Below are 56454 nucleotides of genomic sequence, written 5' to 3' on the forward strand. Positions count from 1 at the left end.
ATAACCGGGCAGTTTTACTGGCCACCAGTGGGCACTTTTAGTGGCCGTCCGTGGGCAGAAACAACTGGCCATTGACACTGGTGGACCGTTCCCGTGCTGATTCTCTCCGCAATGCGGCACGCGGTCGTCGAGGAAGTCATCGTGGTGGGGTACTTGCTGGACCGTTTCGGGAAGTTCGGCTGGTCAGTACCGCTGTCCGTTCTGGCCAGCGCCACGCTCAGGGGCAGCTACCACCTGTACCAAGGCTTCGGGCCGTTCATCGGAAACGCCGTCATGGGTGTGGTCTTTGCCTGGGTCTACACCAAAACCCGGCGCGTGATGCCACTGGTCATCGCCCACGCAGTGCTGAACACGGTGGCATTCGTCGGGTTCAGCCTCTTTGGCAAGGCAGCGGGGCTTGGGTAGACCCCACTCGCCGTTGAGAAGCATGGCAGTTCGGGACGCTGTCCTCCCGGACGGTTACGCGGGCTGGTCTTGACGATGGTGGGTCCAGCCGCTTCAGATCCCGCGATTTAGCACTCATGGAGAAACCGCTCGGGACAATGGCGCTGCCCCAGCGTCGAGATGCTGGATGGAGTCGGTGGTGATGAGGATCACCCGGGCTGTTGTGATGTCGAAGAACAGTCCGGTGGCCTGCAGTTGGCCTTTTGCCAGTGCGGGGCCGGCCAGGGGGTGGTCTTCAAGTTTGCGCAGTTGCGCGGCCACGTTGACCATGCCCAGCTGGTCCAGGCGGCTGTAGCCTGCCGCGGCGGCCGCGGCTGCCACCGGGTGCCCGTCCAGTAATTCTTGGTGGCTTGGGCGGGCGTGGTCGAGCCAGGTGTTGAAGGCTTCGCCCAGACCGGGGGAAGCGGGGCCCGTTTCGGCGTCGGCGAGGACGGCCTTCATGGCTCCGCAGTTGGAGTGGCCGCAGATCACGATGGAGTCCACGCCCAGCCCGGTGAGGGCGAAGGAGAGGGCCGATTCAATGGAGGCGTCCTCTCCGGCGTTGGACACGACGTTGCCGATGTTGCGCAGGGTGAGCAGGTCGCCGGGGCCGCTGCTGGTGATCAGGTTGGGGTTGACCCGTGAGTCCACGCAGGCCACGAACAGGGTGTCGGGGTTCTGGCCCTCCGCGAGGTCCTGGATGAGCGGGAGTACTTTGTCGGCGTGGCGGCGGTGGTATTTATCTACGCCCAGCAGGATGGAGCGCAGGCGCGGCTGCTCAGCGTCGTCAAGGCCGTCGTCGTCGGCAGGCTGCCGGTTCGCCCTGGGTTGCAGCGGGAGCTCCAGTGCTTCCTGGCGTTGGGGGGTGTTGTCGGCTGCATCCTGGAATGCCGTGTTTCCATGCTCCTCGAGGAGGACCGATCCTCCGGCCGCTGTGTGCTGATTTTTCCAGGCGAGCAGAGCCTCGTGAAAGGCATGGTCGACATAGTCCGCGCTGAGCTCCACCAGCACGTCCGTGCCTTCGGGAATCGAGTGCAGTACCCGGTTCAGCCGGGGCAGTGCGAAGAAGCTGCAGGAACCGGCGATGCTGACGCGCCACTTGCCGTCCCGGCGGGACGGTGAGGGGAGGGCCTGGATGGAGGGGCGCAGCACACGCCACAACACAAACACGGCGGCCAGGGCCAGTCCGATCATGACGCCTTCGAGGAGGTTGAGGAGGATCACGCACAGGAGAGTCACGGCGTAGACCCAGATCTCTCCGGTGCGCAGGCTGGTTCTGATGTCTGTGACTTTGACCAGGCGGGTCCCGATGACGATCAGCAGTCCGGCCAGGACGGTTAGCGGAATGAGCTGGATCAGTCCGGCGAACAGGGCGGAGAACACCAGGATCCAAACGCCGTGCAGCACCGCCGACTTCCGCGTCCGGGCGCCGGCCTCCACGTTGGTGGAGCTGCGTACGATCACACCGGTCACGGGGAGCCCGCCCAGCATCCCGGACACGATGTTCGCGGATCCCTGGCCCATGAGTTCGCGGTTCAGGTTCGTGCGGGGGCCGGTGTGCATCTTGTCCACTGCCACCGCGGACAGGAGGGATTCGATGCTGGCGATCAGCGCGACCGATATGACCGCCATGCCCGCCGTTGCCCAGCTCCCGCCGGGCAGCTGGGGCAAGGCCACGGCATCGAACACGGACCCGGAAAAGGTGATCCGCTCGACCCCGGGCGCGAACGCCACCGAGAGTGCCGTGCCGGCCACGACGGCCACCAGTGGTCCGGGGACCTTCCGGACGGCCGCCGGCAGGTGCTTCCACGCCACGAGCAGCCCGATGACCAGCAGGCCCAGCAGCGCCGAGTGGAGCTCCACGTTGGTGATCGCTTCGGGAAGTCGGGCAAGGTTTTCCAGCGGTGAGCCGGCAGGCTTTGAACCGAGCAGGACCTGGATCTGCTGCAGGACAATGGTGACGCCGATCCCGGCGAGCATCGCACGGACCACCACCGGGGAGACGGCCAGCGCCACCCGCCCGGCCCGGCTAAGACCCAGCAGGAGCTGCACCACGCCGGCGGCCGCGGTGATCGCGCAGGTAGCCGCCCAGCCGAACTCGTCCACGAGCCCTGCCACGACGACCGTCAGGCCCGCCGCCGGGCCGCTGACCTGAAGCGGTGAACCGCCCAGGGCGCCGGCCACGATGCCGCCGACCGCGGCGGCGATCAGCCCGGCCATGACCGGAGCCCCGGACGCCGCAGCAATGCCCAGCGACAGCGGCAGGGCAACCAGGAACACCACCAACGAAGCCGGAGCGTCTTCCCGGAGTTCGTGCAGGAACGCCCGGCCCCGGCGTGGACCGCCGGGCCTGGATGGAGCCGGGGCAGGAGATGAGTCGACGGACAAATCACTCGGTTGGGCCATGATTTCCTTCTACGGAGGGGAAGCATCGGTCCCGCCCAACGTATAACAGCGAGGTAACAGTGGGTTGTCTGGGGCCTGAGTGTTCCCTGTGACTGCCAAGGACAGGAGCGGGCGGCGCCTGGGCCGATACGTTCCTTCCGTTTGCGAGGCGGTGCAGCCCGTGAGCTACGGGCTTCATTTCAGCATGACGGATTCCGGACAGCGGCAGGACGGGCAGCGCGTCCCGGTGGAGGAAGGCCTGTTCATTCTGGGCTCCGCCGTCGGGGTCGCCCTTTACGTGCCGGTCTTCTGCGCCGTCATGGAGCCGGTTCCGCCGGGCGCTTTTCCTGGCTCACCCGCAGGCCGCAGCCCCGCTTCCGGGGCATCAAGTTTGACCTGGCGGACCACATGAGAGGAGCCCTGCGCTTACGCAAGCCGGGGCATGAGGGGGTCCGGGTGAAGGGGATCCTCGGCTGCCGGACCTGGCCGGGGCCATCAGTTGCTTTTCGTCCAATCCTGCCCGGTAAGACCCCGCTGGTGCCTTCGGGGCCGGGACCTCGTGGGGTGGCCTCATTCGGTCCGGAGGTGCCGGTCCCAACGGTGTCAGCCCTGGACACCGCCGGTGCAGACGGCTCCGGGTTCGGGGGTCTGGGGGCCTTGCCGGTATTTCTTGATGAACGCCGCGATACGTTCATCGCTGGCCTTGTCCACAGCAAGCTGTTTGCCCCAGGCGGTTACCGTCACGGCCGACTGCTGCCCCGGAACGGGGCTGAGCACGAGGTAGTCCTGATTGCCGGCCAGCGAGGTCAGCTCAGCGATCTGGTCCTTGCCCAGGTCCGGGCGGTAGGAGAGCCACACGGCGCCGTGTTCCAGGGAATGCACGGCCCGCATCTGTTCCACCGGCTCGGTGTAGGTGCCGCAGTTCGTCCAGACCGGGGCGTGGTCGCCGCCGGTGGCCGGGGTCCGGGGGTAGCTGACGGGGCTGCGGGTGTGGTTCCGTGACTGGTCGGGAAAGTCCTGTTCACCGTCGACGGGCCGGGCCGCGGCGGCACGGGTCTCTTCACGCTGCCTGACTTCGCCCACGATAACAAACGCGACGGACGCGATGATCGCAGCAACCAGAAGGCCGCCGGTGCCGTAGATCAGCCAGGCCCTGCGCCGGTCGGCGGCGCGCTGTTTGGCCTGCAGGGCCTTCAGGATCGCCTTGCGTTCCTCGGGGGTCTTCCGCGGTGCGGACATGGTGCTTCCTTTCCTGGACCGGTCAGAGTCTGCCGCGCAGTTCCTGAAGTGCGGTGATTTCCGCGGTCTGGGCCTGGACGATGCCGGCGGCGAAGTTGCGGACCTTGGCGGTTTCGGCCAGGGCCGCCGCGGCGCGGGCCATGGCCACGCCGCCCTGGTGGTGGCGGATCATCAGCTCGGTGAACAACCTGTCCGCTTCGACCCCTGTGGCTTCGCGCAGCTGTTGCAGTTGCGCCGGTGTGGCCATGCCTTCCATGGCCACACCGGTCCCGGGGTTCTGGTTCATGCCTTCCATGCCGCCCCCGGGGCTCTGGTTCATGGTCGGGGAGCTGCCGCCGTGTTCTGCGGTTCCCATCCATGCCATCCGCGGCGCTGATCCGGTCTGGGGCAGGCCCCAGTCCACCAGCCAGGCGAACATCTGGCCGCTTTGCTGCTGCTGGGTGGTGATGATGTCGTAGGCGATGGAGCGGATCTCCTCGTTGGCGGACTTGTCCCGGATCACCAGGGCCATCTCCACGGCCTGGGCGTGGTGGGCCTGCATGTCCCGGGCGAATCCGGCATCGGGCCCGGAATCGGACACCTGGGCGGGGCCCGCGGTCAGGCGTCCGGCGGCGAACCCTCCAACGGCGAACGCCGCGGCGGCTAGAACAAGGACGGTGAAGAGGACCAGCCGCAGCCGGCCCGTCAGGAGCCGTGGCCGGGGCTGCGCCGCGGCCGGTTCCGATGCCTCGCGTCCGGCCGGAGCGGTGGTGTCTTGGTTCATGCCTGCCTTTGTGGTTCAGGGTCTGTCAGGAGGGCCCGGCCTCGCTTCGTGCCAAGCCTACGGGTTGTTTTTGGGTTCGCGGTAGACGAGGAGGCGGAGGGCGTTGGCAACGACGAGCAGGGTTGATCCTTCGTGGATCACGACGGCAAGTCCGATCCCGACGGCCCCGGTGATGGTGGCGGGGATCAGGATGGCGACGATGCCCAGGCTTGCCCAGAGGTTCTGCCGGATGATGCGGCTGGATTTACGGCTGAGGTTCACGGCGAACGGGAGCCGTTCGAGGTCATCTCCCATGAGCGCGACGTCGGCGGTTTCCATGGCCACGTCCGAACCGGCGGCGCCCATGGCGATCCCGACGGTGGCGTTGGCCATCGCGGGGGCGTCGTTAACGCCGTCACCGACCATGGCCACCTTGTGTTCCCTGGTGCGCAGATCGATCACGGCCTTGACTTTGTCTTCGGGCAGCAGGTCCCCGCGGGCCTCGTCGAGTCCAAGTTTCCCCGCGACGGCGTCCGCGACGGTCTGGTTGTCACCGGAGAGCATGATCATGTGGCGGATGCCGGCCTGCCGCAACCTGGCAACGACCGGTTCCGCGGAGCTGCGGGGGGTGTCCATGAGGCCCAGCACGCCCAGGTAGCGGGTGCCGCGGCGCACCACCATGGTGGTCCGTCCCGCCGCTTCAAGCCGTGCTGTGGTCCCGGTGATTTCCGCGGGCAGCGGGGCACCGTCGATTTCGCTGAAGAGCAACTGTTTGCCGATGTGGATCTCGTCGCCGTCGATCAGGGCGCTGACCCCCCGGCCGGTGATGCTGGTGACCGCCCCGGCTTTGAGCGGGGGTTTCCCGTCGAGCCGGGCGCGGGCGGCGGTGACGATGGCGGCGGCCAGGGGGTGATCGCTTTGTGATTCGACCGCGAGGGCGACGGAAAGCAGTTCGAATTCCTTGACCCCGTTAGCGGGTGCGACGTCGGTCATTTCCGGTTTGCCCTCGGTGAGCGTGCCGGTCTTGTCGAAGGCGATTGCGCGCAGGGTGCCGAGGTTCTCCAACGGACCCCCGCCCTTGATCAGCAGCCCGCCGCGTGCCGCGCGCGCCAAACCGGACAGGACCGCGCTCGGGGTCGAGATCGCCAGGGCGCAGGGGCTGGCCGCTACCAGCACCGACAGGGCCCGGTACAGGGTCGCGGAGAACGGTTCGTCAATGACGAGGCCGGCGAACAGCAGGATGACGACGAGCATCAGCACGGCGGGGACGAACACCCGCTGGAAGCGGTCGGTGAATTGTTGGGTGGGTGAGGTCTGGGCCTGGGCTTCGCTGACCATCCGCACGACCCGTGCGAGCGTGGAATCCTTGGACAGCTTCGTGACCTCGATTTCCAGCGCCCCTGGCCCGTTGACGGTGCCGGCGTAGATCCGGCTTTCCGCGGGGATGTCCTTCGCGCCGGGAGAGGACTGGCCGCTGAGCGGAACCTTGTCAACCGGGATGCTCTCCCCGGTCACAGCTGCCTGGTCCACACTGCTGGTACCAACAATGACGAATCCGTCCGAGGGGATGCGCGTGTTCGGCTTAATGATCACGGTGTCACCGACGCGCAGTTCCTCGACCGGGATTTCCTGCTCGGCGCCGTCGCGCCGGACGATCGCTGTGGCGGGGGCGAGTTCGGCCAGCGCCTGGATGGCATGGCGTGCCCGGCCCATGGCGTAGCTTTCCAGGGCGTGGCCGATGCTGAACAGGGCCAGGAGCAGGGCGCCCTCGGCCAGGTCCCCGAGCACGGCGGCGCCGGCGGCCGCGACCAGCATCAGGAAATCAATTTCGAAGCGTTTGGCCATCACCGTCTGGATAGCTTCCTTGGTGGTGTAGTAACCGCCGAAGAAATACGCCGCGACATACAGCGCGGTCGAGACGGCATCCGGCACCGCCTCGCTCAGCCCCAGCAGGAAACCCGCCGCCAGCGTCACGGCGCACAGCACCGCGAAGATCAGCTCGCTGCGCTCCCCGAAAATCCCGCCGTGCTTATGGTCATGATCCGCATGCCCTTCATGCTTATGGTCATGCTTCTCGTGCTTTTCGGCCTCGGGAACGGCCGCTGCAGGACCGTCTGTCTTGGCGCCTTCGACAGGACGTGGCCGGGCGGTGCGCGGCGGTGTCCCGAAGCGCTCCAGCAGGTCCACGATCGCCTGCTCCGAGGTCTGGTCTGCGAAGTATTCGACGGCGACGGAGCCTGTCGGGGAGACGTGGGCCTCCGCGATCCCGGGGGCGTTGCGCAGCCGTTGTTCGAGCAGTTGGGCGCGGGCGGGCCGTGATACCCCGTCCACGTCGAGGCTGAGGTGTCCGAAGTCGCTCTCGACCCGGGCGCCCAGGGACAGGGCGAGTTCGCGGATGCGCTGCAGGCTGATGACGTCGGGTTCGAAATGCAGGCACAGCTGCGCCGCCGCGTCCCCTTGTTTGACGTGTGCGTCCATGATGCCGGCGCGGGCCTGAAGGCCGGCGGTCAGCCGCTGGACGCAGGCATCCTGCTCATCCAGCGCCTCCGGCAGCACGGTAGTCAGGTCAAGTTGTGTGTCGGTGGCCATTGGTGCCGTTCTTCAGGGTCGGGGCAGGATGTCAATTGCGGGTCGGAGAAATGCGTGCGGGTGGGTGCTTAGCCGAAAAGGTCGCCGAGGAATCCCCCGCGCTTGCGGCCGTGTCCGGAACCGCGCCCGTCATGGCCGCTGTGGTGCCCCTCCCGCCGGTCGTAACCGTAGCCCTGCGGCTGGCCGAACCCGGGCCCAGGGGCCGGCGGGGCGGGCGGTGCGGCGTAGAAGGAGCTTTCAGCGTCCATCAGGGATTCCAGCTCGCCGCGGTCCAGAAAAATGCCGCGGCATCCAAGGCATTGGTCGATGATGATGCCGTTGCGTTCGTAGGGGCGCATTTCCGACCCGCATTTGGGACAGGTCAAGGCGGCGGGTGAAACGTTCACGGGAACTCCTAGAGGACGGGATGGATGGGTTGGAGGTTTGGTTCGGATCCGGCCGGGACGGCTGCGCCGAGGGCCGGGGAGTGGCCGACGTGGGTGATCGCCAGGTCAAGCAGCATCCTGACATGGCTGTCATCCAGCCGGTAGAACACGTGCCGGCCGGCGCGGCGGGTCGCCACGACGCGATGCGCCCGCATGAGCCGGAGCGCCTGGCTCGCCGAGGATTCACTCAGCCCGCTCACCGACGCCAGGTCATGCACACAGACCTCACCCTCAAGCAAAGCGGCCAGGATCCGGACGCGGCCCGGGTCAGCCATCAGCCGGAACACATCGGCCAGACGTTCCACGTCGGCCTCGGGCGGCAAGGAACTCCGGAGGACATCGACCCGTTCCCGTTCACCGGCCAAACCGTGTCCGGACGCCCCGTGAGGGTCTGGAAGAGTCCGAACAGATGCATTCATATGAACATATTAGCAACTGATCAGATGAATGGCCATGGCCTGCTGACCGCGCCGGGTAGTCCTGGCATTCCCCGGAACTCTGCGCGCCCTGCGGGGTGGAGCGGCCGGGCATCAGGCCTCTCGCCCTGGACGGGGAACATCGCGGCATCCGTCCCGTTGCACGTTGCGCATGCGGGCGGAGAACGTTGCTCTGTCAGCGGCCCAGATGGCAAGCACGGGCGGGACACGCTGGGCCGGGATGGTCGAAGGCCGCGTCAGCCGCTGTCACACGGCACGGATCCCAGAGCGGCGCTAGAGGCCGGCCATGACATAGATGGTAAGGAATCCGAGGAAGAACATCGCACCCAGGAAGGCAGTTTCGGTGTGCTCGTGGGCCTCTGTCAGCAATTCCTCCACCACCAGGTACAGGAGTGCGGCCGCCCCGAAAGCCAGGACCAGGGCCAGGGTTTGGTTGCTGGCACCGCCCAGGGCGGCTGCGCCGCCGAGTGCCCCGACACCGGTGAGCAGGCCCAGGCCGCTGGTCGTGGCCACCGCGCGTGTCCGCGACAAGCCGTTCCGGATCAGGTTGAGGGTGACAGACAGGCCTATGAAAAGTATCTCGATGGTCAGGGCAATCGTTAGGATCAGGCCCTGCTGCGCCCCCAGTGCCGCGCCCATTCCGACGAGGAGGCCGTCCAGGAGCAGGTCGATGCCCACAGCGACGAGAAAACCCACCGGAAGCTTTGCTCCTGTCGATTCCTGTTTCCGATCCAGTGCGCGGCCGAGCGCGCCAAGGGCCAGCATGACCGCGGTCCCGGCGGCGAAGCCGGCGATGGCCCAGGGCAGGCTTCCTTCGCCCCGCAGGTCCGGGAGCACCTCGCCTGCCAGTGCGGCCATCACGACCCCGGCGGCGAAATGCTGGACAGCGCTGGTGGCCTTCGGCCCCGGCGGACGCAGGACGGCGACGAGCGAGCCGAGAATGGCCGCGGCGACGGGAAAGGCCACGAATACTGCGGCCTGGGCAACAGCCGCTGATGGTCCTGTCATCATGTCCTCTCCTGGAGCTTCGGACCCGGAACCGACTGGGGTTTGGTGGAGCGGCACCTTTGCGGTATGCCGACCGCGACGGCATGTCCATCAGCCCGACCACGCCGGGATCGCGTCTTCCGACCTGGCCTGGCACCACTCTAGCCAACGCAGCAGCTGCCGGGATGCATAGCCAGCCGCGTGGCCCGAAACGGCCGGCCGCCATCCGCGGCCGCAATTCAGCTGCCGGCCACCGCTAACAGCCATAGGAGAACATCAAAGGACAAGCCGCCGCCGGCTTCGCTTCCGCAGCGGCGGGAGAACGGTTCCGGATGTCACGAGCACGCTTCAAGGCGGACCCGTCTGACCGGCGGTACGAGATGACCGGCTGACCGGGATGTAACGTCATTTGAGCGCGCCTCCCGCCCGCCCTGATGCGGGATGTCCCTGCGGGTGAGGGTTCCCGACAAGCATTGCCGCCACCCCCGGATCCTGGGCATATACCGGAAGGCGCGCCGATCCCGGAACACCGGCTGGCCTCTTTCAACTACCGCCGGGGGACCGGAACCGGGCGCGAATTCGGCCGGGGACCAAAGCCGAGGTGGCCTACAGGCCGGAGTAGGAGTGCAGCCCGTTGAAGAACTGGTTGACGATGGCGAAGTTGAAGACCACGCACAGGTAGCCGACGATTGACAGCCAGGCGGCGCGGGTTCCGGTCCAGCCGCGGGTGGCGCGGGCGTGCAGGTATCCGGCGTAGACCACCCAGATCACAAACGTCCAGACTTCCTTCGTGTCCCAGCCCCAGAACCGGCCCCAGGCCTTCTCGGCCCAGATGGCACCGAACATGAGCGTGAAGGTCCAGCCGACGAAGGCGATGGCGTTGATCCGGTAGGACAGGTTTTCCAGGCTCAGGGCGGACGGCACAAGCCGCATGAAACCCAGCCTGTCCGCACCGCCGGCGGCGACGGTCTTCTGCCGGTGCGCCTGGACCAGCTGCAGCGCGGACATCGCGAACGTCAGCGTGAACAGCGCCGAGGAGATTACCGCGATGGAGACGTGGATGATCAGCCAGTAGCTCTGCAGCGCCGGTACCAGGTGTCCCACCGGCGTCCAGAACGCGATGGAGGCGGCCACCAGCATGATGATGGCCAGGCCGATCACGAACGTGCCCAGGAAGCGCAGGTCGCGGCGGATAAGCACCAGCAGGAAGACGGCCACGGCCACGAACGCGCCGGTGGTGAGGAATTCGTACATGTTTCCCCACGGCACCCGGCCGGCGCCGAACGCCCGGGTGATCACCCCGGCCGCATGGATCGCGGCGCCCAGGACGGTCAGCGCGACGGCCGCCCGGGCGGGGGCACGACGCTCGCCGGCGTAGCGCATGCCGGCGTCGGCGGTCCGGACCGCCCCGGCCGCGGCGCCACGGCCGGAGAGGGCCGACGTCGGACGCTCAGCGCGGCCAGCGGGTCCGCTGAGATCCGCATCGGAGCGCTCAATGTCTCCTCCGGCGGTCCCCGCACCGACGCCGACGGGAACGCGCGCGGCCCCGTTGGTGGTCACCTGCCCGGCGAGCTCCGCGGCCCTGATGTCCACCGCACGCAGCACCTTGCTGCTCTTGGCCAGGTCCCACGCGAAGGCGATGAACGCCACAGTGTACGTGCCGGCGGCCAGGAGCATGAAGAGCTCGCTGTACTGGCCCATGGTTTCGTTGAGCGGGAACATTACTGGTCCTTCTTGCTGGAGAAAGGGGTGGGGTCGGCGGCAGGCTCCTCGGGTGAAAGATTCGGCTGCCACTTGCGGGTGAGGAGTTCGTGGATGGCGGCGGCCTCGGTGGCGAGCCTGTGGTCTTCGCCGCGGGCCAGGAGGCCGTATTCGACCATGGTGCGGCCGTCGTGGTGGGTGCCGGTGCGGACCCAGACGCGGCGGCGGTTGACGTAGAGCGAAACGACCAGGCCGGCGACGGCGAGCAGGGAGAAGATCAGAACACCGGTTTGGCCCGGTGTGCTCCGGATGTCCACGCCGATGTAGCGCTTGAGCCCGTCGAAGCTGATGCTGCCTTTGCCGTCGGGCAGCGTGTAGGAGCCTCCCGGGCCGAGGGTGATGCCGCCCGCGGCCAGGTTACGGCCGTTGAGCTGGGTGAGGTTTTTCACGTCCAGGTTGTAGACGTTCTGGGGTACGCCTTTGTCCAGGCCGAGGTCGCCGGAGTAGGAGTTCAGGTTCAGCTGCGGGTTCAGCGGGTCCGGGTCGAAGCTGTAGGCGACGCCCGCGGGGTTCTTCACGGCGGAGGGAAGGAAGAACCCGGCGAAGCCGAGCTGCGCCGGCTTGGCGTCGGGGACCTTCAGGACGACGGTCGAGGTGTAGACCGCGTCGCTCGGGATCGATACGACCGGGCCGCTGAAGGCGGTGTTCCCGTTGCCGTCCTTGACGGTGATGACCGGGGCGTAGCCGTTTCCGACCAGGAACATGGCCGCTTCACCGAAGTAGAGCGGGTCGTTGACTTTCAGGATCCGGGACTTCGGGGCCGCTCTCGGTGCGTCGCGGGTGGTCAGGCGTGCGGTGAAGTCGATCGGCTGGCCGAACTGTTTGGTGGATTCACGGTCGAAGCGGACCTCGAACTTGTCCAGCGTGATGCCGAACGGCTCCAGCCATGAGGACTGGAAGTTGGTCCCGGGTGCGAAGTTGTCATAGCCCACCAGGGTGTTGACGAAGGTGTCCCCTTCGACGAGGATTTTTTGCCCGCGGAAGCCGAACAGGCCTCCGACTGCCACACACACCAGCACCCCAATGAGCGAGGTGTGGAAAACGAGGTTGCCGACCTCTCTCAGGAAGCCGCGCTCGGCGCCCAGGGAAGGGGTCGCGCCGTCGGCGTCCCGGACCTCGACCCGGTAGCCGCGTTTGCGCAGCAGCGTCGCGGCGTCGGTGATGGCGTCCGGCGCCGTGATCCCGGCGCCGGCGGGGATCACGAGCGTGCCGTATTCCGGCAGGCGGGAAAGCCGCCGGGGTGTCCGCGGGGGCCGGGACCGCATGGCCTTGTAGTGCGCGGTCGCACGGGGCACCACGCAGCCGATCAGGGAAATGAACAGCAGGATGTAGATCGCCGAGAACCACACCGAGGAGTAAACGTCGTAGAGCTGGAGAGCATCCAGGATCTTCCCGTAGTCCGGACGATCCTTGATGTATTGGCTCACGACGGCCGGGTTCGCCGGACGCTGCGGGAACAAAGAACCAGGCACCGCGGCCACGGCGAGGAGCAGCAGCAGGAACAGGGCGGTGCGCATGCTGGTCAGCTGGGTCCATGCCCAGCGCAGCATGTCCCGCGGGCCGAGGGCAGGGAGAGCGGCCCCGATCCTGGCGGCCTCCAGCGCCGAGCCGTCGGCCTCCGTTCCCTGGTCCCCGGACATCAGTTCCCTTCCCGCCAGCGGCATCTGGTCCCGACGGCCCTTTTTCTACAAGACGTAAAAACAACAATATCCGAACTTCAATGAGGGCGGGAGTGGGAGCGCCTCCGCTCGGCAACACGAGGCGGTAATCCGCTTGGTGAACCCTGGTGTTTTGACGGTGGAACGGCAACGTAAGGAGTTTCTGCCATGCGACGTTCCCATCAGGTGTAGGCCAGTGCATAACCCAGTAGATCCCGCACGTCGTCTCAAGGCCTGGCCCTCAGCGCGTGGATTTTGGCCAAAATGCGGAGAACGGCAGGGTTGAAACAGTGCGGCACCCCTCGTTGACAAACCCTGCGGCCCCGGTGTCGCATGGGATATGGGCAGCGGCGCGCAACGCAGCGCACGGCGGGTCGCCGCCCTGGTCATCGTGCGCCGGGCGCTTGGCCGTGCCGCGGGCTTGGGACGTGCGGGTCCGGTGAGGCAGTTCGAAACCAGCGCCCTGATCCCCGCCATCGCCGTGCTGGTGGTCATGGCCGGTTACCTGATCAGGGGCCGGCCAGCAGGTCAACCTCTGTACTGAACCATCTGAAATGGATATACCGTGTCCTGCTGATCACTGCGGTCGCCGGCGCTGGGATCATCTGGTCGCTGTCTCTCGCCGGCCCGCACGAGTTCCTGATCGCCGCTACCTTCCTGCCGTTCTGGCGAACGTGATCTTCAACCTTTTCAACGGCGCACCCCGTTCGTCCATGGGCGTAAAGGAACGGGCGGGATCGAACATCCCTCAGGGAAATGAGAACGCCCGGGGCCGCATCCCGGTCCTGCGGTACCGGCTTCGGAGACAAAAACAAAACCGCCCATCAGCCGCATTGACAACTCCCGCCGGAATTACATCAAAGTTGCCGCCCGGCGTCGCCGTAAGTGCCGTCGTCGTACGTGCCCGGCGAGGCGTAACTGCCAGCGGTCCACGGCCCCCATGAGCCTGACGGAGACCGCCCAGTAGGCGACGCCGACCGCCAGCGATACGAGGACCGCCAGGGTCTTGTCGACTTCCCTGATCTCCGGGAAAACAACCCAGTGCGTGACGTACGCGAAGAGGGACGCGCTGGCAAGCACGCCCAGCGGCCGGTGGAGCATGGCGGGTAGCGGGATCGTGGGCAGCCACGCCAGCATCAGGATGCCGACGACAATGGTGGCCTCGCGCCACGGTTCGCCGAAGTAACCGGGGACGGTGAGGATGGTGAGCGCGGAGAGGGCGAGGCGCTGCGGCATGGTCCTTGCCCGGGCGAACGCCCAGCCGAGCGCGAACAGCCACAGCACCGGGCGCGTGTGCAGGATGTCAAACGGGAGCAGCCCGTAACGGGCCAGCAGTCCCGCCCCGACGAGGGCGACGGGGAAGGCCAGCGGGAAGCGCCGCTCCGCCCGGTGCGCCCACGGGATGGCCAGCAGCGCCATCATGGCCACCAGCACGTAGACCAGCACCTCCACGAACCAGAACTGCCAGGCGTCGGTCCAATACTCCGGGCCGATCATCGTGTTCAGGAGCAGCAAGTTGGCGGTGGTGTACTGGTATTTGTCGCTCAGCAGCATCACGGCGCCGATGAACGCCACCGTGGGCACCGCCACCCTTGCCAGGCTGCGCAGCTGGCGGCGCAGCCGCGGGATCCTGTCCCCGCCCAGCTGGAAGCGCGCGAAGTTGTAGCCGGCCAGGACCATGAGGACGTGGGCGGTTCCGGGCCATTTGATCAGTTCCACGTGGGTGCTGATGATGGTGACGATGGCCACCGCCCTGAGCATGATGCTCGTCTCGAGCGGGGCAAAGAGCCGCTTCTTCCGGCGCTCGGGCTGCCTGCTCACCAGCTCACGGACGGGGATCACATGCCAGTTGGCGGGCAAGTGGCCAAGGGCCCTTTCGAGCCGCACGGACGCCGCCACGTAGGAAAGCGAGTCGCCGCCCAACGATACGAACGTGTCGCCGTCCTCGACGCAGTCCAGCTCCAGGGCCTCGGCGAAGATCTTCTTGACGTCCTCCGGCCGCTCACCTGCTTCCGGCCTACCCGTCGTGCCAGCGGCCGCCTCGGCGGCGCCGGCGGCAGCATTCCTCGTTCGGGCCAGCGCGAGGACGGCAGGATAGTCGGTCTTGCCGGTCGCCAGCCGCGGCAACTGCTCGACGGCGTGGACCGCGATGGCGGCGCGGGGCAGCCCGAGGTCCTGCGCCAGCATCTTGGCCAGCATGCCCGGGTCATGGCCGCCCTCGACGGCGACCGCCAGTTGCTCGTCCGTGCCGGCGCAGGCAGCCTGGATGCCCATGCCGGCGAGCACTTTCTCTACCTGGCCCAGGTCGATCCGCAGGCCCACGATCTTGACGAAGCGGCTCCGCCGGCCCACCACTTCATACAGGCCGTTGGGGTGCCGCCGGGCGAGGTCGCCGGTGCGCAGTTCCTCGATGGTCCTGCCTGCGGCCAGGTCCGCGGGGTGTTCGGCGTAGCCGAGCATGACGTTCGGACCGCTATAGACAAGCTCGCCTTGCTCCAGGCCGGGCACCGGGTCGATCCGGAACGACCCGCCGGGCACAGGAACACCGATGGTGCCAGGGTTGGACGCAGCCATCGACGGCGGCAAGTAGGCCATCCGGGCTGTGGCTTCCGTCTGGCCGTACATCACGAACAGGTCCCAGCCGCTTCGCCGCCCCAGCTCGGCATAGCGGGTGACGGTGTCCGGGTCTAGCCGTCCGCCGGCCTGGGTGATATAGCGGAGGCCAGGCAGGGCCCGGTCGGCGAACCCGGCACGGTCCAGCAGTTCGAAGGTGTACGGCACGGCCGCGAAGGAGGTGGCGCCGCGGTTGCGGAACAGCTGCCAGAAGCATTCGTCGACGACGGACAGTCCGGTCAGCACCAGGGCCGCGCCGCGCAGCAAGTGGCTGTTGATGACGGACAGGCCGTAGCAGTAGTACATGGGCAGCGTGGTCATTGCCCGGTCGCTCGGCGTGATCTCCAGGTACTCCGCGATGGACTGCGCATTGGCCTGCACATTCTGGTGCGAGAGGCGCACCAGCTTGGGAGAACCCGTGGATCCCGAGGTGCTCAGCAGCAGCGTGAGGTCCGGGTGCAGCTCATGGCGTGTGACCTGCCGCATCTCCTGCAGCAGCAGGCCGTCCGCGGCTGTGCCGTCGGCCCCAGCTCCACCGGCACCTGTCCGGATGATGACATCGGGATCGTAGGCCGCCACGAGGGATTCGAGGGCCGGCGCGTTGTCCGCCGGTGCCAGCAGCAGCGGATGACGGGCGACGAGGGCCCCCAGATAGGCCACCAGGGATTCAATGCTGTTGTCCGCTGCGAGGACTGTGAGCCGCCGACCGGGGCCGAGCCGGTCCGCAAAATCGTCCACACGCCCGGCCAATTCACGGTACGTCACCATCCGGCCGCCGGTCAGAAGGGCAGGCCGTTCACCATGGCGGGCAAGGCCCGCGGCAAAGCCCGCCCCTGCCAGTTCAAGGGGTAGAGTCACCGGGCAACCGTAGAAGACAGGCGTACCTGACTTCAACTGGAATAATTAGCAAACACTTTTGTGACGTAAGCCTTTTGCACTTGTGGTGTGGGCGCCAAGCGGCGGTCACATTGGGCTTTTACAATCAGCGCGGTTGCCGGGATCAGGACGGCGGCGATGCCCGGTGCCCACAGGGCGCAGTGGGGGCACGGACACAGCCACGAGCATGGTGATGGCAGGCCGGTCACAAAGGTGCCCAGGAACCGCAGGTTACGACGGATCACCGGGCCAGGCACGACTCCCGCCGCCGCAGCGCATGCCGGCGCCGGCTGGGCGGCCCCTGCGTGGGACACTGGAGACAGCGCTTTTTCGTCGTTTCCGTCTGTATTACCTTCTCTGGGAGTCGCCCGCATGGATTCTATCGGGGAAGCTGTGCTGCAGGCAGCCGGACAATGGTGGATCTACCCGCTGCTGCTGGTCTTCTTCTTTATCGACGGCTTCGCGATGGTTGTTCCCAGCGAAACCCTCATCGTGGCGCTTGCCGCATTCTCCCGGCAAGGCGGCCAGCCTAACCTGTGGATTCTCGGGGCTACAGCCCTGCTCGGAGCCATCGCCGGGGACAACATGGCCTACCTGCTGGGCCGGACAATCGGCCTGGAACGTTGGGGATGGATGCGCAGGCCGAAGGTCCGGAAGGTTTTTGGCTGGGCCCGGTATGAGTTGGAGAAGCGCGGCGCGGTGCTGATCTTTACCGCCCGGTACATCCCGTGGGGGCGCGTGGCCGTGAACTATGTGGCGGGCACCACCGCGTTCCCGCGCCGCCGGTTCTTCTTCCTGGATGCCCTCGCATGCCTGACCTGGGTGGTGTATTCCCTCGGGATCGGCGTGTTGGCCAGTTCCTTCTCCTGGCTGCACCGCAATCCCCTGCTGAGTGCGGGCATTGCCGTGGTTTTCGCGATCCTCCTGGGCATTCTCGTCGACCATCTGCTGCGCTGGTGGCACAAACGCCTGGGCCGACGTGATACGGATACACACGCCTCCCGGAGCGCCGGAGCCGGGGCTGATGCGGCGCCGCCCGCGGCCGGGGACCCGGCAAGCAAGTCATCCAGAAGCTGACCCGGGATAATCCGCGGGTGACCGGAGCTTCGGTCCATTATTACCAGCTGAGTCTTACGGTTTTGCTGGGAAGGCTGGCAGTAGGGCGAAGATCCTACCTCTTACCGGGCCTGGGTCCGATCCCGATGGACCGTGGGCAACGGAAGCACGGACCCATCCGGGGGCACCCGGCAAAAGCGGTTTTATCGGATCCGATCATGACGGGTCCGGGCAGCCGCCTCGGAAATTTGGCCCCACGGCCGTGGTGGCTAGGGGGAGCGACCGGCGCGCTGTCTGCTATTTGCTGCTGGGTGTCGGGCTGGGTGTGAGACCGCAGGCCTTGAGCAAGGCCGTGACCGAGGCGGCCGGAACCTGGTCGCCGGCCTTCGCGATCTCCTCGAGCGGGGTGACGAACTGGGTCGGGACTCCGGCGGTCTTGGCGGTGGAGAGCAGGCCCGAGAGGACCTGTTTGTCCTGTGCGCTGAGTTGCCCGTCCTGCAGCGGCGAGCAGATCTGCCCCCGCACCGCGCCGGCGGCGGCCGTTGCTGCCTGTGAGGCGGCGGCGCTGGCGGCGCTTTTCGCGGCGTCCTGCACCTGGCCGCAGCCGACCACGGCGAGGAGGAACGGAATCCCTATGAGCACCGCGAGAGAACGGTTCATCTCCCCATCCTAGTACGGGCACCGATGCCGGGCATGGTGCGGCGGGACCATCCAGGCTGCGCGAAAGCCGCGGTGGCTAAGGAGAGCCCAGCCCCGCAATACCGGCCAGCAAGACGCACGTCAGCGAAAACCCGGTTGAGTGGATGGCGGACTGGACGCCAGACGGTGCCCAGAGTCACGTCAGCGCAGGGCATCAAGGGGCGCGCCTGAACACCGGCGGCCACCGGTAAGTTCACCCAGGTGGTGCACAGCGAACGTCAGTCTTCGATCACAGTTTCCATAGTGCCGGCTCGGACTGCTTTGACGAGTTCACTGTGGTCGGCTTCGGTCTGGTCGGCGTAGCCGACAGCGTAGGTGGTGAACGCGGTGTCCATCGGTTCGCCGTCGGCGCAGTAACCGGCCAGCAGCCGCGGGTCGATCGAGCGGGAGTGCGCACGCGCCAGCAGGGCCCCTGCCAACCGGCCGTAGTCGTCCAGGTGGTCGCGGTTGAGCCCGGCCGGGTCGATCTCACCTTTCCGGTTGCGGAATTGCCGGATGATGAACGGGCGCCCGCCGATCGTGGTCCAGCCAAGCAGGGGATCGGTTTCCGCCTGGACGAGTCTTGCCCCGTGCACGATCCGCTGACCCTCATGCGAGGCCGGCGCGCGGCCCAGGGCATCGTTCACCGCACTCCGGACCGCCTGCTTGGCCTGCAGGATGAGTGCCTCGTCCCCGTTGCCGCGCAGCAAAATCAGGTAGTTGCGCAGTCCGACGCTGCCGGTTCCCACCACCCGGAAGGCCACATCCGAGAAGCTGTAGCGTGCGAGCAGATGCCCGCGGGACTCGTGCAGGCTTTTCACATAGCCCGGCAGCCCGCCGGTCACAGCATCCGCTGTCGCGGAGTCCACCTGGCTGAGCACCGGCGGGTCAGCCAAGAAGCGCCATCCCCGCCCGTCCCTGCGGGTCCATTTGGCCGCGACCTTCGCGCTGGTGTTCTTCCTGGCCTTCCGCCCCGCCAGTGCAAAGTCATCCAGCAGTTCGTCGGCCTTGACCCTGTTCAGCACCGACTCATCCCCCAGCGCGGTCCACGAATCCAGGAACGGCAACCCGGCCAGATGCTCGCTGCTCTGGCGGTAGGCCCGCACCGCGTCCTGTGCCGCGTCCCTGCACCCGCGTTCCGAAACACCGCCCACCCGGCCGGCCAGGACCAGGCTGACCGCCAGGCGCTTCAGGTCCCACTCCCAGGGACCGGACGCCGTCTCGTCGAAATCGTTGATGTCCATGATGATCCGGTCATCATGGGTGCCGTACAGCCCGAAGTTCCCCGCGTGCGCGTCCCCGCATAACTGGGCCTCCAGACCGGTGCGCGGGCCGGCGGCCAGGTCCCCTGCCATCAGCCCGGCACTTCCCCGGAAAAAAGCGAACGGCGAGGCGAGCATCCGGCCCACCCGAAGCGGCACAAGCCCAGGCACTCTGCCCTCGTTGCTTGAGTGCACGAAATCGGCCGCCGCAGGCCTGCCCGCGGCGAGGACAACGGTCCCGTGCCCCTGGTGACCGACACCCTCACGCAGCGCCCGGCCGCGCGCGTAAACCTCCCCCGGGTCCACCCACCGCCCCAGCACCGCAGCGGCTCCCGGTCCTTCGACATCACTCATACAACCTCACCCCGTCACGAACGCGACTCTGCTCCGTTTGCCGGACGCCCTCCGGCACCGGCTCCGGCGCCCGCCAGGGCGTCAACTGCAATGGCGGAACCGGACGACTCCAAGCCGCAAATGCCGCTGGCGGAACCCGACCAGGGTCAATGGTGCCGGCGCCCGCGCAGCAGCCGCATCAGCATCCTGAAGAAGCCACCCCTGCGATGGCCGCCGTGCCCGCCATACCCCCCGTGCCCGCCGTGGCCGCTTCCGTGGCCTCCGTACCTGTTGTGATGCCCCATGGCATGCCTGCTTTCCTGATCGTAGGACGCCGCCTCGCCGATCCGACGCCATAGACCGTCGGGTCGGTCCCACCGTAGCAGGACCGAAAATCACCGGCGACAGGGGTTTCAACGGCAAACCCACCGGACGGCCTGACTGCACACGACAAAGACCAGGGCCGACAGCCCCCGCTTACCCTCGTCACCGCTGTCCGGTTGCGGTTGACACGCCCAAAGCAGCAGCTGCGCCCGGCGCTGGCCTGTACTGACTCCTCGCCTGTCGTGACTCCGGCCCGGCTACTTCCTAAGCATTCTGCTAACCTTCCGGCCCCGGACCACCCTGCCAGCACCGTGGAGCAACAGCCCCGCACCGATGACCGGCAGCGACGCGATTGCCAGCACCTGGGTCCCGGAGACGTTCCCGACAATGTTGAGAACGATTCCGGCAGCGATCAGACCCATAGCGCCGAAGACAAGGGCCTTGTAGGAAGCGGTCGCGGTCGCCCAAAATTCATTCAGCACCCCACGAGCATAGTCGGCAACCGACACGCGGCGCCCCGGGCCCAAGTGCATTGCCCGGAAAATCAGGGCTCACAGTGTGTGAGCCCTGATTCGAGACCGCCGTAGCTGCGAGGGCAGGACCCAGGACGTCCCGGAGGCGCGATCAGAGCATTTTGCCCCACCGCGGGTTTCACCGCTGGCTCACCGATGGGCTGGGAACGCATCAAGCTCACCGGCGACTACACCTGGCCCCGCGCCAACCAGATCAAACCCGGAAAATACAGGCCACTACGACGCCCGGTTAGACCTTAGCGTCGGATATTTCACTTTTTCACAAGCCACCCCTCTATGCCTCCGGACACCCCGGCCCGGGCTCGGACCTTCCCAACCCCATGGGCCTCATCCGATCCATCGATGGCGGAAAAACGTGGGCACAGCTCTCCCGCCAGGGCGAATCGGACTTCCATGCCCTCGCCACTGCCAAGAGCGGAATCGTCGCCTACGACGGAACACTCCAAACCAGCCCGGACGGAAAAACCTGGACCCCGGCCACCGCCGGCTTCGTCCCTGCCGTCCTGGCCGGCAACCCCGAAACCGACACCGTCCTTGCCACCACTCGAGAAGGGCTCCAACGCTCCACCGACGGTGGGAAAACCTGGCAACTGAACACCACAGCCCCCATCATCCAATTCGTCGCCTTCGCCACCGGCAGCGAAGTCATCGGTGTCGAACCCGACGGTTCAGTCCACTACTCCGCAGACGCGGGAACTACCTGGACCCACACAGGCCGGATCGAAGGACAGGTCCAGGCAATAACCGCCGTGAAGGAGCCAGAAGGCAAACCATGGATTTGGGCCGCCACCACCGCCGGAATCGTCATGTCGACCGACGGCGGTAAGTTGTTCGGGCCCCGACACCGGGTTCGTCGTCTTCACCATCGATATCTGCAGGCTGACGGTCATAGCAGGATGGGCCGTGCACGATGGGCGAAGCCCCTGCTTCAGATTGCGGACTGCCAAGATGGGGTTATGACCATCGCGAAGACCATCCTGTTGTTCATCCTGGCCGCGGCCGCCGAGATCGGTGGTGCCTGGTTGGTCTGGCAGTCAGTCAGGGAAGGCCGGCAGTGGTGGTGGGCCGGGCTGGGCGTTGTGGCCCTGGGCATTTATGGCTTCGCGGCGACGCTGCAGCCGGACGCTCATTTTGGCCGGATCCTCGCCGCCTATGGCGGGGTGTTCGTTGCCGGCTCGCTGGCATGGGGAATGGCCTTTGATGGGTTCCGCCCGGACCGGTGGGACATCACCGGTTCCATCATTTGCCTGCTCGGGGTGGCTGTCATTATGTTCGCGCCCAGGGACGCCGGCTGAGACACTGAGGTTATGGACTACGAACTGCGGATCATCCCGGACTGCCCAATAGCGCACCGGCGCTTGAGTTGTTCCGTGCGGCACTGACCAGCGAAGGGGTACCGGGAGACGTCCGCGTTCTGGAGCTGGTCAGCGAGGAACAGGCCGCTGAACTGGGCTTCCACGGTTCGCCGTCCTTTATCGCCGGCAACCGTGACCTGTTCCCTTCAACCGCTTCGCCAGCCCTGACGTGCAGGGTCTATCCGGGGAAGGCCGGCCCGGCCGGTTTGCCCGCCCAGGAAGAACTTCAGGCTGCCCTCCGTTCGGCGGCATCCAGCTCGTAGACCGTCCATGGTTGCTGCAGTCAGTGGTGGCGTGGGATGACGGTGACCCTGCCGACGTTTGGCAGTGCCGTCCGTGCCGCGTGATCAATACGGCCGGAGAGTCCCTGCAGGTCCGTTATGGTCGTGGTCCCGGATGCAGGTACCGTGATTTCGGCGTGCAGGGAGTGCCCGGACCAGCGCAGCCGGGATGTGGCTCCTTCGATGCCGTGGTCTTGCAGGGCGGCGGTGAGTTTGTCAGTAAGGGCCGGGTCGACGCCGTCCATGAGCCGGCGGCCGATGTCCCGGACGGTGCCCCAGAGCAGCACGCCGATCGCCGCGGAGATGAGCAGCCCGATGATCGGGTCAGCAAGAGGGAACCCGAGCCAGATACCAATCACCCCCGCGACGACGGCCAGGGAGGTGAATCCGTCGGTGCGGGCATGGATCCCGTCCGCGACCAGGGCGGCCGAGCCGATCTTCCGTCCGACCCGGATGCGATAGACCGCCACGAGCTCGTTCCCGGCGAAACCGACAAGCCCGGCGGCGAGGACCCAGCCCAGGTTCTGCACCGGCTGGGGCTCGAAGAAGCGGCGGATGGATTCGACCGCCGCCACGACAGCTGACAGTGCGATCATCGCGACGATGAAGAGCCCGGCCAGGTCTTCAGCCCTGCCAAAGCCGTAGGTGTAGGTTTTGGTCGCGGCCCGTCGTCCGAGCAGGAAGGCAATCCAGAGCGGCACGGCCGTCAGCGCGTCGGAAAAGTTATGGACGGTGTCGGCCAGGAGCGCGACCGAACCGCTGATCAGGACAATGACCAGCTGGAACAGGGCCGTCAGCGCCAGTCCCACCAGCGAGATTTTCACGGCACGGATACCCTGGGCACTGGTCTCCAAGGCCGAGTCCATGGAGTCGGCGGCATCGTGGGAGTGCGGGACGAACAGGTGCCTTACCCAGCCCAGGAAGCCTCCATGGCTGTGCCCCTCGTGGTCATGATGATGCGGGTGGTCCGCGTGTCCGTCATGTCCGTGCCCGTCGTGTCCGTGTTCGTGCTCGTGGCCATGAGTGCGGGTTCCGTGGCCTGAGGCCGGCGGCGTGCTCATTGCCCCGCGGCTGTGTCGTGTTGGGGGTGGAGACGGTGGTGAGGGGCGGTGCCCAGGGTGTGTTCGGCCTGGTGGATCGCGTCCGCGACGAGCTCCCAGGCGTGCCCGTCCTGCAGCCGGTAATAAACCTTAGTTCCTTCCTGGCGGGTGGTGACCATCCGCGCAAGCCGCATCTTCGCCAGGTGCTGGGATACTGCGGCAGCAGATTTTCCTGCCTTTTCCGCCAGCGCATTAACCGGTAACTCACCGTTCCGCAGCGCCAGGATCAACCGGACCCTCGTCGCATCGGCGAGCATGGCGAAAACCTCCACGGCCAACTCAACGTACTCGCTATCGGGCGTGAGCATACATTCCCGCTTATCTGCGTTCATACGCAGATACTTACATAATCTGTCGCGCACCTCAAATTCGGGTGGCGTAGCCGCCGCGGTTTCCTATTGAGCCGCTGGCTTTGCCCCGGGTAGGACGCCCGCCTGGATCGCCTTGGGGTTTCCTTAGGAACCCTCCCGCTTTGGCCTCCTAGGATTTCCTCAAGGCGGAGGCGGCACGCTGTCGCTAACTGACTGGGGAGTTAGACCCCCAATAACTCGTTCCGGTCAGTGCACCGGGTTTGGCATCGCTCTCTCGATGCCAAACCCGGCGGCCAGGTCTCCCGCTCCAGGACGTCGTATTCCACTTTGTCGTGCGTCGCTGGAGCGCGTCACAGGACTGCGGAAATGCCCATCACCAGTACCGTCGCCTGGGGACGAACTGCTCGAAACCTTCAAGGCCAGGGACACCACCCAATACATTGAGACGCTCAAGGCCACAGCAAGGCACTGCGCTGCCTTGTCTCTGACAGTAGTCATCACTCAAAGGCGCAGTTTGGAGGGAGTATCTTCCAGATGTCCTTCAGTGCCTGCTTCGATGAGATCCTGAGGTGCGCCGTCCCCGCGCGGAACACATGCACCTGCATTGTTTCGAACGGAGGAGCAGTCGAGCTGCATGCTGACGGGCTAGTGGTGTGTTCCCAGCAGCTCGACAAGACAGATCAGGCTGATGCTGTCTATCCACCGGCGCTAGGAGGCGGACACTGCCTGACACCTAACCGATGGGAGGCTTCGATGAAGGCTGAGAATGATCCGGTGAAGGCGGAGTTGCTGTGGACAGCAGCCGACTTTCGAAGCATCGTCCTCCGCGCTCTGGCCGACGAGTTGGACTTGCCGTCCAGCGGAACGCGGTGGACCAACCGGCAGCTGCTCTTCCATATGGTTCTCGGACAGAACATCGCGCTTTTAGGCATACCGCTCCTCGGATTGTTCTCCCGACTGCCCCCGGCTGCGTCGCGCAATTGGAGTCGGCTGCTTGAGGCATGCCTAGGACCCTACAACTGGGTCACCTGGGCTGGCAGTGCAGCCGCCGGCCAAGTCCTCAAGCCGCAAAGCATGCTGCGAATGATGGACAGGACCACCGGGACAATCGTGAACTGGTACGACCGTGCGGACGAGGAAGCGCTCGAAAGGGGGATGACAATGCCGCTTTCCTGGGATCCCTACTTCGCTTCCTGGATGAACCGGCGGGCCATCCTTGGCTGGGCGCCCAAGCACTACCGCCACCACCGGAAGCAACTTACCCTTACAACGCTCCTGTCCTAAGCCCTGGCCATTCAGGGACGCTCTACCGCGTCTGTGAAGTTTAGCGCTGTAATCGATTGTTAACCGCGTCATGCTGCAGCACACCTAAACCTGACGTCAGGCGGTAAGGAAATGAGCGTCAGGTTAGGGCTCTGAATGCGGTTGCTGCACGCTCCCGCTCGTGAGTCTTAGATTCAAACCTGACAGCCGGCTGCTTTAAGAGATTGCGACGGCAGGTGCTCGGCAATGTGCAACGGTCTACCCGGAGCGGTCTGCGGCGTAATTTGTCCAGGGTCCTTTAGACAGGTGGTTCCGATGCCCACAGCTGGGGACAATCCTGATGGGTTATCCACCGCTACTGCGGCTGAGGGAGCTTTCCCGGTGGCTCCCTGTTCCAGCCGTGGATAACCCGGACTGACCCCAACCGTGGACAGCTTGGAATTGCCTTGAGTGCCGGCGCTCCTGAGCCGGTGAATTATTCGTCGAGCTTGATGCGGAGTTCGCGGAACACTGCGTCGCGCTGTTTTTGGGAGAGCTGCATCAGTGGGACATTCCGCAGGTCGTCGGGATTGAGGTCGTCCTCGTCCTGCTCATCGTCCTCGATCATGGCGAGCATGTCCTCGTACGTCAGGACCATGACGTTGCCGTCCAGGGGACGGAATCCGGATTGGCCCCAGTACTTGGCGAGGCCGCGGCATTCCATCTGGTGTTTTGCGGATCCTTCTTCCATGTCGTCCCTGAGCCCGGGTGCCGCGTGCAGGACGGTGACGACTGTGTCGCGGCCTATGGTATCGAATATGGCTTTGAGTACTTCGTGCCCTGCGTGGTGCCCGCGGAACCGCGGCTGGACGCTCACCCAAGTCACAATCATTAGGTCGCCTTCAAGGATCGGTTCGCCCTCAATGCTGAGCTGACCAGGTTCGGAGCCTGCAGCTATGAATGCTTCGGCGTATTGGGCGAGTTGGGCGCTGTGTGCGTCCAGGGTGTCGAAGAGGTTGATGCCGCCGACGTCGGGGATTAGGTAGACGTGGGCTTCGGCGATAGTGACCTGGCCTTGGGCGTCGGCCTCGAAGTTGTCGTAGTCGTCGGGTTCGAGGATGTCCGCCTCGATGTAGGCGCGAATGCTCCAGGACTGCGGGTAGTCCTCGGGCCGCTCCCAGGAGTCCGACTTGGCCGGGTAGTCCAGCGCATAGGTCAGCCGCATCCACTCAAGGGCGTCGCCGATCTTTTCGTGCTCCTCTGGCTGCACGCTGCCGTCCACTTCTTTGCCGCGGGTGTGCTCGATACCGGCCATGAGATTCCTCGCCTGCTCCCACAAAAGGGGGTGCTCTGAATGTTGTTGTCCGTTGTCTCGGTTCACCGTACCCGACACCGGCCCTAGAGACAGTGAAGCCCTTCTGAATTCCCGGGGTGGCCCTCAGCCGGTAGCGTGCGGCGGGGAACCAGCCGGCCGAGAACGGGTTCTCAGCCCACGCGGATGCCGTTGTCAGCAAGGAATTCGCGGGCACGGCCCATCTGCCGGTCGGTGGAGAAGGCGTACCAGTGTTCGCTGAGGTTCGCGTCGTGGACGATTTCCCGGAACCGGAAGAAGGCGCCTTTGCCCTCGATCGCCCGCTCCAGCCGCTCTCGGAAGGCTTCATCGTGCTGCCGCCCGGCGAAAGCTGCCATGTCCTGCCAGCCGTTCCCAGAACTTGTGCGGCTCAGCCGAAGCCATCGGTCAGGCTCATCCTCTACGTCGATCGAGGTGTCCTGCCCGACGATCATCGGGTCAGTGGCGGCCTCGTCGTACACCTGCCCGGTGTGAAGGTCGAGGTAGCCGCCGGTGGACAGATCGGGGTCCCCCTCCAGGATGATGCTGAGCATGTCTAGGTCCACGGGAACAACCTGGCCTGGCAGCGGCACGCGGCGCAGAGATGCCAGCAGGTCCTCGGCCAGCACTTGGTCACCGGCGCAGCCGCGCCGGGTCAGACGGTTGATGACCGACAATGCCATGGGCTCGGCTTCCTGGCGTCTGTGCTCCAGGGCCATCGGTATGCCGACCCCGACATGCTGCAGGGTGTCATCGATGTCGCGTCCTGTCAGGGCCGCCAGGAAGCGGGGCGCATCTGCTGCCGCGATGGCCTTACGCAGCTCGGGCAGGTCAAGTCTGGCCACCTGGACCTGTTCGGGCCACGCGTGTAGCAGCATCGGATGGGATTGGCTTGGTTTCGCCGGGATTCGGCTTTCCCCGTCATCGGCGGACCACCGGCGGCCGTATTGGTCAGGAATGCTGCCCCAGCCCCAGTAGGCCAGAGGGGAATCAGGGCGGATCCCCAATACCTCTAGTGGGTCGACCTTTGCCTCCCCGATCACGCACCGGTGCGTCCACGCGTCACCGAGGTCGAACATGAACTGGAACTCAGACCCCGGCCCCAAGGTCCGGGCGACCTTGGTAACTGCGATGTCGAGAGCTGTGATGATCGGCCCACCGATGGATGCGCCCATCTCGGCTCCCGTCTCTTGGTCGGTGATTACCCGGCCGTCATCAAGGGTGAACATTGACAGGTGCGAGCGGTCCCATCGGGCGAAGGCATCGTTGATGGCATTGGCGAGATCCATGAAGGTGTGCGAGGGCCCGACCGCGAAGATGCGCCCCGGCCAGGGCCACAGCTCCTCACCGCGGCCTCCGAGCAGTTCCACCGTCACTGATAACCAGGTCCTCGCCATACCGTCAAGGATGGCACGAACCGAGGTAGCGGCGGCTTCTGTCTTAGGCAGCCGGGAGCTGCTGTGAACGCGCTGTACCCTCACCGTCACCGTCATCATGATCACCACCAGCACGGTGACGACGACGACAAATAACAGTGGGAAGAAGGAGGCGGGAACGGGTCTTCACACTTCCGTTGCGGAGTCACTACAATAGTGTGATGGCACTGAGTATTTCGCAGCTCTCCGAACGGTTGGGTGTCTCCCCGAACCGTGCACGCAATCTGGTCGCGCACGGCGTCATTAAAGGAGAACGTGTCGGCAACCAATGGGTGATCGAGGAAGCTGAAGCCGCGAAGTACCAGCCCCGTATGGGCCGCCCGCTATCCGCGGTGAACGCATGGCGCCTGGCGGTCTACTCCTCGGGCGATCAGATCCCGGATGCGCACCCGATGGAGCGGTCCCGCCTCCGCGAACACCTCGCATCCCTCCGGCAGGCTTCCGACCCGGCCGCGAAACTCTGCTCGCTGCTTGCCCGCCGTGCCGACAAGGTGGAGTACTCGGTGAGCCCGGCAGACCTTGCCGACCTTCGTGACGATCCGCGGATTCGCCTGTCAGGGGTTTCCCATCCTGACTCCGGGCTGCTGGCCAACTCAGAGATCGAAGGCTACGTGAACAGTCAGGACCTGGACTCCCTGGTTCGTGAGTGGTTTCTCGTCAAAGCCCGACCAGGCCAGCGGCCCAACGTGTTGCTCCACGTCGCCGAGGATCTCCCCCAGAGTCTTCCTGCCCTGTTCATTGCTGCGGACCTTGCCGAGCGCGCCGGAGTCCGTGAACGGCAGGCGGCACGCGACCTCATCGTGAGGAGCGTCCTCCATGCCGGTTGAGCTACCCGCGATGCTTGCCGAACAGGAAGAGGCGTGGCAGGCCGTCTTCGAGATCCACGAGGCCATGCCCACAGGCTGGGTGATGATCGGCGGCCAATCTGTCTACCTGCACGCCGTTGAACGAGGCGCCCCCATCGTCCGAGCTACCAAGGACGCCGATGTTGCCCTGGACATCCGGGCCGACTCGAAAATGCTCTACAAGTTCACCGACCTTCTCCTAAAGCTAGGCTTCCAGTCGGACGGGGAGACCTTCAAAGGGCAGCAGCACCGATGGGTACGGGGACAGGCGCAGCTGGACGTCCTCATCCCACGGCACCTTGGGGAACACTCCGACAAACTCAAGGGGGCGACGGGCGGAAGCACCATCGAAGCTCCTGCAACGCAACAGGCGCTCGACCGGGCAGAGACCGTCGATGTGATCGCCGGCCAGTCCTCCGGCAAGGTCAACAGGCCCTCACTGCTGAGCTGCCTGATCGGAAAGGCTGCTGCACTTGTGATCGTTAACGACAAAGGCCGGGAGCGGCACTTCACGGACTTCCTGACTCTGGCCGCCGTCGTGCGCGCCTCAGACCTGAGGAACCCGGACTACCAGCCAGCCGAACGGAACCATCTGGCGAACATGCTCGGGCATCTGGCGCTTGATCCCACCCTTTTGGACCTTGTTCCCGAAGGGGCGGACGGGGTAGAGCGTCTTCGCATGTCGCTGGCCCGGGATCCCGGTCCCAGCCTCTCCTAACATGCTGCAAGATGTTTCTGCTCAGGTGAGTCCGGCCCGACTGTCCGCACTCATGAGCTGCATCACCTCCGTGAACATGCACAGTTCCCTTAGTCACTGTCGGGGCCCAGTTCCGCTGCCCACAGCCGGGGACAATCCTGATGGGTTATCCACCGCTACTGCTGCTGAGGGAGCTTTCCCAATGGCTCCCAATTCTTCAGCCGTGGATAACCCGGATTGACCCCAACTATGAACAGCCCGCGTGGTCACCTTGAGCGTCGGCTAACAAGACCTCCGTTTAGAACAACCCTGCGGGTGGTTCCTCGCAGGGTAGAGGGGTGAGTTTGGAGCGGTGACCGTCGTCGGGGGTGCAGCCTTTGAACGGCCCATCTGTTGAGAGCAGAACGGACATGTGGTGGTCTGCGTGGTCGCGCCACCACACACTCATCCCTGTGGTGCCGTCCAGGCGCAGGAACTCCCAGGCACGCCAGAGCGCTTCCAACCGGCTGATGGCCTCCGCGTGCTTCCACCACTGGGGGCACCAAGTCACACCGCCCTGCACGTTGAGCTGCCGGCGGTAGCTGATGGCCAGCTTTTCGCTGACGAATTCGGCCACGTTTGGGTAGAACAGCTCAGGAGCATCCGATTCATCGTCCACTGTCTCTGCGGGGGCTGCAGTGTCCCCGAGCTCGTCGTCCCACTCCCCCAGGCCCTCACTCATTAGAGGAACCTGCGGCGATCCATCGGTTCCCGGCCGCTGCAGCCGGCTTGTTCGCCGGGTCATGCGCGGCGATGGAGGCCCGCACCGCATCAGCCTGCGGACCGCTCATCCAAGGCACCGTTTCCAAAAGAGCAGCTGGGGCGCCGGAGGCGAACATGATGGCCCGGCCGCGAGGGAACGCGGCCAAGTCCGACACGTCCAGGGTGCGTTCCTTGCGGTCGTCGTCATGACTGTAGGAGGTGCCCTGTTTGGAGCGGCTTCTGGTCATGTTGGAGTACCGGTACTCGCCCACGAGCTGCGCGAGCTCGTTCAGGAACTCCGCTTCGGCGACGCCGCCGCCGTAGACCTTGATGTTGGAGGCGCTCCAGAGCTTGCGCATGCCGTCGCGGCCCCACACTTCAACGCCTTGGGACCATGACTGGAGGATGGTCATCAGGACGATGCCGCGGGAGCCGTAGTGGCTGTAGAGGTTCGGCAGTTCGCGCCAGCGGCAGACGTTGGCTGCTTCGTCCAGAACACCGACCATGGGCGTGGCCAACCGGCCGCCGGGTGAATGGACGGCGAGTTCTTCGGCGGCCTCGACCGTGGCCACGGTCAGGGCAGTCACCAGCGGGCCGGCGGTGCCCTTGCCTTCCTTCGAAAGGCTGTACAGCGTGCCTTTGGATCGGACGAATGCTGCCGGGTCGAATTGGGGCCGCTCGTCCTTTTCACCCTGGGGTGTCACCCATCGGGCGACTTGGCGGTTGGTGAGGCAGGAGGCCATCTGCAGTGCCGTGCCGTACACGCCGCCGCGTTGCTTCTCGGGGGCGTTGATGACACCGCCGACGGCGTTGGAAGTCTGCATGAACCCGTGGGCTTTGAGGATGTCCACTGCTTCGTCGTCGGCGGGACGGGTCAGCCAGGTGTGGACCTGCGTGATCGGCAGGCCGTCGAGGGCCGCGGCGAGCAGGAGCCCGGCAAGGAGATCCTGGCCCGCTGGATCAAAGTAGGCGTCCGTTTTGGCATCCGGGCCGCGGGATCCGGCCGCGAAGTGGTCTGCCAGGCGTGCCGCTTTCACTTCATCCGTGACATAGGACAGGGGGTTCCACCACCAAGAAGGTTCCTCGAGGGCGACTGACTGCGGGTCGAAGACCCAGACCGGGCCCTCGGCGGCCCGGACATCGCGGGTTCCGTCGACGATGTCCCGCTTGTTCGAGGTCACCAAAGCGGCGCCCGGGGCGGCAAGGATCGCCGGAATGGCCCGGGATGTCGTCTTACCTGCGCGGGGTCCCCAGATGTCGATGTGCATGTCTTCCCAGGAGCCGTAGACCATCTGCCCGCCGAGGACCGTCTTACCGACCGGGACGCCCGGTGAGCCCTTCACTCCCAGACGTTCGGCCGTTGCCGTGGCACCATGCAGGCTCAGTGCGCGCAGGTCCTTAGCTTTGGCCATGTGCTGGGCGGCGGCGTCCACACGAGAACGCTTGGACCGCCGGCGCAGCACCGCACGGACCACCAGAAACGCCACGACGATGATGAGGACGCCGAAGCCGATCAGTACCCAGGTGGCCGCCGCAGGCCAGATGACCTTCTGGGAGATCAGGCTGAAGACCAGTTCAAACGGGTTGGCCGGCAGTGGCTGGCCGTCACCGGACAGGATCGAGCCCAGATGCACGGCCCCGGCAACTGAGCCGACACCGAGCACCACGACGGTGATGAAGACCCAGAGCAGGATGGTTTCGGTATCCATCCGGGAACGCTTGCCGCTGCTTGGTGCACCCATCAGTTCTCCCCTTCCGCGCTCCGAAGTTTCGTCCAGCGCTTGTTTGTATCGTGGAGCGATTTTTCGACGCTGGTTAGCTTCAAGGCCACGGGGATGCCGGGGCGGCCGCCGACTTTGAAGAGGAATTTGCCCAGGCCCGGGCGTACCCGTTTGCGGGATCCGCCGACGTCGGTCCATGACCCGGGGTCAGCCCATGAGATGAGGCGGGCTTGTTCGGCCCTGGAGAGGGTGACGGCTTTGTTGAGTTTTTCCATTTCGGCTCCGGGCAGCGCGCCGCAGACGACCATGCCGGAGCGTTCGACGAAGCCGCGGGCTTTCATCCGTTCGGATTCCGTGGGCAGGGCTTCGAGGTCGCTCATGGTGTGCGTGATCATGGCCTGCCCGACGCCCTCGGTCCGGTTCAGACGGGTCAGCGAGTCAACCCGGTCGACCATGCCTTCACCGGAGCGCAGGGCCCGCCACAGTTCGTCCATGACGACAAAGTAGTTCCGGCGCGGTTCCAGGCCGGCGTCGGCCAGGGTGTGGGCGACCTGGACTGTGGCGAAACCGGTTGACCAGCAGGCCAGCAGGCAGGCCGCTTGGATGTCCCGCTGCGTGTCGGAGATCCCTGACAGGTCGAAAACCACGGGTTTGGTCAGGTCCATCGGCTGGTCGGTGGGCTGGGAGAACATGTCCGAGAACCGGCCCGAGCCGTCGAGGGAGTACAGCGACTGGCGCAGCTGGTCGGTCGCGTCGAGGTAGCGGCTCATGTCGCCGCGGTCCAGGGCGATGGCCCGCAGCTCGTCGGGGGCGTCTTTGATGACCTCGATCAGATCCCCGATCAGGGGAACACGGTCCAGGCGCTCGTCCAGGATGTGCAGTGCCCGGTCAATCAGGGATTCCTCGTGCGCGCTGGGCTTGGCGTTCCGCACGATGGTGATCAGCGCCGTGATCATGTTCAGGCGCCGGTTGTGCGAGTCGGCCATCAGCTGTTCGGCCAGCTTCTCCGCCTTCACCGCTGCAGCGAGCAGCTGCGCGGCCGCGGCCTGGTCGCCATCTGGATCATTCAGGGTCCGGTTCGCGTTGGCCCGATGTTCCTCAGCCGAGGCGAGCAGCCTGACGGCGGCTCCCGTGGCTTCACCGGGGTCCAGGACGTTCAAGTGACCGCGCCCGGGACCCAAACTGATGACCTGCCCGCCGAGGGCTTCGATCAGGTCAACGTAATCCGGCTTCAGGTCACCAAGGATCAACGGGTTGATGCCCCGCCCTGCCAAACCCAGGACGATGTGCCGGACCAGGGTGGACTTGCCGTAGTGCGGCAGGCCAAGGACGAACATGGACGGGTTGTTGATCATGCCGTGCATGAACCAGCTGATCGGATCGGCCCCGAAGGGGGCGCCGGTGTCGGTGTGAACGCCGATCGGCACTCCCAGGATCGGGGTGCCGGACCCGCCCACGAACGGCCAGAGACCGCAGACCTGAACCGAGGTTCCGCGCCATTCGTCGGCCGCGGTGACGTAAACGGCTTCGCCCTGTCCGCGGCCGCGCCAGCCCCGCAGACCCGGGCGGCGGGCGACCGCGGCCGCGAACTTCGTGGCCGGGGCCTGTGTGCGCTGGTGCTTGGTCAAGTTGGCGAACATCACATGGCCTCGCGGATCTCTTCGGGAACCTTCAAGTGCTTGGGCAGGACCAGACCCAAAGGCAGGGACGCGGCAAAGGCAGAATCCTGTGAGCCGTAAGCGCGCCGCAACAACAGGCGCGCCGACGGACCGAGGTTGCCTTCCACCACGGCCACAGCGTCCTCAAAGTCACGAGAGGACAGCACCGTGGCCGTGACCACCATGCCGAAGTTGACCAGCCCGGCACCCTTGGCTTCCTCCGCTGCAGTGGCCTGCGCCGCACGGGCATCGACCAGGGCGCGGGCCGTGGGCCGGTTGGTCGAGGAGGCCCGGGTCAGGGCGCTGGTCTGGTCCGACTCCACGATGGCGGCCGCGCGGCCTGCTTCGATCGGCCGGTACAGCAAGGTGACGCGCTTGCGGGCAATCTCCCCGTGCGGTGCGACCAGGCGGCCCAGCGCTGATGCCAGGATGTGTCCGCGTGGGGCACCCGTCATCGTCCAGGACACCGAGTGCCCGGAATCGTGGCGGTAGCCGTCCCAGTTGGACTGGTGGGCGGACGGTCCGACGTCGCCCCAGTCCAAGTCAACGGGTGTGCCCTGGTAGTGGGCTTCGTCGATGAGCCGGGCCGCTGCAGGGTCGTACGCGACCCGAACGACCTCGCACAGTTCCTGGGCGTTCAACGGCGCGCATGCCCCGGCGCCGGTGGATTCCAGACGCTCGGTCAGGCTGGGAAGCCGTGAGGCGAGATCCCTTGCGATCTCTTCGGCGGTGCGTCGTTTGCCGCCTGCCCGGGCAGCGGCGCTGAACGTCAGCGCGACCCAGGCGCGGATCGTGGCCGATCCCTGCGGGTAGGTGTTCAAGGCCTCCCGGAGCATGGCCTTGGCAATGTCAGGGGCGTCGTCATGGATGTTCGATTCAACTTCCCTGCGCAGCCGTGCCCCGGAATCGGGCGCGGTTTCGACCGTGACGGATGCAGCCACGACGGCAGGTTCATTCGACAACGAAGCCAGCCAGCCACCCCAGTTAGCCACCCAGGCATCAATCTGCTCAGGATCAACCAAGGACGCACCGTCGGGCTGCGTGCCGAAAACAACGGTGTAGTGCGCGGTGGAGGGAAGGTGGATCAGCGCGAAGGGGCGGCCATAGGAGTCCGTGAACTCGTACAGCTTGGAACCGGCAGAGATCCCCGGCAGCTGGAACTCGCCCCAAGGCGTCAGCCCCAGCGGGCCGGAGCGGTAGATGTTGGCGCGTCTGCGCCGTGCTGAGCGGAACGCCAGCCGGGCGAATATCCGCTCCCCTACGGACTTGTTGTGCTTGTCGGTCACCGAGACGACCGCCAACGCCACCCCAAGGATGAACAGGGCAATGAGCCCGGCGAACCAGCCGCCGACAAAGAGGCAGATCACCGTGATGATGAGGCCCACAAACAAACCGGCTGTTGCCAGCCCACCAAGGGTGCCGATGCCTGCCTTACGCGGACGCCGCCAGTTGCCGTAGGTCGGTTCCCTGTATGTGTTCTCGATAGCGGCCATTTCAGGCACCCCCCGTGGATTCTTCGCTCATGTCTTTGATGGCACCGGAAGCGGCCTGGCCTGCTTCAACGCCCTTCTGCGCCGCCAGTACGGCGACACCGCCCGCGCCCGCGGCCACAGCGCCACCGCTGGCGGCTGCTCCGCTGCCTGCAGCAGCACTGCCGGTACCGGTAGATGCTGCCGCGCCAGTGGCTCCGGCGCCCCGTGTGCCGCTTTTGCCTGCTGTGCCGGACGTTCCTGCCGTTCCCTGGCTGCCAGTGCCCGAGGGGCCCTGCGATCCGGGGCTTTGGCTCGAGGTGCTGCTGGTTGTCGTCGAGCTGGTCGAGGATCCGCCGCCGCGTCCGGCGGTGCCCATGCTGATGGCGCCGGAAGCCAGTGCGCCGACCGTCCCTGCTGCCAGAGCGCCACCGCCGCCAGCGACAGCACCAACCATCGGGGTGACGAACCGCATGAGGGCTGGCATGGCGAACAAGGCAATGATCATCAGAGCCAGTCCGGTGACCGTTGCCAGGAGCGCGGAGCCGAAGTCCTTGCCGTCACCAACGTTTCCGAAGATCTTGGTGCCGCTGAGCTGGAAGGCCGTCGCGTAAATGATGGCGGCCGCGGGTTTGTAGAGAATGAAGGCGATCAGCCAGGCGGTGCATTTCTGGAACCAGCCCCTGCCGGCCTCGGTGTTGCTGAAAGCCGCGGCCGTAGGGAAGATCCCTGTCAGGATGACCAGCAGCCCGCCTCGGACGATCATGAGCACGATCTGCATCACCGAAGCCAGGATCGCGATGAGCCCCAGCAGGATGATCATGATCGACCCGATCGGGCTGGTGGACGACAGCGCCAGCAAGGCCGTGATGTTCTCGTCGAACGAGGTCCCGTTCGTGGAGTTCGTGATGATCCAGGCAGAGAATTCATCCGCCGCGACCGTCAGTAACCCCACGGCCGCCACGCCAGCTCCTGAGACGACGATCAATGTCGCCAACGAACGGACCAGATCCCGCAAGGGGGCACCCCTGCGCTCGATCACCATCTTGGCTGCGCCCACCAGCACGGACATCACAGCCAGCGAAGCCGTCCAAAAGTAGAGACTGTTCTGCAGAAACAACACCGGGTCACTCGCAGTAGAACCTCCCGGCGCAGCGGTCAGAGCGGGAGTTCCCACATTCACCCAAAACGTCCCGAGTGTCTTAACCACGTTCCCTACAGCGTCTGCGATCGCTTGGGCCATGTTCTTTACCGCGTCGTTGGCACGATCGTTCGCCCAGTCTGAAACGACGCATCCAACTTCCCACGGTTTGCAGGGCTGCCCGCTCTCGTCGGCAGGCAACATGTCAAACACCCGCCCAACTGATGAAACCGCTCAGGTCAGAGAGCTGTTGGGCTTCTCCCATGCCGCTGGCTGGAAGGACCCATTTCCAGTCTCCTCCTTCCCACTGCATTGCGACGGGAACAGCCCCTACGCTGCCGTTTGCTGCTTTGAGACCGTATTCCACGATTGCGCGATCCCCGCTGTAGTCCACGATCTTGTAACCCGCGATTTGGAACGGTGCTGTTGCTGGAGCGGTGGTCGATGGCTCCGACAGCATCTTGTCTCTTTCCGGTCCCTCGACCACGAGGTGCTGGGCCAACAGGTCGGGACGCCCAGAACTTCCGAGAATGATCATGTTTGCACCCGCATAGAGCGCCCCGGTTGGTGAGTGTGCGAAGCAGGCGCGCAGGCCGTTGGTATCGGTCTTGCCCGGCCCGTACTTCGTGGGCGACGTTGGTGCGGCGATCTTGCCGATTAGCTCCCACTTGGTGTCGGTGGGTGTGGTTGCGGGTTTGGCCTGGTCGCCGGAGGGCAGCCCGCAGATGCTGGCATCCGCCGCTGCACTGGGTTGTGCGCTGGGTGTGGTTGTCCCGGTGTTGCTTGGTTCGGCCGCAGGAATTCCTCCCCCTCGAGGGAGCAGCGCCAGGATGATCCCGAGCGCGACGATGATCGCCACGACGACGGCCGCGATGATGAACTTTGGTTTGGTCAGTGGATTCTGGTCTTCGTTCACGGTCGGTTCAGTCATGGCAGAGCTCCTTAGACCAGGGCGCCTACGACGCCGCCTGCGGAAGCTGCCAGGATGCAGCCGCCGAGGACCCAGGCCAGGCGGCCGGCGTGTTCTCCGCCTTCGCCGCGTCGGTTGTTGATCATCATCGTTCCGGCGGTGATCAGGATGCCCGCGACGGCGAGGCCGAAGACGATCCATGCGATCCATTTGAGGATGGTCAGCAGGCCTTCGGACCCGGGAGGGGCTTCGCCTGTGCCCGGGTTCGGTATCTCGGTGATGGCGAAGCTTGACCATTCCATGGCCTTGGAAAACAGCATGTGTTTCTTCTTTCTACTGGGCCGTGAGACCGGCGGGGGCAGTTACTGCAAGATGCACCTGTTCGAGGGTGGTGCGGGCTTCTTTGGGAAGGTCCTTTGCGGCGACGTCGTGGCCGTAGCGCCATCCGTCTACCCACGGGAAGTGCCACATGTGGGGTACTCCCCCGCCGACCACGCGGGCGAAGTCGCGGATCTCTTTGGGCAGCCGCCCGGGAGCGTCAGCCATGACCACGAGACCGGCAACCCGGATACCGGGCAGGGACCCGGAAGCCCATTCAGTGGCCGCAGAGCGTGCTGAACGAAGGCCGTGAACGTTTGAACGGGCAACCAGAACAACAACGGATCCGGCCGGCGCAAGAGGCCAGTGGTGCTCGGCGGCGCGGGTGTTCTTGTCCAGGCGCGCCAGCGATGTTTCACCGGCGCCGCCGTGGACCCCAAGCCACCAAAAACCCGGCTCTCTCCCCGCAACATTGCGTCGCGGAAGACGGTCGGCCTGGTCGGGTTGCGGAACACTCCGCTGCGGCTTGGTCGCGCCCGTCGGGATGAAAAGCTGCGCTTTGGGGAGGGCTGGTACGGGTTCGTCGATGGTTTCTGCGCCGAGCGTCACCCAGCGGTTCTTTGAGACCGGCATTTCACATCCCCTAGTAATGTCCGCAAAGATCGTATCGGTACCATCCGACACGAAAGGCCAAAAGTGACCCCGAACAACAGCTTTAATACCTTTCAGTCACTCCCAGTACATCACAGTACCAATTTATGGTCTACGATGGCTTCATGCGGTGGGACGGACTGAGCGTGGACCCGAAGTACCTGGAAGCTCTCTTCGCTAAGTACCCGGAGCGTCTGACGCCCCAGGACCTTGAAGAGATCTTCGGGCTCTCCCGAAACACCGTCTACCGCTGGCTCCAAACCGGAGTGATTCCTGCTTACCAAGTCGAGAAGACATGGTTGATCGCCAGAGATCAAGTCAAAGACTGGGTCTGGGCGAACCGGAACACCCTGAAGAAGGGCCAGACACCGGAAGCGAACGACGAAAACCAGCCCTAGGGCGAAGTTGACCGAGCAGATGTGAGGGGGACACATGCAACCACGGACGAGGGCGCCCGTTCTGGTCGCCGGCGCCGTCCTCGCCCCCGTCGGGTTGGTGCTGTCCATCATCCTGTTCGGCGGCGGGAGCTCACAGGCTGCCGCCGATGTCTGCTCACCGACCAGGTCCAGCGTCAGCGTTGACGCCGCCCAGCTGCCCAAGGTCGCTGTCGCCGGCTACGAAGGCGAACAGCTGAAGAACGCCGCCCTGATTATCAACGCCGGCAAAACCCTGGGCCTGTCCGCCCGGGCGCAGACCATCGGTGTCATGACCGCCATGGGCGAATCCGGGCTCCGCGTCCTGAACCATGGCGATGGCCCGGGCCCTGACTCCCGCGGACTGTTCCAGCAGCGCGACAACGGCGCCTGGGGAACCTACCCGGACCGGATGAACCCCACGACGTCAGCGACAAACTTCTTCACCGCCCTGCAGAAGGTCAGCGGGTGGGAACAGCTCGACCCCACCACAGCCGCTCACCGGGTCCAACGCAACGCCGACCCGTTCCACTACCAGACCTACTGGCCGGCAGCCGTTGAGGTCGTCGCCGCCCTGGGCGACGTGCAGATCACTGGGGCCGGCGGTGCAAGCTCCTGCGGTATCCCGGGAAATTCCGGCACCGGGGATGACTACCCGTGGAAGAACTCGCCCACCTGGATGCAGGCCGGGGACAACATGGCAGCCAGCATTTCACCGTTCAATTTCTACTACCGGGAGTGCGTCGACTTCGCCATGTGGCGCGTCAACCAGCAGCTCGGCAGCACCACCGCCCCCTACAAAATCCTCAACGGCACCTTCCGGCCGGACGGCGCCCTGCTCGGCTCGGCCGTGACCTGGAAAGACGGCTGGGACGCCAAAGGCTGGCCCACCGGCACAACGCCCCGAGTCGGCGCCGTTGTCTGGTACTCGCCCGGCACCGGGGGCGCCGACGGCAGCTACGGCCACGTCGCAGTCGTCAAAGCCGTCAAAGGCGACGGCAGCTTCCTCGAAGAGGGCTACAACGGCAACCCGGCCCCGAACGACCACACCTACTACACCCGCACCGTAGAGAACGGCACTCCCAGCGCTTTTCTCTACCTGCCCGGCAGCGACACACCGGAGGAACCATGAAACGGACCCTGACAGCCCTCGCCGCCGTTCTCCTGTGCACGGCCTGCGCACCGACATCCAGTGCAACGCCAGCCGACCCTTCCCCCAGCACTTCCACCACCGCGCCGGTCACGCTCAGCGCGGGCGGCAAGCCCCAGGCCCCCGGCGGCACGGCCCCTGCCACCCTCGGCATCGCCTGGGACGAGGCAAGCAAAACAGCGGCGCTGGAGACCGCGACTAAGGCCATGACGCTCTACGCCCGCCCCACGGTTAGCGACAAGGAATGGATCCAGGACCTCGGCCAAGTCCTGACCGCCCAAGCCACCGCCGACTACCAATATGTTGACCCGGCCAACATCCCGGCCACTCGGCTCACCGGACCTGGCCAATTGAAGGTCGATGAGAATAACGGGTTCGGCTGCCACGTCGTGTTTCCCACCGACGCCGGTAACTACGACGTGCAGCTGCTCCGCAGCGCCGCCGACAAGCCGTGGCAGGTCAACCGCTTCACACCTCCGAACGGCACAAAGTAAGGACAGATGATGGAAACCCAAGCACTCGACTTCCCCAAAATCAACGCCGTTCTCCGCACCAACGGAACCGGCGAAGTCACCATCAACGGAACCTCCCACCCGATCGAAGCAGCCGACGAAGCCGCCGTCCTCACCGACGCCCTGCGCATCATTACCGAAACGGCCGCCCAGCTCGGCCGCCCCGTCCGCGTCAACACCACCGACCCTGACGGACAAGGCCTCATCATCGTCTCCCCCGACGGCGTCGTCAGCGAAGCCTCCCCGACCAAGCCCACCCCCAAGCGGGAAAAGGACACCGTCGCCGCTACGGCTGCCCCCTCACCCGAACCGGCCAAGGTCCCGACTGCTCCCGCTCCTACCCCCAACGCCGCCGCAGCCGAAGAATTGCCTGCACAACCATCCAGCGCTGCACCGGTAACCTCTGGAGCCGCCGCCACAGCAGCACCCGCCCAGGAATCCAGCACGGACCCCACCGCCGCGGCTGAGCCCGCTGCGCGGCGAAGCCTTAAAGACGCATCATTCCTCGTCAGCACACCCATGCTGCAGCCGGCCACCAGGGGCTGGCGTGGCGTCCTTAGCCGCCTCGGCATCCGCATGGACCCCTCCCCTGATGAGCTGGCCGAACGCGAAGACATCCGTATCGTGAGCCAACACTGGCCCGGCCCCCGCACCGTAGCAGTCGTCAACCGCAAGGGTGGAGCGAACAAGACCCCCACCGTCGTCATGCTCAGCGCGATCCTCGCCCGCTACAGCGGAGCCGCGACCATCGCCTGGGACAACAACGAATCACAAGGCACCCTCGGGTGGCGCACCGAAAAAGGCGCCCATAACAACAGCGTCCTGGACCTCATCGACTCCTCCCAGACACTGCTATCCCCCAGCGCCCAAGCCGCCGAAATCGCCCAGTTCGTCCACCACCAAACCCCGGACAAGTTCGACGTCCTGCGCTCCGACGAAAACGACGAAGGCGACCACGAAGTGACCGCCGAAGAAGTGGACATCGCCCACCAGGTACTCACCCGCTACTACCGGCTCATCGTCATGGACTCCGGAAACACCTCCCGCGCAGCCAACTGGCGGCGCATGATCCACCACACCAACCAACTCGTCGTCCCCGTCACAGCCATCGAAGACCGCGCCGAAGCCGCGCGCCTAACACTCCAGACCCTCGAATCCCGCGGCGGCCACGACGCAGAACTTGCCCGCAACGCCGTCGTCATCGTCTCCGAATCCACCGACGCCAAACGCAGCATGAGCGGCGACGCCCTCAAACGCGCCAAGGACGAAGCCCGCAGGATCGCCGACGCCTTCACCCCCCATGTACGGGCCGTGGTCCGCATCCCCTACGACCCCGCCCTAGTCAACGGCCCCATCCGCTACGACGCCCTCCAACCAGCCACCCAACGCGCATGGCTCGCCGCAGCGGCAGCTGTGGCCACGGGTTTTTAGGAGACACGATGCATATGCTCCCTGCGCCAATAAATGCCGAAGTAAAACGTCACAAAGGCGCCACGCGCGCGTTCCCTGACCACATCCACGAGCACAAGCGGATCAGCAGAGTGCTATCCACTGTCAGTTGCCGCAGCTTGGTCAGTGAACCAGAATGTCCCACTGCCGCGGTGGAGAACAGCGGCGTGAACGCAGCTGTTTCTGTTTCAACACGCCGAGATGTGTTTCTGTTTCAATACCCAGTCCGGGAAGTCCCCGGTGGTAGTTTCAGTTTCAGAGGAGCAACAAGGTCCAGCAATTCACTCCTTCAGGGTCGGCAGGTTTCCCGGCCCGACCACTCTAATGAAGTAAAAGCAGCGTCGGCTGCTGTAGTTCAAAGGACAGGGATGATGGCTCCAACCACTCGTACAGGCAGGCGCTCAAAAGGCGACCGTAAATTCGTCGGATTCCGTATCGCTACCCCGAAAGCCGACGCAATGGAAGAGATTGCCAAGGCGGAGGGGTACCAGTACGTCAGCGACTGGCTGTCCGACGTGGTCGAAGAGCGCCTGGCCAAGACTAGGCTTCACGCAATCGTTCAGCAGGAGGAGTTGCCACTTGGGCGCCTAGCTTCTTAAAAGTTGACGGCCCCCACGAGGAGGGCCGTCGAAGCTTCTGATTCACGTACTGGAATGCTTGCCGGCGAACAGTCCGCGAATCGATGGAAGTCCTTCACAGGGCTTCATTTGTGTAACAAAACCGATCTGCCAGGATCGGTCTCTTTCATTGCCTCTCACAGCAACTCTCCCCGAAAGGATTGTTCTCATCGTACATGGACTCCCGTGTGCGTCGCCAGCCATACCTGTTTCTGGCGTGTCGCGCAACCCCTCCGCATCCTGCTCGCCTGCAGAAGCCTGGGCAGCCCTTGCACCTGGACTCGCAGGCCAGCCGCGGGTTCGCCTATCCAAAGACGCTGGTAAGTCGTATCCGCAGAAACATGAACGAAACCTCACCGAGGCTCTGCCCTCTGTTCCTGCTGCGGTCCGGATTTTTGGTAAAGACGGCACGTGCGCTGCGATTTTCCTTGACTTCGACTCTTCAGTAGGCGGCCTAGACGGGGTCCAGGCCGACGTCCGGGCCGTTCAGACCTGGCTGCACTCGGTGGGCGCCCGCTGGATCGAGGACTACTCCCCTAACGGCGGCCGCCACATCTACGTCCCGCTGGCGCAGCGGGTCACCTTCGCTGAAGCGCGTGATCTTGTCGAGGCGCTGGGCACCCGGTACCGGACCCTGGACAAGACCCCGCACCAGAACATGCTCCACGGCTGCATGCGAACCCCCGGCTCACCGCACAAGCGTGGGGGGTACCAGGAACTGGCGATGAGCCTGTCCATGGCCTACGACATCGTCCGCCGTCCCAACAGCGCAACGGTCTGGACTACCATGACCAACGACCTGGCCGCCGAGATCAAAGCCGTCCGGGCCCTCCGTCTACAAGGAACCTTCTCTCCCGCCACCTCGGATGCGCCGGGCACCAACCTGCCTGCCGGTCGCATGTCTCGAGCCATGCAGGTTCTCGCGCAAACCGGGCTATACGACACGAACCGCTACGCCACGGACTCCGATGCACGCCAGGCGGTCCTCGTTGGTGCCGCAGCGGCCGGCCTCGAGCTGGTGGATGTTGAGCGTCGGATGCTGCAGGGAACCTGGCCCGGACTGGCCTCCTTCTACGCCCGGTACGCGTACCGGCACCGGCTCCCGGCCCTGCGCCGGGACTGGATGAACGCCCTGACGTATCTCAGCAAAAAACGGGCCAAAGGAGACGGGAAGAACAATGTCCGCAGATCCCCCACTAGCCAGCCAAATACACAGGCGGGGCAACTAAAGGCCCTAAATCCAATTTCTAACCCCGATGCAGAGCATCGGTTCATCCGGACCTGGCGTAGCGCCCTCAAGATCAGGGAGGTGAACTACCAGCAATCTCGGACAGGGATGGCCAGAAGGATGGTGCTGCGGGCGCTGGGAGAGGCTGCCCACATGACTGCATCGCGCTTTATCGAATTTGGAGTCCGGTCCATTGCTGTGGCCACCGGTCTTGATCACACTACTGTTGGCCTGCATCTGCGAGAACTGCGTGCAGAGAAGGACCCATTAGTTACCCTGGTTGAAGAGGCCCGCGGAACCAAGGGCGATCTGTATATGCTCACCCTCCCCGAAGAGCTAAAAGCCGCGGCCGAGGACGCCACCTGGCAGAAAGGGAAGGTTCACGCCCTCCGGCCCGCCTTCCGGGAACTGGGTCTGCCAGCGGCATTCGTTTACGAAGCACTGGAGCACTCCCCCGGGCTGTCCACGACCCAAGTCGTCACCGTCACCAGGCTTTCCCGCTCTGCTGTCCACGAAGCTCTCGAGATCCTAGCTGCTTGGAATTTAATTAGTCGTAACGCCGGCCGTTCTTGGTCCGTCGTAGCGGCAACATCACTTCACCAGTTGGCTGAGCAGTTAGGCGTCCTGGAGGCCGTCGCCGCGCAGATTCAGCGGTACCGCGACGACCGGATCATCTGGCGCGAATGGCTGGCCAAAAACGTCAACACCATCGCGGAACTCCTCTCCCCCGACGATGACTACCCCTGGGAAACCTTCGAGGGGCCACCCGACGACTGGTCGCTCTCCGATATGGCGTTCGGCAGGACCGGCTAGGGTTCGGTGCCGAACGTCTGCCCAGTCTCAGGCAGCACTCGCCCGTCGGCATTTGCCGCGGCCGCCGGCGTACAAATGTTGCGTGGCGACGTAAATTCACCTACCAGTTGGGCAGACTACGACGACTACTTTCCGCAGTATCTCCCCTGTTGCACAACCTGGCAGCATGGCGAGAAGGGCTGGGTCGTCTGGACATGCGGCGAGCTCCTCCGTCGCCGCAAGGCTGAAGTGACCAGCTCGCACGTGGATGTGCGGCCTTTCAAAATGCCAGCATGCACACTCATCGTGATTCCTACCCAATTAGGACGCAGGTCCGATGCGGGTACATTACCGCCGTCGAGTGGACGGTGGGAGCCCCGGTGAGTTCGAGCGTTGGATGTGCGCCATATCCAGAAGAGGCACAGAAGAAGGCTGAGGGAGCGAGTTGGCAATCATCTAGGGAACCGCTCGCTTTTGGGCCGTCCTTTAACCGTGCCCTGCGGTCAAGCTATGCCTACGGATGGATCGAGTCTGGGGGAAATGGAGGCTGCGATGGTGAAGCACCTGTTCGAAACGCTCTGGACGGCTCTAATCGTTGAATTGACCAGAGCGTCCTGAGTTCAGGAGCCTCGGTCGAGTTTGCCTTGTCGGCTCTGGTCCAGCGGCCCCTTCCCTCCCGCTGATGATGGGCGTACCGAGGTCCGCTTACCCGCTGCTTCCGAAGTGGCGAGGATAGCGGGTAGTGAAAGCTGGATCAAATGGTTCCATTCACGGAAGTAGAACCATTTGCCCTTGTTCCTCCAGGTACTAGCGGGAAAAATGCGCTTCCCCGCAAATGCCACCATTCGGAACGAGCAATTGCCACCATTAGCGCATGGCCGGTGAGCCCGCCGATCTCATTTACTTGCACCAGGATTCAACGGAATGGGCCAACAACGGGAAATGACCCCCACCGTGTCAAGGTCTGACACTTTGGGGTGGTGGGTGCAATCTCTCGGCGCCTCGCCCGAAGATTGAGGTTGCGCATCCTATGGCACATCGAATGGCTCACTCCCCCGGCGGGTTAGCTTTAGCGCTCCAACCATGGAGCGTACTGCTGCACCATCGCAAAAGGTACGAATTGCTCCCTCCGCCCCCTTCAGGAGCTGCCCCAAAGTCGCGCGCATACAGATAAGCCGCCTAATCCCGAGATGCCCCCCTAGGGGCTGGTCGGAGGAGGCAGCGCCAGCACTCCCTCCTCGACACTGTTGACGCCAAGGTCATACACCCCGAGCGCGGCCCTGGCTGGTCCTTCGACGGCGATGCGTCTCAAATAGTGCCATAAGAGAATAGTCCACCGTTTGCGATCTACGACTCACCGTCTCTAAATAGTACCTTTTGCGTGCATGGTGCTATTGTGGACAATGGCGGTATTTTAATAAATCCCACTTTTTACGCATATGGAACTAAAAAAGTTATTGGTTCCCTTGAAGCAAAGGCTGGGTAGGGCGCAAATGCCTCAATCAGTTACCTTTGATGCGGTAGGGGGCAACAAGGGGTAACTGCACCAGGGCTCCAACGGCGCAAATACCACTATTCCGAACACGGGGGCAAGGTCCGAAAGCAGGGGGCGGATCTTCAAACTGAACGCCAGGAGACATGCGATTGATGCGTATTGGAACTATTTGCGAAAAGCCTTGCTCTAGCTGAATCGTACACGACTATTCGTTGTAGCCTGGGCGTGTCAAAACCCCTGAGGCAAATGGAATCAGTTCCCCGTGTCCTTGGGTCGCGGCCCGGGCAACGCGCAGTCCAATAGCGCCTGGGCTCTAATGGATCTATTTGCGATGCCGGCCGCCAGGGGAGCGGCTGCCCAAAAGGAAAAGGATGATAGCGCAATCAATCCCGCAAATACCACCAAAATCTCAAAAGCCACTTAAATCTCTAATCACACCTATGCAGGGCTTCTCGCAAAGCCATCTCTTGTCTCTAATGGTTCCTTTTGCGTGAGAGGTGGTATTCCCGTTCATGGAACTATTTGCGCTATGCCCCGCGTGGCGTCCGGAAATCAGCGGGGCCCACGGCTAGTCTGGGTGCATCGGTTGCCGGCCCGATGAGTCATCCCCGTGTTGGGGTCCTTCTGCCCGCGCCGTGTCGAAGTACAGCACAACGGGAAGGTACCCAAAAGACATGTCGGCAATAATCATCGCCGTTTGCAACCAGAAGGGCGGCGTCGGGAAGACGACGCTGGTGACCGGCTTGGCTGAGGTCTTCTCGCGGACCCTGGGTAAGAAGGTTTTGGTCATTGACGCTGACCCCCAATACAATGTGACATCCGCCCTGGGAGTAACGGACCCGGAGTTCACTCTCAACGACGTCCTCTACGGTGACGAATCGAACAATCAGAAGATTATGCCCGGTGTCGCCGCTGACGCCATCATGCAGGCGGGGGAGTCCTGGCAGCCCCGTGCGGACAAGAAGGAAAACTTCCCGCCGCTGGACCTGATCGCCGCGGAGCGCAATCTCGCTTCACGGGAGCGCGACTCGATGATGGCTCGCGAGCACCGGCTTCGGATCGCATTGAAGGGAGTTACCGACGACTACGACATCGTCCTCATCGACTGTGCCCCGTCCCTCGGTATCCTCACGGTGAACGCCCTGACCGCCGCCACTCACGCGCTTCTGGTGACCGAGCCCCGGGTTGCGTCGGTGGAGGGGCTTTCGGAGATTGTGACGACCATTTCCGAGGTACAGGAAAACCTGAACGAGAACATCGAGCTTCTGGGTGTCGTGATCAACAAGCAGAAGAAGCGCGCGGACCAGATGCACTGGATAGAGAAGGTGCATGCCAACTTCGGTGACCTGGTCCTTGAGCCGATGTTGCAGGACCGCGAAGTGTTCGCCAAGGCGCAGGCCGCGTCTCAGCCGTTGCGGGTGTGGGGGAGCGAGGCGGCACCGCACCGGGCCGACTTGGTTCAGCTGGCCACCAACATCTGGAAGGGTGCACAGTCATGAGCGCACGTCCCGGACCGGCTCCCGAGCGTGGCGGTACACCCACGGCTCTTGATTCCCTCCGTAGGAAATCGGGGTTGAAGAAGGCACGCAGCACCAGCGTGATCGCTGACATGACCAGGGCTGAAGAGACCCCGGCAGCCGCGCTTCAGGTGATCGCCGAGCCAGAAGCCCCGGCTGTGGAACGTCTTGTGCCGGCCCAAGTTGCCCAAGAAGCTCCTGCGCAGCAGCCCGCGGAAACTCCTGCGCCCGCGCCGGGGCAGGATCCTGCGCAGCAGTCGGCGGCCGCCCCGACGCCCGCACCGCAGCAGTTCATCCAGCACGCCCCGCCGGCCGCTGCCCAGCCTTCCGCGTATGCACAGCCAGGCCAGCTGTACCCGGCATACCCCACGCAGCAGCCGTATCCGTCCCAGCAGGTTCAACTCCGGCAGCAGCCTGAGCCTGAGCAGCCAGAAAAGAAGATGTACCGCAAGACGAGCTTCTTCCAGTCCAAGGAGTCAGGTTCGAGGATGCGGTCGGCGTACATGGCCACCAGGCATCTCACCGGATTCAGGACGCTTTCGGAATTCATCCTTGCGGCCGTGGAGCGTGAGGTAGAAGCCCTGGAAGGGCGTTACAACGCCGGGGAGCAGTTCACCGCCGATCCGAACAGCGTGCCCCGCGGGCGCCCCCTGGAACCCTAAGGCCCGCCCGGCCGAATCATCACTGGCCCTCATCGAGGGTCTTGCCGCGTCGACGTTCGGCTCGCCCGCGGCAGCAGGCGTTTATCAGCCGCAGCCCTCTGGGGCCAAATCGGAGGCATACGTTGTTCCTTGGTTCTGGGGCTGTTCGAAACGTGTACGAGTTCTTGTTCGAAACAATCGTTATAGAGGTGGCGTGAAGGTTAAAGGGGAAGGATGACGGCGGGAGCTCTGGAGGTCTTCGAATAGATCCAATTTCAGTTTGCCGCCGCCGGTCTAGGCTCATCCCAAGGGGTATGGAAGCTTACAACAGATGAAGGGCCTTCGGCTTGTGGGCGCGATGACGTCGAGGCTAGGAACCACACTTTCTTCCAATGTGTGAAGGCAGATACCGAGTAGGTCAATAACGACCGTTTCTGACCCACCTTCGGCATGCCTTCGAAAAACGTCGAAAATGTGACTTTCGACGATAAATGGCGGCCTTTTCACGGCGCCAATTGGCACCCGGCCGTCTGGGACCTTCTGCCAAGCACACGAGCTCTTGCACTTGACCCGGGCAAAACCAACCTGACGTGCCATTCCCGTCCTGGATTCCTGGTAGCTCACCTCCCTAATCCGTAGAGCATTGCGCCATGTCCGGATAAACCGATGCTCTGCAGCGGAATCTGAAATTGGGTTGGTCCCCAGTAGTGGTGGGGGCTCCTGGCGGGCCTAGTATGGGGTGCAGGTCGCATAGCTTTCCCGGTCTGGGGCCGGAGCGTTTGTGGCCGGCGTCGAGAGGGTCCTGTTGAGATTATTCTCTGGAGACTCAGGGCCCACCCCCAGCCGGCGCCGGTCACCTGGGGTGTCGAGGAGCACGCCAAAGAACTTCCTCCCGTTTCGTTCCACGGAGGAATAGCCTGAATAGGTGCGCGCGACCGCGGCGGCAGTGACCGGGGGCACCCCAGGACTTTGAGGTCAGCACCGACTATTAGCGTCTCCGTCCAGCGGGGCGAGCAGTAGGGATAAGCAAAAAGCGGGTCCGGTCGCTTCAGGTGCGTTTCATGGTCTTTCGCTTCGGGTCAAGGATCAGGGCTACTGCTATGCCAAGCATCCAAATGTCCTTTGCAAAACCGGTGCCCTGAGGGCTGGGCCGGATCCCGTCGTCCAGGGTGAACCCTGGAGTCTTTAGGTACATGGTGAAAAGAGAACCTGAGAAGGCGGCCAGGCCCGCGCCCGCCAGACGGCTTGGCACGAAAGGCAGCAGCAGTGACAGGCCAAGGGCGGTCTCGGCGTAACTGAGCAGCTTCCCGAACCGCTCCGGCTCCAAAGCGGATATTTGGGGAATCACACGGGAGCCCATGGCCTGCAGTCCCGCCGCGCTTTCCTTGTCGAGGTTTCGCTTCGCAAGGCCAGAATTCAGGATAAAAGCACCGGTAACCAGACGAAGAGGTATGTGGCTCAGGTTCATAGCGGATCCTTTCGAGGTATTCCTGACTTGCCTGAGGGTAACCCCGGCCTATTCATGGCACCAGAGCCTGTGGTCCCAACACCAAGTTCTGGCGTGCTGCGTGGTGGCAAAAGCACAGCAAGTCGAGGAGAATGTCCCCCATCTTTTGTCCTTCTACCCATTGCATGGACACCCCTACAACGGGTCGGCCACACCTCCAAGGGGACCGCGCGTACGAACGACATCGTCACGTCCTGCGCCTGGCATGTTGGCAACCCCTGTACCGGGTAGGTGAACTCTCCGAAGATGTTGGGGCTACCGGCGAGGCGCCGGGAATGGAACAACGGAAAGGTTGGTTGAAACTTCAAGTAAGACGAGAGGAAAGAACAGCAGTGAACCTCCTATCCCGCCTCTTTGGAAAGAAGAACAAAATGACTGATATCACCATCATCGGCACCGGCAACATGGCCCGCGGCCTCGCCTCGCGCGCCCTGGCTGGCGGCAAAAGTGTCCAGCTGCTGGCCCACTCGGACAAGGCCAAGGCAGAATCCATTGCCGCGGAACTGGGCGGGCAGGTCAGTGCGGGCACTGTCGGTGACGCCATCACAGGCTCCATCGTTGTGCCCGCAGTTTACTTCGACGCCTCCAAGGACGTGATCGCGCAGTACGGTGATGCCCTCAACGACAAAGTTTACGTCGACATCACCAACCCGATCGATTTTTCCACTTTCGAGGGCCTGACAGTTCCTGCAGGTTCGTCCGCAGCGGAGGAACTGCAAAAAGCCACCGGGGCCGAGGTGGTCAAGGCGTTCAACACTACTTTTGCCGCCACTCTCACCGACGGACAGGTCGCCGGTCAGCAGCTGGATGTCCTCGTCGCCGGCGACGATGACGCCGCTGTACGGGCTGTCGCCGATTTCGCAAAGGCCGGTGGATTGACCCCGATCGTCGTTGGCCCACTGCGTCGCGCCCAGCAGCTCGAACAAGCCGGATTCCTCAATATCTTGCTCTCTGCCAACGACCAGCTCCCGCAATTCCAATGGAATTCCGCCCTCAGGTTCCAGCCCGCTACCTAACCTCAGTAATCTGGACAGGAAGGTCGGCGCTTATGGCGCCGGCCTTCCTGCTTGCCCCAGGTATCTTGCCGTACCCAATCGGGGAGGGGTATCACGTCAGCGTGGCGGACCTGTATTAGCATTTCCGCTCGCTTGTGTTCATGGGCGAGCTGCTTTCAAACGACCCAAAAACGACCGTTTCTGACCGGTGTTCGGCAAGCCTCCGAAAAAGTCGTGTGACTTTCGACGATAACTGGCGGCTTTTTCACGGGGCTAGCTGGCGTGTGGACAACGCGCAAGGAGATCCCTCCTGCGGCGCGTCGAGATCGTCGCGCAACCAGCCGGATCACGTCTCGGTATGGCCGTGACGCGCGCATGGCCGACGGCTTCCTGGCCATGCGCCACGCCGGCTCCAACGCAGCAGCGACCGTGCGGTACCCGACCTCGTGCTTACGCTGCAAGGCACTATTCGACATCCCCGACCGGTCGTCTCGACTAATAGCCGCGAAGAGTTCAACCTGGCTGCCCGCCGCCATCAGTCGTTCCTCGCTCTGGCGCCTGCTTGGAACACCGATGTCAGCGGGAGCGGCCGAGTGTGGCAAGGAGGTCTTCGTGAAGTTCGAACCAGATTCGGTGCGCGGACTCGCGGTCGGTCCCTGTCACCCACGCGGGATCGCTCAAGGCGCGATCGAGTGCCACGCTAAAGCGTTCGTGGTAGCCATCGAACCGCGGCAAGCGGCGCACTAACTCCTCTTCGAGGATCGCCCATGCTTCCCCGACGCGGGCGAGTTCCCTAAGGGTCTCGGCGAGGCTCATGCCCGTCTCGGCGATGCCCATCTCGGCCAGTTGCCAGCGTGTACAGGCGTCGGTGAGCTGATGGTTAAGCGATTCAAACTCGGCCATCACGGACTCCACCACGACCCTAGAACCGGCGTGCTCCATCTCCTCGGCCAGCAGCTTCTCGCCCTCTGCCTTGCCAGCTTCGGTGAGCGACCAACCGCCGTCGTCCCCGAACCGAGTCCAGATCACCTGCCCCGCTCCCTGAGCATCGAGCAGGGCTTCGTCGACCTGGGCGGCCGGAAGGCCCGCGCGCTCACTCACGCGGGAAGTTCCGGCGTAGCCGAGGATCCGCACTGCGTGGAGGACCTGCAGTCGGACGTCGTCCGGTGATGTCATCGGCTTTCCGTTGCGGTGATGGTTCCGGTGGTGCCGTCGACGTCGACCAGCGCGCCATCGGGCAGGGCCATGGCGAAAGGGACGTCGGTGATGGCAGGGATACGCAACTCGCGGGCGACGATCGCGGCGTGCGACAGCACCCCGCCGCGCGTGGTGACGACAGCGGCCGCCCGGGCAAGCAGCGGCGTCCACGCCGGTGACGTCGCCCGACATACAAGCACCTCACCGGCGGCGAACCGGGAGAAGTCATCAAGGTCCTCAATGATGCGCAAGCGCCCGCGTGCGGTGCCCGGACTCGAAGGCGTGCCGAACATCAGGCCCACCGTGGTTGCCGTCGCGTCCCGGCTTGGGGCAGCGGGAACCTGGTCGGTTGTCCAGGTTGCGGTAATCGGCCGGGCCTGCAGAATCCACACCCGATCGTCTGCGATCGCCCACTCCACGTCCTGTGGGCCGCCAAGGCACTCCGATGCCGATACCGCGACCCGGCTCACCGTGGCTGCCTGTCCGGCATTGAGAACCATGCGCTCCGTCAAGCGCCGAGGACGGTCGCCGGGCGTGATTCGCCACCGTTCCGCGTGGGCCTGTCCCGATACGAGCCGGTCACCCAGGCCATGGACGGCCTCGATGACGCTGATCCGTTGTCCCGTGACTGGATCGCGCGTGAAGGCCACACCCGCCGCGGAGGGGGACAACATCCGCTGCACGATGACGGCCACCTTGTCAGGCGCGGGTTGGCCGACAGCGGACGCGTATGCGCGCGCCCCCTCGACAGCAACAGCTGTCCTGCGCACCTCAGTCTCGACATCGGCAGGCGGCACCCCAAGGCTCGTGTGGAACTGGCCCGCAAACGACAACTCGCGCCCGTCCTCGACCATCCCCGAAGATCGCACGGCGTAGCTGGAGCCGCCCAGCGCATCCAGGACGCCGGGCAGTTCCTGCTCCCAGCCCGCGCTTGGACCGGCCGGCAGCACGAATCCCTCCGGGACCGAGAACCCGGCCCGCGACAGCTCGCTCAGCACGACAGCCTTCGACCCGCAGGCCGCGTTCGCCTCGCGAAGCGGGATGAATGCGTTCACAACCGAGTACCCAGGCGGGCGAGCACCCGCGACATCCGCTGCTGCGCGGCCTGCCCCGACCCCAATCCCAGCACTGCAGAGATCTGCTGGAAGGTGACGCCCGCAGCCCTCGCGGCGAACAACAGCCCCGCCTCGACTTGGTCCAGCTCAGCCCGGGCAGCGCCAATCAGCCCCAACCCAGCGGTCACAACTGCCGGGTCAACGTGCTCATCTGCAGCCTTCCACGCCGCCAGACGCACGAGATCGCAGTCGCTCGCCGGTTGCCCAAGATGCTGCCACGGGCGCTCGGACAGCCCGTCGCCCCCGACGGCACCCAAGACGGCGCGGTGAGCAGCGAGACCATCGGCGACAGAGCGGTCATTCGGAGTCATGCATCAATCCCACGTCATCAACAGTGTGTTGTCAACACACTGTTGATGACAGTGGGCGGACTGAATGCCACATCAGTAGAGTGGGTGTCTTGGAAAACAACAGTTTTTCAAGACACTCTCGCCGACCTCGGGTGGGACCAGCGACGGCCGCGCGAGCGGGCGGAATGGCCGGGTGTTCGTGTCTCGTAAATGCCTCTCACAGTAAATCGTCTCGCCGCGGGTGCATCGGGGGCTTTTCGAGCCAGAATTGCCTTGTGAGGGTACTGGGTTACACCCGCGTGAGTACTTCCAGCCAAGACGCCCAGCTGCAGCTGGATGCACTGATGGAGGCTGGCGTGCAGAAACGCGATGTCTTCACCGATGTCACTTCCGGTAGCAAGACGGCAGTCGAGCGGCCGGGAATGAAAAGGCTCCTCGAGTACGCCGAGGAGGGGGACACCGTTGTTGTGTGGCGGGTCGACCGGCTGGGACGGTCACTGATGGACGTGCTGAACACGGTGGCCCTGCTTCGCGGCCGCGGTGTCCAGGTCCGGTCCATCTCCGATGGCATCGACCCTGCAACCTCGACTGGCCGGCTGATGTTGAACATGCTTGCAACCCTTGCCGAGTATGAGCGCGAGCTCATCCTCCAACGGACACTCTTGCGGGCGCAAGGGCTCGGACACGGCGCCCCAGCGTTAGGAGCAAAGACAGGCGAGGCTAGGGCAGCCGGTCCAGCCTTAGGAGTGCCTGCGGGGTGTGCCAGAGGACATTTTTCATCCATTGGCTTCCGAGTCCCCAGCCTTCGAGTACCTGAATCTGGTGGCTGTAGGAGTAGGGAATCGAAGGAAAATCCGTGCCGAAGACGACTTTGTGTGACAGTCCGGCAAGGGTGTCCTGGTATCCGGACGGGATCGGGGCGACCTGTTCCATGTAGGAGGTGCCGACCATGGTGGTGTCGAGGTAGACGTGAGGATTGTTTGCGGCAAGGTCGGCGTACTCCTGGTACTCCGGCAGGCCTGCGTGCGCGATGATGAGCACCAACGAGGGGTACCTTCTGATGAGTTCGCGTATGGGTTCAGGTCCGGTGTATTCCCCGGGGTGCGGACCGTTGCCGCAGTGGATGACGACCGGTGTAGCGGAGTCCTCGATAAGCTCCCAGGCGGGTGCAAGCTGAGGATCCAAGGGTGAGAATCCTCCCACCTGGATGTGTACCTTGAAAATTCGAGCGCCTTGTTTCAAGCTGTGCGCGACGACGGTTTCCACGCCTGGCTCTGGGTAGAAAGTGGCAGAGTGGATGGCGTCAGCATGGGTCGAGGCGAATGCTGTCGAGTAGTCGTTGAGCCACTGCGCCATGCCGGGGCGGTGCGCATAGTTCAGCGTCGTGAATGCCTTCACTCCCATGTCTCGCAGCGTTCGCACCCGTTCCTCTTCGGAGTCCCGGTAGGTGATGGGCCAGGGGGGAGCCCCGCTGTCCGCAACACGGTCAAAGAACACCCACACCTTCTCCAGCACCTTGAAAGGCATGAAATGCACATGCAGATCAATAATCCCCGGCAAGCCCAGCGAGTCGAGATACGGGCGGACATCCGCGTCTGAACGCGGTACAGGTGCTATAGCCAAGACAAACCTCCTGCGCAGGCGTGACAGAGCCATTGCCCTGCTAAGTATATGTAGAGAGCCACTGCTATCGCTCGGCGCCATCCTCTGCCGTCTCCTTAGCCGGTCCCTCACCGGTCGCACGCACCGCTGAACTGCATCATTGCGAGCCGGGTTCCAACGGCGTCCCGTAAGACTCATCCGGTGAAGCGACCGGTAGGGGAGTGGTCTATGACACACTGCGGCCGCGGGAGGCCCGGCACGAAGGTGACGCGGGGCTTCGCTTCCCGCCCTGCACGTCAGCGCCTCAGGTTAAGTGCTCGGACCTCGCTGCGCTCGGGCTGTAGAAGCGTTCTTTCTGTTTTTTGCTGCTGTCTTTATGTTGTTGTCGGGTGGTTCCGCGGCCGTTGTAGGGTCGTTGCTGCCCAGGGGAGGCGGGTATGGCTTTGTTGCTGTGGCTGGACGATTCACGTCGTGACGGCTCCGTAGGATTGGCCGCCGGCCGCCCCGCGATGACCCGACCGCTGATTGAGAGACGCGACATGATCGCCGGATAAGGACACGACGGCGCGGTTATCTGCTGGGCTTCAACCATCGACAGACTGGAGGCTGCTGTGGCGAAATTGTGGGCCGGTATCGACGCCGGCAAAGCCCATCATCACTGCGTCGTGATCGGCGCCGACGGAAACCGGCTGCTGTCGCAAAAATCCCCAACGACGAACCGGCACTGATCGAGCTCATGTCCAACGTCCTCAAACTCGCGGACGGGGACGAGGTCATTTGGGCAACGGACCTGAACCACGGCGGACCTGCGCTGCTGATCGCCATCCTCGTGGCCCACGGCCAGAACATCCTCTACATCCCCGGTCGGGTCGTCCACCACGCCTCCAAGCTCTACCGCGGTGAGGGCAAAACGGACGCGAAAGACGCCGCGGTGATCGCGGACCAGGCCAGGGTGCGCCGTGACCTGCAACCCTTGCGTGCCGGGGATGAGATCAGCACCGGCCTGCGGCTCCTGACCGCCCGCCGGGCCGACAAATCCGCTGACCGGGTCCGGGCGATCAACCGGCTGCAGGCCCAACTGCTCGAATACTTCCCCGCGCTGGAGCGGGCCTTTGATTACAGCCGCTCCAAAGGAGCGCTGCTGCTGTTGACCAAACACCGGACCCCGGACGGGATCCGCCGCACGGGTCAGGCCAGGCTAGGACATGCACGAAGCCAAGCTCCTGGCGGAAGGCGGATTCGCCGGCTCCCAGTGGTCCTCGATGGAACAGCGGTACGAACGCGCCGAGAAGGAACTCTTTTCCCGCATGGAAGGCGTAGGTCGTGAGATCGAGAACCGTGTTACCGGCAACGACAGCGGCCGACTCAAAGACCAAGGCCTGAAAACTGAAAGCACGTCGGCGGCAGGCTATGGCTCAGCTATCCACCACGAGAAGTTCGCAGAGTCACTGGAGAACAGCGGGGCGAACGAAACCCAGGTCCGCGGCCGCATCGCCGCGGCACGCAGCGAGGGCACACACCCCAGTGCGGCCGTCATGAGGGGCAATGGTGCGGCAAAGGCGAGGAAAACGAAGACAGGGCCGGCGGTGGGCGCTTCGCGGGCTAAGAACGGTCTAAGCCGCTGACGGCAGCATCTGCAAGGACGGGGCCGCCGGCACAGCCAACTCCGTGGAACTGGACCCTGGCAAGGTGAGGATCACATGACCCAAGAGCCCGACAACACTGATCGCCCACGGATTCACGGGAACGACCGGGAGATCATTGAAGACGCCCTGAGATTACTGGCCGATCTGGACGACACCCCCCAGGACCAGATGACTCCCCTGTACTACCAGCACGCGTTCGAGGAGTTACGGATGGTGGTCGACGATCTGCTCCGGATCCTCGGACAAAACCCCAGCGAGTGAGCAAGTGCCGCCCGGGCGCCGACCAACACGCCGCGGAGTAATCCGGCGAAAGGCAGCCGACGCGGACCCGGGACCGGCCCGGAACAGGGGCGCCGCGGACCAGCCCCCGGGATCCCGGGCGGTCTGCGGAGAGTGGGTTTCCTTGCAGATGCTGGCCCAGGAAATAGTCCAGAGCACTTTGGACTATTTCCTCTGGGGACGCGCAGGACAGCGGTGTTCCAAACGGTTGATCTCAGTCGGCAGCCATGTTCCGCAGGTGCTGACGGAGTCCAGGTATCGCGAAGTCGATCTTGCCATGCCCGGCGGGTTCGACCAGGCCGGCGGCCAGTAAGCGTGAGCGGTAGTTGGCAACGAGGTTGGTCTTGGCCTTTAACCGTTCTCCAATGTTTCCGGCGGTAGAAGGGCCGTCATCCTGGGCCATGGCGTGAAGGAACTCGAGGTCCTTTGGTGAAGCGGTTGAGAGGGCAGCCTCGATAACTGTGCGCGCGTTGCGTCTGTGC

51 protein-coding genes and 4 pseudogenes (1 of these 55 only partly in view) are annotated in these 56454 nt (G+C 64.5%); 23 read left to right on the forward strand and 32 right to left on the reverse strand.

Annotation, left to right across the window (positions count from 1 at the left end; genetic code table 11):
- Positions 1-75 precede the first annotated feature (75 nt).
- Positions 76-405: pseudogene (locus PV772_RS13700) on the forward strand (CPBP family intramembrane glutamic endopeptidase); the annotation flags it as partial.
- Between the two features lie 114 nt (positions 406-519).
- On the opposite strand, the gene PV772_RS13705 reads toward PV772_RS13700, so the two are convergent.
- Complete coding sequence (locus PV772_RS13705; protein ID WP_347886497.1) at positions 520-2829, reverse strand: bifunctional SulP family inorganic anion transporter/carbonic anhydrase; 2310 nt, start codon at positions 2827-2829, stop codon at positions 520-522.
- Positions 2830-3013: 184 nt separating this feature from the next.
- Between PV772_RS13705 and PV772_RS13710 the strand changes: the two genes are divergently transcribed.
- Positions 3014-3220 (forward strand): hypothetical protein, encoded by a 207-nt coding sequence (locus PV772_RS13710; protein ID WP_347886498.1) that lies wholly within the window; start codon positions 3014-3016, stop codon positions 3218-3220.
- Positions 3221-3411: 191 nt separating this feature from the next.
- On the opposite strand, the gene PV772_RS13715 is transcribed toward PV772_RS13710, so the two are convergent.
- From PV772_RS13715 to PV772_RS13750, 8 genes are all read right to left on the reverse strand, one after another.
- Positions 3412-4047 carry a DUF3105 domain-containing protein gene (locus PV772_RS13715; RefSeq protein ID WP_347886499.1) on the reverse strand — a complete coding sequence of 212 codons (636 nt, stop codon included), beginning with the start codon at positions 4045-4047 and terminating at the stop codon, positions 3412-3414.
- A gap of 22 nt (positions 4048-4069) precedes the next feature.
- Positions 4070-4810, reverse strand: a complete 741-nt coding sequence (locus tag PV772_RS13720) for a DUF305 domain-containing protein (RefSeq protein ID WP_347886500.1) — start codon at positions 4808-4810, stop codon at positions 4070-4072.
- A gap of 57 nt (positions 4811-4867) precedes the next feature.
- Complete coding sequence (locus PV772_RS13725; protein WP_347886501.1) at positions 4868-7378, reverse strand: heavy metal translocating P-type ATPase; 2511 nt, start codon at positions 7376-7378, stop codon at positions 4868-4870.
- Between the two features lie 68 nt (positions 7379-7446).
- Positions 7447-7764 carry a zf-TFIIB domain-containing protein gene (locus PV772_RS13730; RefSeq protein ID WP_347886502.1) on the reverse strand — a complete coding sequence of 106 codons (318 nt, stop codon included), beginning with the start codon at positions 7762-7764 and terminating at the stop codon, positions 7447-7449.
- An 8-nt stretch (positions 7765-7772) separates the two neighbouring features.
- A complete protein-coding gene (locus PV772_RS13735) occupies positions 7773-8222 on the reverse strand; it encodes a metalloregulator ArsR/SmtB family transcription factor (RefSeq protein ID WP_347886503.1) in 450 nt (149 codons plus the stop codon).
- Between the two features lie 291 nt (positions 8223-8513).
- A complete protein-coding gene (locus PV772_RS13740; protein WP_347886504.1) occupies positions 8514-9251 on the reverse strand; it encodes a ZIP family metal transporter in 738 nt (245 codons plus the stop codon).
- Positions 9252-9833: 582 nt separating this feature from the next.
- Positions 9834-10949 carry a c-type cytochrome biogenesis protein CcsB gene (gene ccsB / locus PV772_RS13745; RefSeq protein ID WP_347886505.1) on the reverse strand — a complete coding sequence of 372 codons (1116 nt, stop codon included), beginning with the start codon at positions 10947-10949 and terminating at the stop codon, positions 9834-9836.
- Positions 10949-12628, reverse strand: a complete 1680-nt coding sequence (locus PV772_RS13750) for a cytochrome c biogenesis protein ResB (protein ID WP_347886506.1) — start codon at positions 12626-12628, stop codon at positions 10949-10951. The genes ccsB and PV772_RS13750 overlap by 1 nt, the downstream gene beginning before the upstream one ends.
- Before the next feature lie 358 nt (positions 12629-12986).
- Here PV772_RS13750 and PV772_RS13755 point away from each other — a divergent pair, with 358 nt between their 5' ends.
- On the forward strand, positions 12987-13190 hold the full coding sequence (locus PV772_RS13755) for a hypothetical protein (protein WP_347886507.1): 204 nt from the start codon (positions 12987-12989) through the stop codon (positions 13188-13190).
- A 308-nt stretch (positions 13191-13498) separates the two neighbouring features.
- Here the strand turns inward: PV772_RS13755 and PV772_RS13760 are convergent, their stop codons facing one another.
- Positions 13499-16117: an AMP-binding protein gene (locus PV772_RS13760; protein ID WP_347886508.1), complete on the reverse strand. Its 2619-nt coding sequence runs from the start codon at positions 16115-16117 to the stop codon at positions 13499-13501.
- 390 nt (positions 16118-16507) lie between these two features.
- Here PV772_RS13760 and PV772_RS13765 point away from each other — a divergent pair, with 390 nt between their 5' ends.
- Positions 16508-17212: a DedA family protein gene (locus PV772_RS13765; protein WP_347886509.1), complete on the forward strand. Its 705-nt coding sequence runs from the start codon at positions 16508-16510 to the stop codon at positions 17210-17212.
- Between the two features lie 276 nt (positions 17213-17488).
- On the opposite strand, the gene PV772_RS13770 is transcribed toward PV772_RS13765, so the two are convergent.
- The 3 genes from PV772_RS13770 to PV772_RS13780 form a co-directional block, all read right to left on the reverse strand.
- Entirely contained in the window at positions 17489-17851 is a 363-nt protein-coding gene (locus PV772_RS13770; RefSeq protein ID WP_347886510.1) for a hypothetical protein, read from the reverse strand.
- A 257-nt stretch (positions 17852-18108) separates the two neighbouring features.
- Complete coding sequence (locus tag PV772_RS13775; protein ID WP_347886511.1) at positions 18109-19485, reverse strand: DUF2252 domain-containing protein; 1377 nt, start codon at positions 19483-19485, stop codon at positions 18109-18111.
- Between the two features lie 560 nt (positions 19486-20045).
- Positions 20046-20270, reverse strand: a complete 225-nt coding sequence (locus tag PV772_RS13780) for a DUF3188 domain-containing protein (protein ID WP_347886512.1) — start codon at positions 20268-20270, stop codon at positions 20046-20048.
- Positions 20271-20569: 299 nt separating this feature from the next.
- Here PV772_RS13780 and PV772_RS13785 point away from each other — a divergent pair.
- Both PV772_RS13785 and PV772_RS13790 read left to right on the forward strand, forming a co-directional pair.
- Positions 20570-21067, forward strand: a pseudogene (locus PV772_RS13785) (F510_1955 family glycosylhydrolase); the annotation flags it as partial.
- Positions 21068-21277: 210 nt separating this feature from the next.
- Positions 21278-21616 (forward strand): YnfA family protein, encoded by a 339-nt coding sequence (locus PV772_RS13790; RefSeq protein WP_347886561.1) that lies wholly within the window; start codon positions 21278-21280, stop codon positions 21614-21616.
- Positions 21617-21633: 17 nt separating this feature from the next.
- On the opposite strand, the gene PV772_RS13795 is transcribed toward PV772_RS13790, so the two are convergent.
- From PV772_RS13795 to PV772_RS13805, 3 genes are all read right to left on the reverse strand, one after another.
- Entirely contained in the window at positions 21634-21780 is a 147-nt protein-coding gene (locus PV772_RS13795; protein ID WP_347886513.1) for a hypothetical protein, read from the reverse strand.
- 179 nt (positions 21781-21959) lie between these two features.
- Complete coding sequence (locus PV772_RS13800; protein WP_347886514.1) at positions 21960-22823, reverse strand: cation diffusion facilitator family transporter; 864 nt, start codon at positions 22821-22823, stop codon at positions 21960-21962.
- A gap of 191 nt (positions 22824-23014) precedes the next feature.
- A complete protein-coding gene (locus PV772_RS13805) occupies positions 23015-23389 on the reverse strand; it encodes a metalloregulator ArsR/SmtB family transcription factor (protein WP_347886515.1) in 375 nt (124 codons plus the stop codon).
- Between the two features lie 732 nt (positions 23390-24121).
- Here PV772_RS13805 and PV772_RS13810 point away from each other — a divergent pair.
- Entirely contained in the window at positions 24122-24652 is a 531-nt protein-coding gene (locus PV772_RS13810; protein ID WP_347886516.1) for a DinB family protein, read from the forward strand.
- Positions 24653-25106: 454 nt separating this feature from the next.
- On the opposite strand, the gene PV772_RS13815 is transcribed toward PV772_RS13810, so the two are convergent.
- Positions 25107-25925 carry a hypothetical protein gene (locus PV772_RS13815; RefSeq protein WP_347886517.1) on the reverse strand — a complete coding sequence of 273 codons (819 nt, stop codon included), beginning with the start codon at positions 25923-25925 and terminating at the stop codon, positions 25107-25109.
- Between the two features lie 170 nt (positions 25926-26095).
- A complete protein-coding gene (locus tag PV772_RS13820) occupies positions 26096-27316 on the reverse strand; it encodes a UPF0158 family protein (protein WP_347886518.1) in 1221 nt (406 codons plus the stop codon).
- Positions 27317-27537: 221 nt separating this feature from the next.
- Between PV772_RS13820 and PV772_RS13825 the strand changes: the two genes are divergently transcribed.
- Both PV772_RS13825 and PV772_RS13830 read left to right on the forward strand, forming a co-directional pair.
- The gene (locus PV772_RS13825) at positions 27538-28203 is read left to right on the forward strand and encodes a helix-turn-helix domain-containing protein (protein WP_347886519.1); all 666 of its coding nucleotides are present in this window, start codon (positions 27538-27540) and stop codon (positions 28201-28203) included.
- The gene (locus tag PV772_RS13830) at positions 28193-28939 is read left to right on the forward strand and encodes a hypothetical protein (protein ID WP_347886520.1); all 747 of its coding nucleotides are present in this window, start codon (positions 28193-28195) and stop codon (positions 28937-28939) included. Before PV772_RS13825 ends, PV772_RS13830 begins: the two co-directional genes overlap by 11 nt.
- 277 nt (positions 28940-29216) lie before the next feature.
- Here the strand turns inward: PV772_RS13830 and PV772_RS13835 are convergent, their stop codons facing one another.
- The 5 genes from PV772_RS13835 to PV772_RS13855 are packed head-to-tail and all read right to left on the reverse strand — an operon-like array spanning position 29217 to position 35330.
- Positions 29217-29639 (reverse strand): DUF4913 domain-containing protein, encoded by a 423-nt coding sequence (locus PV772_RS13835; protein WP_347886521.1) that lies wholly within the window; start codon positions 29637-29639, stop codon positions 29217-29219.
- Positions 29632-31401, reverse strand: coding sequence for a TraM recognition domain-containing protein (locus tag PV772_RS13840; RefSeq protein WP_347886522.1), 1770 nt, complete (start codon positions 31399-31401; stop codon positions 29632-29634). The genes PV772_RS13835 and PV772_RS13840 overlap by 8 nt, the downstream gene beginning before the upstream one ends.
- A complete protein-coding gene (locus PV772_RS13845) occupies positions 31401-33020 on the reverse strand; it encodes an ATP/GTP-binding protein (protein ID WP_347886523.1) in 1620 nt (539 codons plus the stop codon). The genes PV772_RS13840 and PV772_RS13845 overlap by 1 nt, the downstream gene beginning before the upstream one ends.
- Positions 33020-34531: an SCO6880 family protein gene (locus tag PV772_RS13850; protein WP_347886524.1), complete on the reverse strand. Its 1512-nt coding sequence runs from the start codon at positions 34529-34531 to the stop codon at positions 33020-33022. The genes PV772_RS13845 and PV772_RS13850 overlap by 1 nt, the downstream gene beginning before the upstream one ends.
- A gap of 1 nt (position 34532) precedes the next feature.
- The gene (locus tag PV772_RS13855) at positions 34533-35330 is read right to left on the reverse strand and encodes a hypothetical protein (protein WP_347886525.1); all 798 of its coding nucleotides are present in this window, start codon (positions 35328-35330) and stop codon (positions 34533-34535) included.
- On the opposite strand from PV772_RS13855, the gene PV772_RS13860 reads away from it, so the two are divergent.
- Positions 35329-35607 carry a hypothetical protein gene (locus tag PV772_RS13860; protein ID WP_347886526.1) on the forward strand — a complete coding sequence of 93 codons (279 nt, stop codon included), beginning with the start codon at positions 35329-35331 and terminating at the stop codon, positions 35605-35607. The genes PV772_RS13855 and PV772_RS13860 overlap by 2 nt on opposite strands.
- A 246-nt stretch (positions 35608-35853) precedes the next feature.
- On the opposite strand, the gene PV772_RS13865 is transcribed toward PV772_RS13860, so the two are convergent.
- Genes PV772_RS13865 through PV772_RS13875 form a run of 3 tightly spaced genes read right to left on the reverse strand, consistent with a single transcriptional unit; the run spans position 35854 to position 37509 of the window.
- Positions 35854-36579: a hypothetical protein gene (locus PV772_RS13865; RefSeq protein ID WP_347886527.1), complete on the reverse strand. Its 726-nt coding sequence runs from the start codon at positions 36577-36579 to the stop codon at positions 35854-35856.
- Positions 36580-36590: 11 nt separating this feature from the next.
- Positions 36591-36878: a hypothetical protein gene (locus PV772_RS13870; protein WP_111903848.1), complete on the reverse strand. Its 288-nt coding sequence runs from the start codon at positions 36876-36878 to the stop codon at positions 36591-36593.
- Between the two features lie 13 nt (positions 36879-36891).
- Positions 36892-37509 carry a DUF6668 family protein gene (locus tag PV772_RS13875; RefSeq protein ID WP_347886528.1) on the reverse strand — a complete coding sequence of 206 codons (618 nt, stop codon included), beginning with the start codon at positions 37507-37509 and terminating at the stop codon, positions 36892-36894.
- A 143-nt stretch (positions 37510-37652) separates the two neighbouring features.
- Between PV772_RS13875 and PV772_RS13880 the strand changes: the two genes are divergently transcribed.
- The 8 genes from PV772_RS13880 (at position 37653) to PV772_RS13915 (ending at position 47362) form a co-directional block, all read left to right on the forward strand.
- The gene (locus tag PV772_RS13880; RefSeq protein ID WP_347886529.1) at positions 37653-37925 is read left to right on the forward strand and encodes a helix-turn-helix domain-containing protein; all 273 of its coding nucleotides are present in this window, start codon (positions 37653-37655) and stop codon (positions 37923-37925) included.
- A 34-nt stretch (positions 37926-37959) separates the two neighbouring features.
- Positions 37960-39072 carry a CHAP domain-containing protein gene (locus PV772_RS13885; protein WP_347886530.1) on the forward strand — a complete coding sequence of 371 codons (1113 nt, stop codon included), beginning with the start codon at positions 37960-37962 and terminating at the stop codon, positions 39070-39072.
- Positions 39069-39584, forward strand: a complete 516-nt coding sequence (locus PV772_RS13890) for a hypothetical protein (RefSeq protein WP_347886531.1) — start codon at positions 39069-39071, stop codon at positions 39582-39584. The genes PV772_RS13885 and PV772_RS13890 overlap by 4 nt, the downstream gene beginning before the upstream one ends.
- Positions 39585-39590: 6 nt before the next feature.
- Positions 39591-41033: a chromosome partitioning protein ParA gene (locus PV772_RS13895; protein WP_347886532.1), complete on the forward strand. Its 1443-nt coding sequence runs from the start codon at positions 39591-39593 to the stop codon at positions 41031-41033.
- A 386-nt stretch (positions 41034-41419) separates the two neighbouring features.
- Positions 41420-41650: a hypothetical protein gene (locus PV772_RS13900; protein WP_148258204.1), complete on the forward strand. Its 231-nt coding sequence runs from the start codon at positions 41420-41422 to the stop codon at positions 41648-41650.
- A gap of 235 nt (positions 41651-41885) precedes the next feature.
- Entirely contained in the window at positions 41886-43709 is a 1824-nt protein-coding gene (locus PV772_RS13905) for a MarR family transcriptional regulator (RefSeq protein WP_347886533.1), read from the forward strand.
- Positions 43710-45857: 2148 nt separating this feature from the next.
- Entirely contained in the window at positions 45858-46682 is an 825-nt protein-coding gene (locus tag PV772_RS13910; protein WP_347886534.1) for a ParA family protein, read from the forward strand.
- 74 nt (positions 46683-46756) lie between these two features.
- Positions 46757-47362 (forward strand): hypothetical protein, encoded by a 606-nt coding sequence (locus PV772_RS13915; protein WP_347886535.1) that lies wholly within the window; start codon positions 46757-46759, stop codon positions 47360-47362.
- Positions 47363-48389: 1027 nt separating this feature from the next.
- On the opposite strand, the gene PV772_RS13920 is transcribed toward PV772_RS13915, so the two are convergent.
- Entirely contained in the window at positions 48390-48809 is a 420-nt protein-coding gene (locus tag PV772_RS13920; protein ID WP_347886536.1) for a hypothetical protein, read from the reverse strand.
- A gap of 410 nt (positions 48810-49219) precedes the next feature.
- Between PV772_RS13920 and PV772_RS13925 the strand changes: the two genes are divergently transcribed.
- Positions 49220-49864 (forward strand): NAD(P)-binding domain-containing protein, encoded by a 645-nt coding sequence (locus PV772_RS13925; RefSeq protein ID WP_347886537.1) that lies wholly within the window; start codon positions 49220-49222, stop codon positions 49862-49864.
- Between the two features lie 555 nt (positions 49865-50419).
- Here the strand turns inward: PV772_RS13925 and PV772_RS13930 are convergent.
- The 3 genes from PV772_RS13930 to PV772_RS13940 are packed head-to-tail and all read right to left on the reverse strand — an operon-like array spanning position 50420 to position 52466.
- Positions 50420-51019, reverse strand: a complete 600-nt coding sequence (locus tag PV772_RS13930; RefSeq protein WP_347886538.1) for a transcriptional regulator — start codon at positions 51017-51019, stop codon at positions 50420-50422.
- Positions 51016-52095 (reverse strand): PEP/pyruvate-binding domain-containing protein, encoded by a 1080-nt coding sequence (locus tag PV772_RS13935; RefSeq protein ID WP_347886539.1) that lies wholly within the window; start codon positions 52093-52095, stop codon positions 51016-51018. Before PV772_RS13935 ends, PV772_RS13930 begins: the two co-directional genes overlap by 4 nt.
- The gene (locus PV772_RS13940) at positions 52092-52466 is read right to left on the reverse strand and encodes a hypothetical protein (protein ID WP_347886540.1); all 375 of its coding nucleotides are present in this window, start codon (positions 52464-52466) and stop codon (positions 52092-52094) included. Before PV772_RS13940 ends, PV772_RS13935 begins: the two co-directional genes overlap by 4 nt.
- 254 nt (positions 52467-52720) lie before the next feature.
- Between PV772_RS13940 and PV772_RS13945 the strand changes: the two are divergent.
- Positions 52721-53101 (forward strand): annotated as a pseudogene (locus tag PV772_RS13945) (recombinase family protein); the annotation flags it as partial.
- Positions 53102-53165: 64 nt separating this feature from the next.
- Here the strand turns inward: PV772_RS13945 and PV772_RS13950 are convergent.
- The gene (locus PV772_RS13950; protein ID WP_347886541.1) at positions 53166-54068 is read right to left on the reverse strand and encodes an amidohydrolase family protein; all 903 of its coding nucleotides are present in this window, start codon (positions 54066-54068) and stop codon (positions 53166-53168) included.
- Between the two features lie 590 nt (positions 54069-54658).
- On the opposite strand from PV772_RS13950, the pseudogene PV772_RS13955 reads away from it, so the two are divergent.
- The 3 genes and pseudogenes from PV772_RS13955 to PV772_RS13965 all read left to right on the forward strand — a co-directional run.
- Positions 54659-55248 (forward strand): annotated as a pseudogene (locus PV772_RS13955) (IS110 family transposase); the annotation flags it as partial.
- 106 nt (positions 55249-55354) lie between these two features.
- Positions 55355-55672 carry a hypothetical protein gene (locus tag PV772_RS13960; protein ID WP_347886542.1) on the forward strand — a complete coding sequence of 106 codons (318 nt, stop codon included), beginning with the start codon at positions 55355-55357 and terminating at the stop codon, positions 55670-55672.
- A 75-nt stretch (positions 55673-55747) separates the two neighbouring features.
- Positions 55748-55954, forward strand: a complete 207-nt coding sequence (locus PV772_RS13965; RefSeq protein ID WP_175319181.1) for a hypothetical protein — start codon at positions 55748-55750, stop codon at positions 55952-55954.
- A gap of 232 nt (positions 55955-56186) precedes the next feature.
- Here PV772_RS13965 and PV772_RS13970 read toward each other — a convergent pair whose 3' ends face one another.
- On the reverse strand, positions 56187-56454 hold the 3' end of the coding sequence (locus tag PV772_RS13970) for an ATP-binding protein (protein WP_175319180.1). The gene runs 833 nt beyond the window's last position; 268 of the gene's 1101 nt are visible here — the last part of the coding sequence; its start codon lies beyond the right edge, outside the window — the gene reads right to left on this strand; its stop codon occupies positions 56187-56189.

This window comes from Pseudarthrobacter sp. CC12 (assembly GCF_039907755.1).
Taxonomy (GTDB): Bacteria; Actinomycetota; Actinomycetes; order Actinomycetales; family Micrococcaceae; genus Arthrobacter; species Arthrobacter niigatensis.

What these genes read in the sequence shown, in the direction of transcription:
- PV772_RS13740 (WP_347886504.1), bottom strand. Translation starts at nt 9,251, where the DNA reads ATGATGACAGGACCATCAGCGGCTGTTGCCCAGGCCGCAGTATTCGTG.
- PV772_RS13805 (WP_347886515.1), bottom strand. Translation starts at nt 23,389, where the DNA reads ATGAACGCAGATAAGCGGGAATGTATGCTCACGCCCGATAGCGAGTAC.
- PV772_RS13720 (WP_347886500.1), bottom strand. Translation starts at nt 4,810, where the DNA reads ATGAACCAAGACACCACCGCTCCGGCCGGACGCGAGGCATCGGAACCG.
- PV772_RS13755 (WP_347886507.1), top strand. Translation starts at nt 12,987, where the DNA reads ATGGGCAGCGGCGCGCAACGCAGCGCACGGCGGGTCGCCGCCCTGGTC.
- PV772_RS13815 (WP_347886517.1), bottom strand. Translation starts at nt 25,925, where the DNA reads ATGGCCGGTATCGAGCACACCCGCGGCAAAGAAGTGGACGGCAGCGTG.
- PV772_RS13940 (WP_347886540.1), bottom strand. Translation starts at nt 52,466, where the DNA reads ATGACTCCGAATGACCGCTCTGTCGCCGATGGTCTCGCTGCTCACCGC.
- PV772_RS13965 (WP_175319181.1), top strand. Translation starts at nt 55,748, where the DNA reads ATGACCCAAGAGCCCGACAACACTGATCGCCCACGGATTCACGGGAAC.
- PV772_RS13810 (WP_347886516.1), top strand. Translation starts at nt 24,122, where the DNA reads ATGAAGGCTGAGAATGATCCGGTGAAGGCGGAGTTGCTGTGGACAGCA.
- PV772_RS13770 (WP_347886510.1), bottom strand. Translation starts at nt 17,851, where the DNA reads ATGAACCGTTCTCTCGCGGTGCTCATAGGGATTCCGTTCCTCCTCGCC.
- PV772_RS13870 (WP_111903848.1), bottom strand. Translation starts at nt 36,878, where the DNA reads ATGCTGTTTTCCAAGGCCATGGAATGGTCAAGCTTCGCCATCACCGAG.
- PV772_RS13790 (WP_347886561.1), top strand. Translation starts at nt 21,278, where the DNA reads ATGACCATCGCGAAGACCATCCTGTTGTTCATCCTGGCCGCGGCCGCC.
- ccsB (WP_347886505.1), bottom strand. Translation starts at nt 10,949, where the DNA reads ATGTTCCCGCTCAACGAAACCATGGGCCAGTACAGCGAGCTCTTCATG.
- PV772_RS13880 (WP_347886529.1), top strand. Translation starts at nt 37,653, where the DNA reads ATGCGGTGGGACGGACTGAGCGTGGACCCGAAGTACCTGGAAGCTCTC.
- PV772_RS13925 (WP_347886537.1), top strand. Translation starts at nt 49,220, where the DNA reads ATGACTGATATCACCATCATCGGCACCGGCAACATGGCCCGCGGCCTC.
- PV772_RS13705 (WP_347886497.1), bottom strand. Translation starts at nt 2,829, where the DNA reads ATGGCCCAACCGAGTGATTTGTCCGTCGACTCATCTCCTGCCCCGGCT.
- PV772_RS13855 (WP_347886525.1), bottom strand. Translation starts at nt 35,330, where the DNA reads ATGATCATCCTGCTGGGGCTCATCGCGATCCTGGCTTCGGTGATGCAG.
- PV772_RS13920 (WP_347886536.1), bottom strand. Translation starts at nt 48,809, where the DNA reads ATGAACCTGAGCCACATACCTCTTCGTCTGGTTACCGGTGCTTTTATC.
- PV772_RS13875 (WP_347886528.1), bottom strand. Translation starts at nt 37,509, where the DNA reads ATGCCGGTCTCAAAGAACCGCTGGGTGACGCTCGGCGCAGAAACCATC.
- PV772_RS13750 (WP_347886506.1), bottom strand. Translation starts at nt 12,628, where the DNA reads ATGTCCGGGGACCAGGGAACGGAGGCCGACGGCTCGGCGCTGGAGGCC.
- PV772_RS13850 (WP_347886524.1), bottom strand. Translation starts at nt 34,531, where the DNA reads ATGGCCGCTATCGAGAACACATACAGGGAACCGACCTACGGCAACTGG.
- PV772_RS13725 (WP_347886501.1), bottom strand. Translation starts at nt 7,378, where the DNA reads ATGGCCACCGACACACAACTTGACCTGACTACCGTGCTGCCGGAGGCG.
- PV772_RS13825 (WP_347886519.1), top strand. Translation starts at nt 27,538, where the DNA reads ATGGCACTGAGTATTTCGCAGCTCTCCGAACGGTTGGGTGTCTCCCCG.
- PV772_RS13930 (WP_347886538.1), bottom strand. Translation starts at nt 51,019, where the DNA reads ATGACATCACCGGACGACGTCCGACTGCAGGTCCTCCACGCAGTGCGG.
- PV772_RS13835 (WP_347886521.1), bottom strand. Translation starts at nt 29,639, where the DNA reads ATGAGTGAGGGCCTGGGGGAGTGGGACGACGAGCTCGGGGACACTGCA.
- PV772_RS13885 (WP_347886530.1), top strand. Translation starts at nt 37,960, where the DNA reads ATGCAACCACGGACGAGGGCGCCCGTTCTGGTCGCCGGCGCCGTCCTC.
- PV772_RS13830 (WP_347886520.1), top strand. Translation starts at nt 28,193, where the DNA reads ATGCCGGTTGAGCTACCCGCGATGCTTGCCGAACAGGAAGAGGCGTGG.
- PV772_RS13735 (WP_347886503.1), bottom strand. Translation starts at nt 8,222, where the DNA reads ATGAATGCATCTGTTCGGACTCTTCCAGACCCTCACGGGGCGTCCGGA.
- PV772_RS13845 (WP_347886523.1), bottom strand. Translation starts at nt 33,020, where the DNA reads ATGTTCGCCAACTTGACCAAGCACCAGCGCACACAGGCCCCGGCCACG.
- PV772_RS13765 (WP_347886509.1), top strand. Translation starts at nt 16,508, where the DNA reads ATGGATTCTATCGGGGAAGCTGTGCTGCAGGCAGCCGGACAATGGTGG.
- PV772_RS13775 (WP_347886511.1), bottom strand. Translation starts at nt 19,485, where the DNA reads ATGAGTGATGTCGAAGGACCGGGAGCCGCTGCGGTGCTGGGGCGGTGG.
- PV772_RS13960 (WP_347886542.1), top strand. Translation starts at nt 55,355, where the DNA reads ATGGAAGGCGTAGGTCGTGAGATCGAGAACCGTGTTACCGGCAACGAC.
- PV772_RS13860 (WP_347886526.1), top strand. Translation starts at nt 35,329, where the DNA reads ATGATCGACCCGATCGGGCTGGTGGACGACAGCGCCAGCAAGGCCGTG.
- PV772_RS13840 (WP_347886522.1), bottom strand. Translation starts at nt 31,401, where the DNA reads ATGGGTGCACCAAGCAGCGGCAAGCGTTCCCGGATGGATACCGAAACC.
- PV772_RS13800 (WP_347886514.1), bottom strand. Translation starts at nt 22,823, where the DNA reads ATGGACTCGGCCTTGGAGACCAGTGCCCAGGGTATCCGTGCCGTGAAA.
- PV772_RS13865 (WP_347886527.1), bottom strand. Translation starts at nt 36,579, where the DNA reads ATGACTGAACCGACCGTGAACGAAGACCAGAATCCACTGACCAAACCA.
- PV772_RS13710 (WP_347886498.1), top strand. Translation starts at nt 3,014, where the DNA reads ATGACGGATTCCGGACAGCGGCAGGACGGGCAGCGCGTCCCGGTGGAG.
- PV772_RS13890 (WP_347886531.1), top strand. Translation starts at nt 39,069, where the DNA reads ATGAAACGGACCCTGACAGCCCTCGCCGCCGTTCTCCTGTGCACGGCC.
- PV772_RS13895 (WP_347886532.1), top strand. Translation starts at nt 39,591, where the DNA reads ATGATGGAAACCCAAGCACTCGACTTCCCCAAAATCAACGCCGTTCTC.
- PV772_RS13910 (WP_347886534.1), top strand. Translation starts at nt 45,858, where the DNA reads ATGTCGGCAATAATCATCGCCGTTTGCAACCAGAAGGGCGGCGTCGGG.
- PV772_RS13900 (WP_148258204.1), top strand. Translation starts at nt 41,420, where the DNA reads ATGATGGCTCCAACCACTCGTACAGGCAGGCGCTCAAAAGGCGACCGT.
- PV772_RS13715 (WP_347886499.1), bottom strand. Translation starts at nt 4,047, where the DNA reads ATGTCCGCACCGCGGAAGACCCCCGAGGAACGCAAGGCGATCCTGAAG.